This is a genomic window from Streptosporangium fragile (genome assembly GCF_039534445.1).
In the GTDB taxonomy this organism is placed as follows: Bacteria; Actinomycetota; Actinomycetes; order Streptosporangiales; family Streptosporangiaceae; genus Streptosporangium; species Streptosporangium fragile.
In genome coordinates, this window is sequence record NZ_BAAAVI010000024.1 from 53,868 (window position 1) to 106,525 (window position 52,658).

51 protein-coding genes, 1 tRNA gene and 1 CRISPR repeat array (1 of these 53 only partly in view) are annotated in these 52,658 nt (G+C 70.6%); of the genes, 37 read left to right on the top strand and 15 right to left on the bottom strand.

What is annotated here, in order from left to right:
• On the bottom strand, window positions 1–333 hold the 5' portion of the coding sequence (locus tag ABD841_RS18005; protein WP_344972861.1) for a YceI family protein. It extends 228 nt beyond the left edge of the window; only the first 333 of its 561 coding nucleotides appear in the window; its start codon is at window positions 331–333; the stop codon falls past the left edge of the window.
• A 101-nt stretch (window positions 334–434) separates the two neighbouring features.
• On the opposite strand from ABD841_RS18005, the gene ABD841_RS18010 reads away from it, so the two are divergent.
• Entirely contained in the window at window positions 435–962 is a 528-nt protein-coding gene (locus ABD841_RS18010) for a MarR family winged helix-turn-helix transcriptional regulator (protein ID WP_344972863.1), read from the top strand.
• A gap of 133 nt (window positions 963–1,095) precedes the next feature.
• Here the strand turns inward: ABD841_RS18010 and ABD841_RS18015 are convergent, their stop codons facing one another.
• Window positions 1,096–1,614, bottom strand: a complete 519-nt coding sequence (locus ABD841_RS18015; RefSeq protein WP_344972865.1) for a SigE family RNA polymerase sigma factor — start codon at window positions 1,612–1,614, stop codon at window positions 1,096–1,098.
• Window positions 1,615–1,911: 297 nt separating this feature from the next.
• Between ABD841_RS18015 and ABD841_RS18020 the strand changes: the two genes are divergently transcribed.
• Both ABD841_RS18020 and ABD841_RS18025 read left to right on the top strand, forming a co-directional pair.
• Window positions 1,912–2,862, top strand: a complete 951-nt coding sequence (locus tag ABD841_RS18020; protein ID WP_344972867.1) for a hypothetical protein — start codon at window positions 1,912–1,914, stop codon at window positions 2,860–2,862.
• A 5-nt stretch (window positions 2,863–2,867) separates the two neighbouring features.
• A complete protein-coding gene (locus tag ABD841_RS18025) occupies window positions 2,868–3,713 on the top strand; it encodes a MauE/DoxX family redox-associated membrane protein (protein ID WP_344972869.1) in 846 nt (281 codons plus the stop codon).
• Window positions 3,714–3,838: 125 nt separating this feature from the next.
• On the opposite strand, the gene ABD841_RS18030 is transcribed toward ABD841_RS18025, so the two are convergent.
• On the bottom strand, window positions 3,839–5,020 hold the full coding sequence (locus ABD841_RS18030) for an AAA family ATPase (RefSeq protein WP_344972871.1): 1,182 nt from the start codon (window positions 5,018–5,020) through the stop codon (window positions 3,839–3,841).
• A gap of 361 nt (window positions 5,021–5,381) precedes the next feature.
• On the bottom strand, window positions 5,382–5,807 hold the full coding sequence (rplK, locus tag ABD841_RS18035; protein WP_344972873.1) for a 50S ribosomal protein L11: 426 nt from the start codon (window positions 5,805–5,807) through the stop codon (window positions 5,382–5,384).
• A gap of 54 nt (window positions 5,808–5,861) precedes the next feature.
• On the opposite strand from rplK, the gene ABD841_RS18040 reads away from it, so the two are divergent.
• The 5 genes from ABD841_RS18040 to ABD841_RS18060 all read left to right on the top strand — a co-directional run bounded on the left by ABD841_RS18040 (window position 5,862) and on the right by ABD841_RS18060 (window position 10,742).
• Window positions 5,862–6,764: a helix-turn-helix domain-containing protein gene (locus ABD841_RS18040; RefSeq protein ID WP_344972875.1), complete on the top strand. Its 903-nt coding sequence runs from the start codon at window positions 5,862–5,864 to the stop codon at window positions 6,762–6,764.
• A gap of 97 nt (window positions 6,765–6,861) precedes the next feature.
• A complete protein-coding gene (locus tag ABD841_RS18045; protein WP_344972877.1) occupies window positions 6,862–7,638 on the top strand; it encodes a M15 family metallopeptidase in 777 nt (258 codons plus the stop codon).
• Window positions 7,639–7,969: 331 nt separating this feature from the next.
• Window positions 7,970–8,830: an NUDIX domain-containing protein gene (locus ABD841_RS18050; protein ID WP_344972879.1), complete on the top strand. Its 861-nt coding sequence runs from the start codon at window positions 7,970–7,972 to the stop codon at window positions 8,828–8,830.
• Window positions 8,831–8,874: 44 nt separating this feature from the next.
• On the top strand, window positions 8,875–9,906 hold the full coding sequence (locus ABD841_RS18055) for a permease (RefSeq protein ID WP_344972881.1): 1,032 nt from the start codon (window positions 8,875–8,877) through the stop codon (window positions 9,904–9,906).
• Window positions 9,903–10,742 carry a TIGR03943 family putative permease subunit gene (locus tag ABD841_RS18060; RefSeq protein WP_344972883.1) on the top strand — a complete coding sequence of 280 codons (840 nt, stop codon included), beginning with the start codon at window positions 9,903–9,905 and terminating at the stop codon, window positions 10,740–10,742. The genes ABD841_RS18055 and ABD841_RS18060 overlap by 4 nt, the downstream gene beginning before the upstream one ends.
• A 135-nt stretch (window positions 10,743–10,877) precedes the next feature.
• Here the strand turns inward: ABD841_RS18060 and ABD841_RS18065 are convergent, their stop codons facing one another.
• The gene (locus ABD841_RS18065; protein ID WP_344972884.1) at window positions 10,878–11,636 is read right to left on the bottom strand and encodes a PrsW family glutamic-type intramembrane protease; all 759 of its coding nucleotides are present in this window, start codon (window positions 11,634–11,636) and stop codon (window positions 10,878–10,880) included.
• A 106-nt stretch (window positions 11,637–11,742) separates the two neighbouring features.
• Window positions 11,743–12,318 (bottom strand): cadmium resistance transporter, encoded by a 576-nt coding sequence (locus ABD841_RS18070; RefSeq protein ID WP_344972886.1) that lies wholly within the window; start codon window positions 12,316–12,318, stop codon window positions 11,743–11,745.
• 306 nt (window positions 12,319–12,624) lie between these two features.
• On the opposite strand from ABD841_RS18070, the gene ABD841_RS18075 reads away from it, so the two are divergent.
• From ABD841_RS18075 to ABD841_RS18130, 12 genes are all read left to right on the top strand, one after another.
• Window positions 12,625–13,470, top strand: a complete 846-nt coding sequence (locus tag ABD841_RS18075) for a hypothetical protein (RefSeq protein WP_344972887.1) — start codon at window positions 12,625–12,627, stop codon at window positions 13,468–13,470.
• 83 nt (window positions 13,471–13,553) lie between these two features.
• Window positions 13,554–13,982 carry a hypothetical protein gene (locus ABD841_RS18080; RefSeq protein ID WP_344972888.1) on the top strand — a complete coding sequence of 143 codons (429 nt, stop codon included), beginning with the start codon at window positions 13,554–13,556 and terminating at the stop codon, window positions 13,980–13,982.
• Entirely contained in the window at window positions 13,979–14,365 is a 387-nt protein-coding gene (locus ABD841_RS18085) for a hypothetical protein (RefSeq protein WP_344972889.1), read from the top strand. Before ABD841_RS18080 ends, ABD841_RS18085 begins: the two co-directional genes overlap by 4 nt.
• 322 nt (window positions 14,366–14,687) lie before the next feature.
• On the top strand, window positions 14,688–14,924 hold the full coding sequence (locus ABD841_RS18090) for a hypothetical protein (RefSeq protein WP_344972891.1): 237 nt from the start codon (window positions 14,688–14,690) through the stop codon (window positions 14,922–14,924).
• Window positions 14,925–15,609: 685 nt separating this feature from the next.
• Window positions 15,610–15,963: a MerR family transcriptional regulator gene (locus ABD841_RS18095; RefSeq protein ID WP_344972893.1), complete on the top strand. Its 354-nt coding sequence runs from the start codon at window positions 15,610–15,612 to the stop codon at window positions 15,961–15,963.
• A gap of 189 nt (window positions 15,964–16,152) precedes the next feature.
• Window positions 16,153–16,830 carry a DedA family protein gene (locus ABD841_RS18100; protein WP_344972894.1) on the top strand — a complete coding sequence of 226 codons (678 nt, stop codon included), beginning with the start codon at window positions 16,153–16,155 and terminating at the stop codon, window positions 16,828–16,830.
• A gap of 188 nt (window positions 16,831–17,018) precedes the next feature.
• Window positions 17,019–20,282, top strand: coding sequence for an ATP-binding protein (locus ABD841_RS18105; RefSeq protein ID WP_344972896.1), 3,264 nt, complete (start codon window positions 17,019–17,021; stop codon window positions 20,280–20,282).
• Window positions 20,283–20,431: 149 nt separating this feature from the next.
• A complete protein-coding gene (locus ABD841_RS18110; RefSeq protein WP_344972898.1) occupies window positions 20,432–20,632 on the top strand; it encodes a hypothetical protein in 201 nt (66 codons plus the stop codon).
• Between the two features lie 145 nt (window positions 20,633–20,777).
• A complete protein-coding gene (locus ABD841_RS18115; RefSeq protein ID WP_344972900.1) occupies window positions 20,778–21,779 on the top strand; it encodes an MvdC/MvdD family ATP grasp protein in 1,002 nt (333 codons plus the stop codon).
• Window positions 21,769–22,860: a TIGR04500 family putative peptide maturation system protein gene (locus ABD841_RS18120; protein ID WP_344972902.1), complete on the top strand. Its 1,092-nt coding sequence runs from the start codon at window positions 21,769–21,771 to the stop codon at window positions 22,858–22,860. The genes ABD841_RS18115 and ABD841_RS18120 overlap by 11 nt, the downstream gene beginning before the upstream one ends.
• Window positions 22,857–25,016, top strand: a complete 2,160-nt coding sequence (locus ABD841_RS18125; protein WP_344972904.1) for a peptidase domain-containing ABC transporter — start codon at window positions 22,857–22,859, stop codon at window positions 25,014–25,016. The genes ABD841_RS18120 and ABD841_RS18125 overlap by 4 nt, the downstream gene beginning before the upstream one ends.
• A 319-nt stretch (window positions 25,017–25,335) precedes the next feature.
• Window positions 25,336–27,702, top strand: coding sequence for an ATP-binding protein (locus ABD841_RS18130; protein WP_344972906.1), 2,367 nt, complete (start codon window positions 25,336–25,338; stop codon window positions 27,700–27,702).
• Between the two features lie 110 nt (window positions 27,703–27,812).
• Here ABD841_RS18130 and ABD841_RS18135 read toward each other — a convergent pair whose 3' ends face one another.
• Window positions 27,813–28,094, bottom strand: coding sequence for a hypothetical protein (locus tag ABD841_RS18135; RefSeq protein ID WP_344972908.1), 282 nt, complete (start codon window positions 28,092–28,094; stop codon window positions 27,813–27,815).
• A 389-nt stretch (window positions 28,095–28,483) separates the two neighbouring features.
• Between ABD841_RS18135 and ABD841_RS18140 the strand changes: the two genes are divergently transcribed.
• The 6 genes from ABD841_RS18140 (at window position 28,484) to ABD841_RS18165 (ending at window position 34,115) form a co-directional block, all read left to right on the top strand.
• Complete coding sequence (locus ABD841_RS18140; RefSeq protein ID WP_344972910.1) at window positions 28,484–28,792, top strand: hypothetical protein; 309 nt, start codon at window positions 28,484–28,486, stop codon at window positions 28,790–28,792.
• A 927-nt stretch (window positions 28,793–29,719) separates the two neighbouring features.
• Window positions 29,720–30,076: a CRISPR direct-repeat array (repeat unit 30 nt; unit sequence GTTGCGACCCCTCGTAGGGGCGATGAGGAC).
• Between the two features lie 531 nt (window positions 30,077–30,607).
• Window positions 30,608–31,504, top strand: a complete 897-nt coding sequence (locus ABD841_RS18145; RefSeq protein ID WP_344972912.1) for a helix-turn-helix domain-containing protein — start codon at window positions 30,608–30,610, stop codon at window positions 31,502–31,504.
• Between the two features lie 93 nt (window positions 31,505–31,597).
• A complete protein-coding gene (locus ABD841_RS18150; protein ID WP_344972914.1) occupies window positions 31,598–32,017 on the top strand; it encodes an ATP-binding protein in 420 nt (139 codons plus the stop codon).
• Between the two features lie 83 nt (window positions 32,018–32,100).
• On the top strand, window positions 32,101–32,289 hold the full coding sequence (locus tag ABD841_RS18155; protein ID WP_344972916.1) for a hypothetical protein: 189 nt from the start codon (window positions 32,101–32,103) through the stop codon (window positions 32,287–32,289).
• 153 nt (window positions 32,290–32,442) lie between these two features.
• Entirely contained in the window at window positions 32,443–33,282 is an 840-nt protein-coding gene (locus ABD841_RS18160; protein WP_344972918.1) for a sigma factor-like helix-turn-helix DNA-binding protein, read from the top strand.
• A 5-nt stretch (window positions 33,283–33,287) separates the two neighbouring features.
• Window positions 33,288–34,115, top strand: coding sequence for a protein phosphatase 2C domain-containing protein (locus tag ABD841_RS18165; RefSeq protein WP_344972920.1), 828 nt, complete (start codon window positions 33,288–33,290; stop codon window positions 34,113–34,115).
• Here the strand turns inward: ABD841_RS18165 and ABD841_RS18170 are convergent.
• Complete coding sequence (locus ABD841_RS18170; RefSeq protein ID WP_344972922.1) at window positions 34,100–34,225, bottom strand: hypothetical protein; 126 nt, start codon at window positions 34,223–34,225, stop codon at window positions 34,100–34,102. The two genes, ABD841_RS18165 and ABD841_RS18170, sit on opposite strands and share 16 nt — an antisense overlap.
• 259 nt (window positions 34,226–34,484) lie before the next feature.
• Here ABD841_RS18170 and ABD841_RS18175 point away from each other — a divergent pair, with 259 nt between their 5' ends.
• From ABD841_RS18175 to ABD841_RS18205, 7 genes are all read left to right on the top strand, one after another.
• Window positions 34,485–34,895: a plasmid replication, integration and excision activator gene (locus tag ABD841_RS18175; protein WP_344972924.1), complete on the top strand. Its 411-nt coding sequence runs from the start codon at window positions 34,485–34,487 to the stop codon at window positions 34,893–34,895.
• Complete coding sequence (locus ABD841_RS18180) at window positions 34,895–35,164, top strand: hypothetical protein (protein WP_344972926.1); 270 nt, start codon at window positions 34,895–34,897, stop codon at window positions 35,162–35,164. Before ABD841_RS18175 ends, ABD841_RS18180 begins: the two co-directional genes overlap by 1 nt.
• Window positions 35,164–35,466, top strand: coding sequence for a hypothetical protein (locus tag ABD841_RS18185; protein WP_344972928.1), 303 nt, complete (start codon window positions 35,164–35,166; stop codon window positions 35,464–35,466). The genes ABD841_RS18180 and ABD841_RS18185 overlap by 1 nt, the downstream gene beginning before the upstream one ends.
• 79 nt (window positions 35,467–35,545) lie before the next feature.
• A complete protein-coding gene (locus ABD841_RS18190; protein ID WP_344972930.1) occupies window positions 35,546–36,985 on the top strand; it encodes an FtsK/SpoIIIE domain-containing protein in 1,440 nt (479 codons plus the stop codon).
• Window positions 36,982–38,709 carry a replication initiator gene (locus ABD841_RS18195; RefSeq protein ID WP_344972932.1) on the top strand — a complete coding sequence of 576 codons (1,728 nt, stop codon included), beginning with the start codon at window positions 36,982–36,984 and terminating at the stop codon, window positions 38,707–38,709. The genes ABD841_RS18190 and ABD841_RS18195 overlap by 4 nt, the downstream gene beginning before the upstream one ends.
• 14 nt (window positions 38,710–38,723) lie before the next feature.
• On the top strand, window positions 38,724–38,894 hold the full coding sequence (locus tag ABD841_RS18200) for a helix-turn-helix transcriptional regulator (protein ID WP_184539413.1): 171 nt from the start codon (window positions 38,724–38,726) through the stop codon (window positions 38,892–38,894).
• Window positions 38,891–40,261 (top strand): tyrosine-type recombinase/integrase, encoded by a 1,371-nt coding sequence (locus ABD841_RS18205; RefSeq protein ID WP_344972934.1) that lies wholly within the window; start codon window positions 38,891–38,893, stop codon window positions 40,259–40,261. Before ABD841_RS18200 ends, ABD841_RS18205 begins: the two co-directional genes overlap by 4 nt.
• Window positions 40,262–40,473: 212 nt before the next feature.
• Here the strand turns inward: ABD841_RS18205 and ABD841_RS18210 are convergent.
• Together ABD841_RS18210 and ABD841_RS18215 are read right to left on the bottom strand one after the other, a co-directional pair.
• A tRNA-Ser gene (locus ABD841_RS18210) sits at window positions 40,474–40,562 on the bottom strand.
• A gap of 117 nt (window positions 40,563–40,679) precedes the next feature.
• Complete coding sequence (locus ABD841_RS18215; RefSeq protein ID WP_344972936.1) at window positions 40,680–43,199, bottom strand: MinD/ParA family ATP-binding protein; 2,520 nt, start codon at window positions 43,197–43,199, stop codon at window positions 40,680–40,682.
• Window positions 43,200–43,316: 117 nt separating this feature from the next.
• On the opposite strand from ABD841_RS18215, the gene ABD841_RS18220 reads away from it, so the two are divergent.
• Window positions 43,317–44,273: an NAD(P)H-quinone oxidoreductase gene (locus tag ABD841_RS18220; protein ID WP_344972938.1), complete on the top strand. Its 957-nt coding sequence runs from the start codon at window positions 43,317–43,319 to the stop codon at window positions 44,271–44,273.
• A 4-nt stretch (window positions 44,274–44,277) separates the two neighbouring features.
• Window positions 44,278–44,787, top strand: a complete 510-nt coding sequence (locus tag ABD841_RS18225; protein ID WP_344972940.1) for a bacterial proteasome activator family protein — start codon at window positions 44,278–44,280, stop codon at window positions 44,785–44,787.
• A 234-nt stretch (window positions 44,788–45,021) separates the two neighbouring features.
• Here ABD841_RS18225 and ABD841_RS18230 read toward each other — a convergent pair whose 3' ends face one another.
• A complete protein-coding gene (locus ABD841_RS18230) occupies window positions 45,022–45,822 on the bottom strand; it encodes an HAD family hydrolase (protein WP_344972942.1) in 801 nt (266 codons plus the stop codon).
• A gap of 237 nt (window positions 45,823–46,059) precedes the next feature.
• On the opposite strand from ABD841_RS18230, the gene ABD841_RS18235 reads away from it, so the two are divergent.
• Both ABD841_RS18235 and ABD841_RS18240 read left to right on the top strand, forming a co-directional pair.
• Window positions 46,060–46,263 (top strand): cold-shock protein, encoded by a 204-nt coding sequence (locus tag ABD841_RS18235; RefSeq protein WP_179821289.1) that lies wholly within the window; start codon window positions 46,060–46,062, stop codon window positions 46,261–46,263.
• A 545-nt stretch (window positions 46,264–46,808) separates the two neighbouring features.
• On the top strand, window positions 46,809–48,215 hold the full coding sequence (locus ABD841_RS18240; RefSeq protein ID WP_344972946.1) for a hypothetical protein: 1,407 nt from the start codon (window positions 46,809–46,811) through the stop codon (window positions 48,213–48,215).
• A 47-nt stretch (window positions 48,216–48,262) separates the two neighbouring features.
• Here ABD841_RS18240 and serS read toward each other — a convergent pair whose 3' ends face one another.
• The 4 genes from serS to ABD841_RS18260 all read right to left on the bottom strand — a co-directional run bounded on the left by serS (window position 48,263) and on the right by ABD841_RS18260 (window position 52,408).
• Complete coding sequence (serS, locus tag ABD841_RS18245; RefSeq protein ID WP_344972948.1) at window positions 48,263–49,525, bottom strand: serine--tRNA ligase; 1,263 nt, start codon at window positions 49,523–49,525, stop codon at window positions 48,263–48,265.
• Window positions 49,526–49,590: 65 nt separating this feature from the next.
• Window positions 49,591–50,511, bottom strand: a complete 921-nt coding sequence (gene pheA, locus ABD841_RS18250) for a prephenate dehydratase (protein WP_344972950.1) — start codon at window positions 50,509–50,511, stop codon at window positions 49,591–49,593.
• A gap of 222 nt (window positions 50,512–50,733) precedes the next feature.
• The gene (locus ABD841_RS18255) at window positions 50,734–51,147 is read right to left on the bottom strand and encodes a DUF4446 family protein (protein ID WP_344972952.1); all 414 of its coding nucleotides are present in this window, start codon (window positions 51,145–51,147) and stop codon (window positions 50,734–50,736) included.
• 22 nt (window positions 51,148–51,169) lie between these two features.
• Window positions 51,170–52,408 carry a glycosyltransferase 87 family protein gene (locus tag ABD841_RS18260; RefSeq protein WP_344972954.1) on the bottom strand — a complete coding sequence of 413 codons (1,239 nt, stop codon included), beginning with the start codon at window positions 52,406–52,408 and terminating at the stop codon, window positions 51,170–51,172.
• Window positions 52,409–52,658: the final 250 nt, after the last annotated feature.

Sequence of the window (52,658 nt, forward strand, 5' to 3'; positions counted from 1 at the left end):
CACGGTGAAGGTGTCACCGGAGTGACCGACGACGCGGGTGCTGCGGAAGGTCAGCTCGGGGAACTTCTCCGCCGCGAGGAAGTCGTCGCTGCGCAGGTGACCGTCGCGGTCGGGAGCGCCGGTGCTGATGCTCGCGGTCTTGATCGTGAGTTCGGCGGAGGACTCCAGCGGGTTCTCGGCGATGGTGACGCTGCCGGAGAACTCGTCGAAGTGACCGCGGACCTTGCTCACCATCATGTGCTTGACCACGAAGCCGATCCGGGTGTGGGCGGCGTCGAGGACGAAGGTGCCGGGGGTGGGAATCTGGAGGCTTTCCCAGGTCCGAGTGGTCATGATCTGCTCCCGAAGAGGTCTTGCCGAATGGATGCTTGCGTCAACAGATTTCTACATGAGGAATATTCCTCACGTCAACTACCGTCGGATACAGTGTGAACGTGATCCCCTTTGACGATCCCCGGCTGACCGCCATGGGCCTCCTCGCAGAGACGTATGCCGGCATCTCGGCGAAGACGCACCAGTCGTTCGCGACGGCAGGGCTTTCGGAGATCGACTTCGAGACCCTGATCAGGCTGGCGCGCTCGCCGGGGCAGCGCCTGCGGATGAGCGACCTGGCCGCGCAGACGGGCCTGTCGACGAGCGGGATGACCCGGGTCGTCGACAGACTGGAGCGCGAGGGGCTGGTGGCGAGGCAGTCGTGTGCCACGGACCGGCGGGCCTCCTACGCGGCCATCACCCAGGTCGGCACCGACCGGCTCAGCGGCGTCATCCCGCAGCACCTGACCGACATCGAGACCTGGTTCACGGGGCTTCTCACGCCCGAGCAGCTCGGCACCTTCCTCGACGCTCTCAGGACCATCCGGGACGCCGTCCGGCCATGCGCCACCGCAGGCGCGGAGACGGCCCTCCCCGAAGCCGACCGGCGGCACGCCGACGCCGGAACGAAACTCATCCCCGCCGAGTGAGGGCCCGTCCCGTCCGGGTGATCCGCCGGGGTGGAGACCCCCGGCCAGCCGCTGGTCCGCTTCCGGTCCACCCTGGCGGAGGAGCGGTGGAGCCGCCCCGGCGAGGGATCGGATCCGCGTACCGCGACGGGCGTCAGACCTGAGGTTCCAGACGGCGCGACTCGGCCAGGACGAGGTCGCCGCGGAGTTTGGCCATCGCGCGGGAGACCGTGCTTTTGACCGTCCCGACGCTGACGCCCAGGGCCGTGGCGATCTCCGACTCGGTCATGTCCTCGTAGTAGCGCAGCATGATCGCGGCACGCATCCGGGTGGGCAGCCGGTCGAGGGCCTGTTCGACCCGCTCGGGCAGGTAGGCGAAGTCACCGGTGAGAGCCGGCTCGGGAAGCTCCGCCGACGGGTACTCCTCCAGCTTGCGCCGCCGCCACCAGGAGATGTTGATGTTGACCATCGCCCGGCGCACGTAGCCGTCCAGTGCCGCACGGTCCTGGATGCGGTCCCAGGCGAGGTAGGTCTTGACCAGGGCCGCCTGGAGCAGGTCCTCGGCGTCGCTGGCGTGCCCGGTGAGCTGGTAGGCCACGCGCAGCAACGCCGGACCGCGAGCAACGACGTACTCGCGGAATTCCTCGTGGGTCCCGCCGGTCACCGCGATCACCAGCCTGCGCTCCGGGTGCGTAACGTGGTCAGAATCGCAGCCCGAGCCCATAGTGTGGCTGAACCGGAATCTATGTTTCGTCCCGTCAACGGCAAAGATCGGCTTCGATGGGCGGCGGAGCACGTAAGAACCGCTGGGGAGTGTTTTGCCCACGGATGGGGGCCGATGCCTTCTACGCAGGAGAGGAACTTTCATACCTGGTCGGAGACCTGGCGTCATTATTGGCCGAGCGACCAGCGGGATGCCGCGAAGCATGTGACGCTGGCTGCGACAGCTTGCAGAACCTGGGGAGCGACGATGCCCTATCGCAGCGCCGATCGCCGCCGCGCGCTGGCGGCGGCCGCGCTCGGCCGGACCGTGCAGGAACCCGGGCCGGTCTCCGAGGAGAGTGAGCCCTTCCACGCGATCAGCGGCACGGTCATCGACGTCAGCCCGCACCTGATCGTCATCGACACCCCGGACGGCCACGAGGAGCGGCTGGTGATCGCACCGTGGGCGACCGCCTGGCGCGGCGAGGCCGTCAACCCGGCGGATCTGCCGGTGGGCGCCAATGTGATCATCAAGGCACTGCGGTCGGGCCGGGTCGTGGACCGGATCTGGGCGGACATCACCCGGATCACCGGGGTCATCCAGGCCGTCGGCACCGAGAGCAAGGATCGCACCCTGGAGCTGCACTGCGGGCCGCACCGGGGGCGGCGCACGGTCGTCGTCCCCTACCGCGCGTCGGGGCGGTTGCAGGTCCGGCATCCGAAGTTCGAGCCCGGCTACCTTTTCGACGCCATCGGGGTCCGCGAGGACGGGGTGGCCCACGCGAGGCTGCCGGCCACCTCCCAGCCGCCCTATCGGTGGACGGCCGTGCCGCCGCCGCCCACCGGCTACGGCGGCGTGCAGTCGCGAATATCAGGTACGGCCACCTGGTCCGACACCTTCGACGTGGAAGAGCAGGGTGTGGCCTATCCCATGTTGGAGCGCTCGGACGCGGCCTGCGACGACGCGGGGATCTCCTGCACCGGACTGCCCTACCTCGCGCTGGGCTCGATGCTCAACGTGCGCAACGTGTGCTCCGGACGCACGTCGGTGCTGCCGGTCGTGGCATGCGGATGCCTGGCCGGCCGGTTCTGCGACCGATGCCTGGAGTGCGGCACCTCCCCCCGCGGCCGGATCGTGGAACTGTCACCGAGATCCTTTGTGGAACTCGGCGGAGACCTGACCGCGGGGTGCTTCAACGCCCGGGTGGGAATGGGGTGACACCGATGCTGACGACGATCGCCACCGCACAGCTGCCGGTCCTGGTCCTGCTGCTGCTCGCCGGCACGGTCGCCAAGATGTGGACGGCCACGCACGAATCCGAGCCGGGCGCGTTGAGCAGACTCGGACCGGCTGTGCTGGTGGCCGAGCGCTGGCGCACGCCCGTGATGCTGGCCTGCGCGCTCGGCGAGCTGTTCCTGGTGGGCGGCATGCTCGTGACCGGGCATCCGTTCTTCTGGTGGAGCGCGGTCGCGTTCTTCGCGCTGTCCACATACGTTCTGTGGGAGTTGCGACGCCGGCGCCCGGATGTGGGTTGCGGCTGCTTCGGCGAGGTCAGCGCCATTCCGGTGGGGTGGCGGTCGTTGGGCCGGACGGTGGTGCTGACCGGCATGTCGGCGGGCCTGCTCTGGACTCCGCAGGTGCCCGGCTGGAAGACGCTGGCCGGTCTGGGGTGGGATCATGTGCCTGCCGCGCTGGCCGGCCTGGCGGTGCTCCTCGCGCTCTCGCCGGAGGTGGAGGAGACGGTCGCCCGGCTCCGCTACCGCGCCCCCTGCGAGCAGCGGCGCCTGAACCCGGCCACCGCCCTCGGCCGCCTGCGGGCGAGCACGGTCTGGCGCTCGCATGTCGGGCTGCTGTCGAGCCCGGATCCGGTCGACAGCTGGCGGGAGCTGTGCTGGCGGTTCTTCGTCTACCCGGGCCGGAGCCCGGCGGGCGACCCGGTGGATGTGGTCTTCGCGGTCTACCTCAGCGGACGGCATCCGGCGGTGCGGGTCGCGCTGGTCGACTCCGACGGGCAGCCGGTGGCGGCCGAGCCTCTTCTGGAATCTACTCCCATATCGGCCGGACGCTAGACAGCCCTAGTTTCCCCTAGCGCCTCTCCGCCTCGACGATCGAGCTCTATACGGCTCTCTAGCTTCCCCACTAGAGAGCCGTATAGAGGATTATGGGAGCTGGCGACAGTATATCGAACACATGTTCAGATCGGCTGGGAACGCAGGAACTTTCCGAAGTGCGGCACGGTGAATGCGATCAGGCCGCGTTCCGCGCTGTAGATCAGTCCTTTCTTGATGAGACTGTCGCGGGCCGGGGAGAGGCTGGACGGCTTGCGACCGAGCCCTTCGGCGACCTCGGCCGTCGGCACCGGCTCGTCGCCGATGGCGGCCATGGCGTGCATGTAGTCACGCTCGGCGGGGGTGGCCCGCTCGTAGCGGCTGCCGAAGAACCCGACCGCGAGCTCCTCCTCGGCTTCGGGAGCGGAGACCCTGATGTCGTCGGCGGTGATCGGGCTGCGCAGCGCCAGGTCCCACGCGACCTTGCCGTAGGCCTGGACGAAGTAGGGATAGCCGTCGGCCGCCTCGTAGAGCGCGTCGAGAGCCTCCTGGGTGAACTCCACCCCCTCACCCTGGGCCGGGACGATGAGCGCCAGATCGGCCGCCTCGCGGTCGAGCCGGTCGATTCTGGCGTACCGGAACAGTCGCTCGGAGTAGCTCTTGCTGGCGGAGAGCACGCCGGGCAGGTGCGGCAGCCCCGCGCCGACCACGATCAGTGGGCCACCGCTCTGGGAAAGCTCGTGGCAGGCCGCGCAGAGGGCCGAGATGTCGGGGGCCGGCACGTCCTGCATCTCGTCGATGAACAGGGCGATGCCGACACCCAGGTCGGTGGCGACGCCGGCGGCGTCGACGAACAGCTCGGTGAGGTCGATCTCCAGGTCTCCGGAGTCGGCGCGGCCCCGCTGCGCGGGCACGTCGATCGCGGGCGACCAGTGCGAGGTGCCCTTGGCCGCCGACGGGTCGCGCATCGCGAAGGCCTTGAGCACGCCGAGGAACTCCTCGATGCGCTCGGGCGCGCGGTGACGGGGGGCCAGTTCGCGGACGGCCATGTGGAGCGCGGCGGCCACCGGGCGCCGGATCGACTGGTCGGGCCGGGCCTCGATCTTCCCGGTGCCCCACAGCCGTTGCATGGCCATCGACTTGAAGGTGTTGAGCAGGACGGTCTTGCCGACGCCTCGCAGCCCGGTCACCACCATGCTGCGCTCGGGGCGCCCGCGGGCCACCCGCTCCAGGACGATCTCGAACTGCTGCAGCTCTCGGTCGCGCCCGGCGAGCTCTGGGGGGCGCTGCCCCGCACCGGGGGCGTAGGGATTCCGCACGGGGTCCACGCTCTCGGACTTTATGACGGGATATAGCGGCCGACGTAGATTTCCGTAGAAAGCGCTACGGCGTGTCGCACCGTCTTCGACCGGCGCCCTGGGCAGCGGGGCGCGGACCGCCGGCGGCGTCGCGACAGTCGCCATGGCACACCCCTTCACCTGGAAGAACGTCGTCCGAACCCGTGTTCGATCCGGTGCCCATGACTGTAGCGCGGGTTCGAACACAAGCGCGATACGTTTCGATGAAAAGCTCCGCCAAGAACGTGGACCACCACCCCACCGCTGCCCCAGGCGGCCATGAACCACCGCCCTCTCCGGCCGGCCTCCGGTCGGGGCCACCGCCGTCTCCGGCCGCGAACCACAATCGCGGTCAGTCCCGGACGGTGAGACCCATCGAGCGGGCGGTTCCCGCGACGATCTTTTCGGCCTGGTCCAGGTCGGCGGTGTTGAGATCGGGCATCTTGGTCCTTGCCACCTCCCGCAGTTGCGCGCGGGTGATCGTGCCGGCCCGCTGGTGCCCGGGGCGCGGGCTGCCGCCGTCGAGGCCGAGCGTCCGGCGGATCAGGGACGCCGTGGTGGGCATCTTGACCGCCAGTTCGAACGAGCGGTCCTCGAACACCGTGACGACCACGGGGACGACGAACCCACGGCGATCCTGGGTGGCGGCGTTGTACTGACGGCAGAACTCGACGAGGTTCAGGCCCAGCGGCCCGAGGTCCTTGCCGACGGCGGCGGGGCTGGCCTCACCCGCCGGGAGCTGCAGTTTCGCGGTCCGGCTGACCTTCTTCTTCGACATGCCCGCAACGGTAAAGTCTCCCGTAACTGGAGGCTCAAGCTGAATAATCAGGCCATGAGCTACACGATCGGACAGCTCGCCAAGCTCTCCGGGCTGACCGTGAAAACGATCCGCTTCTACTCCGACACCGGAGTGCTCCCCGAGCGTGGCCGCACGCGGGGCGGGTACCGCCTGTACGAGGACGAGGACCGGGTACGGCTGGAGCTCGTCCGCACGCTGCGCGAGATCGGCGTCGATCTGGCGACCATCAGGTCGCTGGGCGAGCGCGACCTGCGCCAGGTGCTCTCGCTGCACCTGCGCGCGGTGGAGGCGCAGATCACGTCGTTGCAGCGGACCCGGGCGGTGCTCCGGGCCACGTTGGAGCGGGACACCCCCTCTGACGACGACCTGCGCCGGCTCAACGCGCTCGGCCGGCTCGGCGCGGCGGAGACGGCCGCGCTGGTCAACGAGTTCGTCGACGCCGTCTCAGGAGGAAACGCGGCCAGGGAGGAGTGGCTCGGCGGCCTGCGCGCGGCCATGGTGCCCGACCTCCCCGAGGAGCCGAGCGTCGGGCAGCTCGACGCCTGGCTGGAGTTGACCGAGCTCCTCGCCGACGACGGCTTCCGCGCCTCACTGCGCGAGACGGCCACCGGCTTCTGGCGGAACGCCGCCGCGATCGACCCGACCGCCTGGCACGAGGCCAACGCCCTGGCGACCCGGAAGGCGCTGGCGGCGGTGCGCGAGGGCGTGGACCCCGGATCGGCGGCCGCCGCGCCGGTGGTGACCGAGATCCTCTCACTCCTGGCGGAGGCGCAGGGACGCACCCCCGAGGCCGTCGCACGGGACTACGCCGGACATGATCCCCGGGCGAGCCGATACTGGGAGCTGATGGCGACGCTCGACGACGCACCTTGGCCGCCCGAACCCGTGGTCGCCCATGAGTGGATCGGCGCCGCGGCCGCTTATCACGTCGCGTAATCGATCAATACAATTGATGATTGTCGCTTTTGTCTGATTTATAGAGTTTCGTCGAGGAGACAAACGGGGGGACGTCACAGTGGGAAGCTCCAGATTCGTGACCCGTACGAGAGCGGTGCTCGCGGTGTCCGCCGGCTGCCTGTTCGCGGCCGCCTGCGGCCCGGCCACCTCACATCCCGCCCCACCGGCCACCGCGGCGCCGGCCTCGGCGACCGCGTCCTCACCGGTCCCGCCCCCTTCGCCGACACCCCCGACCGGCTCGGCCACCCCGGAGCCGGCCACCGCGACGCCGGCGCCCACCGGCCCTCCGAAGTTCTCCGCCACGATCTCCAGGGTCGCCCGCGACCGGCTGAAGTACTCCTGGCGGCCCGGCTGCCCGGTCCCGGTCCGCGACCTGCGACTGGTCACCATGACGTACTGGGGCTTCGACGACAAGCCACACACCGGCGAACTGGTCGTGCACAGGGACGCGGCCCAGGACATCGTCTCGATCTTCGGGCGCCTGTACGACTGGCGCTGGCCGATCCACAAGATGGAACTCGTTGACGTCTACAAGGGCAGCGACTTCGAGTCCATCGACGCCGACAACACCTCGGCCTTCAACTGCCGTCCGGCGACGGGATCGAGCAGCTGGTCCCAGCACGCGTACGGCCGGGCCATCGACATCAACCCCCGCGAGAACCCGTACGTGTCCAGTGACGGCTCGGTGGCGCACGCGAACGCGCGGAAGTTCGCCAGGCGCCCGGTGAAGGCCCCCGGCGTGATCAACCCTGACGACCGGGTGGTCAGGGCCTTCGAGCGAGCCGGCTGGGAGTGGGGCGGCTACTGGTCCGGGATCAAGGACTACCAGCACTTCTCGAAGAGCGGCGGCTGAGACCGCGCCGGTCGCGGAACCCCGCATGGTCCGGACACCCCGCGTGGACGCGCGCCTTCGCCTGGACGCGTACCTGCCCGGCCGCGGCATCCGCGTGGCGGAATTTCCGGAATAGAGCATATTTCTGGAAATAGCGATTTATCGGAAATTCAATGGATCATGGAAAGGCCGGTGGGACTTCGAAAGCCCAGGGGTTCGGAAACTCCCCGGCTCGCCGGGCGCGGCGGGATCCCCGGGCGTGACAGAGTTCCCGGGCGCGGCAGGATCCCCGGGCGCGCGGAGTGGTGACCTGTTCCCGGGGGCGCCGGACCGGCTGAGGCATCATTGGTCCATGACGGCCGGGGACGGTGACGGCTGGGCCCAGTGTGATCGCGGGCACCGGCACCGGGGTGTGTACGGAGCCTCGGGACTGCTGGCCGTCCACCACGACGCCGCCGGCCGGGCGCACGTCCTGATGCAGGAGCACTCCCCGGGGAGCCACCACGGCGGCATCTGGGGCCTGCCGGGCGGCGTCCGCGACAGCCACGAGGACGCCGTCGCGAGCGCCCTGCGCGGGGCCCGTGAGTCCGCGCTCGACGGCGCCGGCCTGCGGGTGCAGGGTGTCCACCTGGACGACCACGGCGGGTGGTCGTTCGAAACCGTGATCGCCGAGGCCGCGGAGCTGCTGGAGGTGGTCCCGGCCGGCGGCGGGGGCCCCGGTCTGCGCTGGCTGCCCGTCGAGGAGGTCACCGCCAGGAGGCTCCACCCCGGATTCGCCGAGACCTGGCCCGCGGTCAGCCTCGCACTCCCCCCTTCCCTGGTCGTCCTCGACATCGCCAACATCGTGGGCGCCCGCGCCGAGCACGGCTGGTGGCGGGACCGCCTCGGGGCCGCCGCCAAGCTGATCGCCGAGATCGGCGCCCTCACCACGGTCGGCTTCACCACCCCGCCGGGGCACGTGCCGCCCCTGTCACGCTGGTTCCCCCGGATCACCGCGGTCGTCGAGGGCGCCGCCCGCGGCACCGCACCTGTCCCCGGGGTGTCGGTCATCGCCGCCCCGGGCAGCGGGGACGACGCCATCGTGCGGGCCGCGCGGGAGACCCGCCCCTGGGAGCGCGTCCTGGTCGTCACCGCGGACAAGGGGTTGCGCGAGCGGGTCACGGAGCTGGGCGCCGCGGCGGCCGGACCGCGATGGCTCCTGTCACAGCTCTGAACGCTCCGTGTGGAACGCCTCCGGAATCTGGCACGATGAGGCGCATGCCCGAGCTTCGGACCGATCAGCAGAGTGCCTGGGCCGATGAGGAAAGTCCCCTTCCTCCAGACTCCTGGGGGCGTGCGAGTTCGCCGAGGCGCGCTCTCCCCTGGGGGTTCGCGCTCGTCATCGTCCTCCTGGTGGTGGGCAGGTTCACGCTCACGCCGTACCTGACGGCGCCCGCGCTCCAGACCTGGGCCACGATCTTCGTGGCGATCTGCGTGCAGGCGCTCCCGTTCCTGGTCTTCGGCGTGGCCCTGTCCGCGGCGATCACCGCGTTCGTCCCGGCGTCGTTCTGGACCAAGGCGCTTCCCCGGAGCCCGGCCGCCGCCGTCCCGGTCGCCGGGGTGGCGGGCGCGGTGCTGCCCGGCTGCGAGTGCGCGTCCGTCCCGGTCGCCTCGGGGCTGATGTCCAGGGGCGTGACTCCGGCCGCGGCGCTGGCCTTCCTCCTCGCCTCACCCGCGATCAACCCGGTCGTGCTGATCGCGACCGCCGTCGCCTTCCCCGGCCAGCCGCTGATGGTGCTGGCCAGGTTCGGCGCGTCGCTGGTCGTGGCGGTGCTGGTCGGCTGGCTCTGGCTGCGGTTCGGCCGGAGCGAGTGGCTGCGCATCCCCGCCCGCCCGCCGGGCGACGGCCCGAAATGGGTGCAGTTCGGCGAGGCGATGCGGCATGACCTGTTGCACGCGGGCGGGTTCCTCATCGTCGGGGGCCTGGCCGCCGCCACGCTCAACGTCACGGTGCCCCGCGAGTGGCTGACCGCGATCGCCGAGGTGCCCTGGCTGGCCATCCTGGTCATGGCGCTGCTGGCGGTGCTGCTGTCGATATGCTCGGAGGCCGACGCGTTCGTCGCGGCCTCGATGACCGCGTTCTCCCCGACCGCGAAACTGGCCTTCCTGGTCGTCGGTCCGATGGTCGACCTGAAGCTGATCGCGCTGCAGATCGGTACGTTCGGCAAGGCCTTCGCGTTCCGGTTCGTCCCGCTGACCTTCACGCTCGCCGTGCTGGTGAGCGCCCTCACCGGATGGTTGCTGCTGTGAACCGTGTGACCCAGAACCTGGTCCTGACCCTGCTGGGCTGCGCCGTACTGCGAATCTCGGCGTTCTCCACGACCTACCTCAACTACGTCAAACCGGGCTTCCGCCCCTTCCTGATCGGCGCCGGGGCGGTGCTGGTGATCCTCGGCGTCGCCGGACTGCTCCAGGCCTCCCGCTCGAAGGAGTCCCCCGCCGGGGACGAGGCGCACGGGCGCGACCACGCGCCGGAGAAGCCCGCGCATGCCGGCGCGACGGGCGAACACGCGCACGACCATGCGACGGGCGAACACGCCCGTGAGCACGGCGACGGGCAGGAGAGGCACGCACACGGCCACGCGCACGGCGGTCCCCGGGTCGCGTGGCTGATGTGCCTGCCGGTGTTCGCCATCTTTCTGGTCGCGCCGCCCGCGCTGGGTTCGTTCGCCGCCGCGCGGGACGACACCCCGCCGCCGCGCGAGGAGGTCCTCAGCGCCTTCACCCCGCTGAGCGGCGACGGCCCGGTGGACATGCAGATCGGCGAGTTCATCGGCCGGGCCTGGGACGACGAGAAGAAGTCCCTCACCGGCCGTGAGGTCAGGTTGACCGGCTTCGTCGTCCCGGCCAAGAAGAAGGGGCAGTGGTACGTCACCCGAATGCAGATCGCCTGCTGCGCCGCCGACGCGTTCCCGCTGAAGGTCGCGGTGAAGGACCTCCCTGCCCCGCCCGCGGACACCTGGGTCGAGGTGACGGGCACCTGGATCCCGCAGGACTTCGGCAAGATGCCCAACGGGGTGGTCTACCCGCAGATGGCCGGCAAGAGCCTCACAAGGATCGAGGCCCCCGACGAGCCCTACGAGTAGGCCGGGCCCCGGACGGGGCCCGGCTTCGGACACGGACCGGCCCTGGACGCGAAGCAGCCCCGGTGGCGGGCCGGCCTCGGTGGCGGGCCGGCCTCGGTGGCGGGCCGGCCCCGGTGGCGGGCCGTGGATAGGAGGTCAGGCGCGGGACGGCGCCAGGTCCGGGATCACCTTCCGATTCAGGTCTCGGGTGGCACGGTGGAACAGCCAGTAGCTGACCGCCGCGACGACGAGGAAGAGCAGCCGGGCCGCTCTGGGGATGTCGAGGACGAGCAGGCCGTCGTTGAGCGAGTGGAGCACGGCCGCCCCGGCGAGGGCGGCGACCACGGAGGGCGTCACGGTGACCCGGCCGCGGGCCTGCCAGACGCCGAAGACCACCGCGCAGACCAGGCCGGTCCAGGCAAGGTGGCTGAAGGGGGTGGTGAGGCCCCGCAGGAAGAGGACCGTGCCCGCCCCGACGACGCCGTCGTCGGCGTGGAGGCTCTTCCAGGCGTACGACATCGACTCCATGATGGCGAAGCCGGTGGCGCAGGAGAGGCCGAGCGCGACCCCGGCGGCCTTGGTGAGGTGGCGGCCGGTGAGCGCCACGGCGAGGGGCGGGACGAGTTTCGCCGGCTCCTCGATCCACCCGACCCGCAGGATCGAGGGACCGTTCTTGTCAGGGATGAGAACCGAGTCGAAATACCCGCCGATCAGGAGGGCGACGCCTCCGCCGAACAGGAACATCCCCGCCAGGGTGATGGACGGCACGCTGACGCCGATCGCGGTACGGTCGTGAATGGCGAGCAGGAGGGCAACGGGCCCGGCGGCGGCCCCGTAGAAGAAAGCCGCCGGCAGGACCGCCTGGTTGCCGACCGACTCCATCATGGCGATGAGCGAGAAGGACAGTGCGATCATGGCGATCCACACTCTGAACCATCTGTGGCGATAAAACCGTAAATGCTCTCGCATGGGGGGTAATTCCCCGGTAGAGATTGTCCGAATTCGGGCGAATAGTCCATCTTTAACTAAAGATCGACTCTGCCATGATGACCGCGCCGATCACCATGAACACCACCGGCACCAGCCACCTGCCCGACCGCTCGACCAGGGCTATGACCTTGCTGTGCGACCCGAGCCATGAGGCCGCCACACACCAGACCGCGACGAGCACGGCGAACACGGCCACCGTGACGAGGGTGGAGGCCGGGCCGATCGTGCGGAACATCGGGGTGTAGACGGAGACGTTGTCGGCGCCGTTGGCGACGGTCACGCCGGCGATCGAGAGCACGCCGGAGGCCACCGGCGTCGGCTCGTCGTCGCCGTCCTTCGCCGCCCTGACCAGCTCTCGCACGCCCAGGCCGAACGGCACCAGACCGAGCAGCCCCGTCCAGCGGTCCGGGACCACGGTCAGCCCGAGGGCGGCCACCGCGGAGACGGTCACCAGGGCGGCGATGCCCGCGTACTGGCCCGCGACGATCTGCCAGGCGCGGGGGACGCCGCCCGCCCGGGACGTCAGGAACAGCACCGTGAGGATGATGATGTCGTCGACGTTGGTGCCGGCGAAGACGGCGACGGCGGTAGCGATCGTTTGACCCACCGGCGCATTATGTCTTCTCCGGGACCGGACCCCCGGAGGCCGGAGCCCCGGAGCCCCGGAGGCCGGACGCCCCAAGAGCGGGACGCCCCGGAAGCAGGACTCCTCCGACGACCGGTCGCCCGGCCCACGGGCGGAGAGCCGTCCGCGCACCGGCCGGAGCCTCTACCGTGCCCGGGGTCTGCTCCGTCCGGGATCCGGGACCGAAGGCAACCGCAACCGCAACCGTGGCCGTGACCGTGGCCGACCGCAAGGTATGGGGGCTATGATCACGTTCATCCGCTCCTGTCGGCCGCCCGGAGACCGCACGTGGGCTATCCGCAGCAGTACGGCCAGCCGCCGCGGGGCGATACGGGGCGAGGACTGGCCGCCATACTCACCATGGTCGTCGGCCTGACCATCGGAACCGTCATCGTCGTGTTCATGGTGCTCAACCCACCCTCCGCGCCGCCGAGCACCCCGTCGAGCAGCGGCGTCGCGCACTCGGAGACCGAGGTCCGGCAGACCGCGCAACCGGCGCTCGACGCCTACGCCGAGGGGGCGTACGGCGACTTCTGGGACCTGTGGACCTCGGAGGCACAGGGGCTGATCGCCCGTGAGGAGTACGTGAGGCTGTTCACCGTCTGCCCGCCGTCAGGACCGGCCTCCCCCTTCACGATCGACGCCGTCTCGATCTCCGGTGATGAGGCGACGGTCCAGGCGAGCCGGCCGGGGAGCACGACCGACTTCGAGTTCCGCTACGAGAAAGGCGCCTGGCGGTACGTGCTCCCGCAGGAGGAGGAAGCGGAGTACGAGACCAAGACGGTCGACCAGATAGCCGAACAACGCCGGAGCGCGGGGACGTGCGGCACCGCGCAGCCCTCTACCGACACCGGCACACAGACCCCCGGCACCGATACACAACCAGGCACCGGCACGCAACCAGGCACCGGCACACAGACTCCCGGCACCGGCACGCAACCAGGCACCGGCACCGGAACCGGCACCGGCACCGGCACCGGCACCGGTGAATGGAATCCGGGTACCGGCCCGGGCGGGGGTTCCACGGGTACGGACCCCGATACGGGAAGCACCGGCGCCGATCCCGGTACGGGAAGCACCGGCATGGGCTCGGACGCGGAAATCCCCACCCAGCCTGCGGGGTCACCGCAATGATCTATTCCGTCCCCGGAGTCGTGCCCATCCGGGACATACAGAAGTGGTGCCATAACCGGGAATTCACGGCTACTGTCAAACGTATGGCTTCCTCCATGCCGGCCTGGCGAGACGGCACAGGATCAGAAAGACCATCATCGAATGATCACGATGTCACCAAAAAAGAATCGGATTCGGTTCCACTCTGGTTGGCACATCTTCAGCCCAGGGAAGGGCAGGAAGCAATCAGCACATCGGCCTCTGACACCTCTATCACCATAGAGCTGGATAAAGCGGATTATGAAGCGCTCGCCCGTAAAGCACGGCTGACCGGAAACAGGATCGCCGACGTGATCCACACGGCCGTCCAGCGGGAGATCGGCAACAAGCCGCATGTGATCACCTTGATGCACCGCTGGAACCTGCACCGGGAAGACCTCGACATGGCGGCCGAGTCCCTCGGGGTCGACCAGCTCTCCGAGACGGAGTGGCGCCAGATCGGCATCCGTGGATTCCGGAGGAGCCGGCCATGATCCCCGGCCGGGTGCTCGACGTCAGCGCGTTGGTCGACATCGCGGTGGCCAAGACCGAATACTCGCGGAGCGTCGCCGCCATGTGCCTGTTCCGCGGAGGCGGGATATGCGTTCCCGCCACCAGCCTGGCCGCCGTGCTGTCCATCTCCCCGATGTCGACCCAGGTGGAGCTGTTCGAGCTCGTCACGACACCCGGTGTGCGGATCGACGACTTCACCCACGGAAAAGTCGGGGACATCGCGGAGATCCTCGACGGCTCGCGTGACATCACCGCGGGCCACGTCGTCTGGTGCGCCCGCGCCACCAGGTGGCCCATCCTCACCGACCGCGGGGCGGAACTGATGCAGTACGACCAGCACATCGAGATCGACCCCCTGCCGTAGGGGCCGACCGCCGTACCGAGAATCGCCGACACGCCGAGGGCACCCACCGAGCCGGCGCCCAGGAGATCCGAACCGGCTGGACGGGGCCGTCGGGCCGCGCCCCATCGGGCGAAGCCGTCGAGCCGGAAGCCACTGCGCCCGGCCCGCCGGCCGGGAACGGCCCACCGGGCGAACACCACGGCCCCGGCGAACACCACGACCCTGACGGACGCCACGGCCCCGGGCGAGACCGCCGGCCGCGCGTCGCTTCGTGGCCGAGAAGCAGACTCGGCATCACACGTGCACCATCGCTTTTCCGGGCCGGGCGTTTCACACTGGGAAGGTGACGTTCGAAACAAGGCGCATCAAGCTCGACATTCCCGACGAACCAGAATATGCCCCGGTACGCGATATGCACGGCCGCACGGTCACGGTGTTCGCGTCCACGGAGATCAATGGTGAGCGATCGCTGAAAATCGACGGGCGCACATTGGCACTGCGGAAGGTGGGCGTGGACGAGGACGCCGACGGCCCGATGGACGTCTACCGGGCCGAGTCGATCTCGGGCCCCTCGTACTGACACGCCGTCCGGCTGCCGGAAACCACACCGGCCGGCCATCCCGGCCGACGGGTGCGCCGGCCGGAAGCCATGCCTGCCGAGACCCGCGCCGGCCGGAAGCCACGCCGGCAAGGAGCGCGCAAACCAGGTTCCACCGGCGAGGAGCGCGCGAACCAGGGCCCATCGGGGATGGAACGCGCAAACCATGGTTACCAGCGAGTAACGCGCGAACCAGGTCTCACAGGTCATGGAACTTCCATTGAGAAAAATCTACATTGGCCAATGTAGACATCCTCTTCTTGTGGAGATAGCGTTTGTGTCGTCGGACGGGGAGGAATCCCCGGGCGGCATACGACGGAGTCAGATGGTAAGACCGCCGGGCGTGACGGGATCAGGAGTGAAGAGGGCCCGAGCCCGGCGGACCGGGCAGCCACGCCGGCTCCCCGGACTAAGAGAACCGAGAAAGAAAGGAGAGTTAGACGCCATTTGGCCCATCCGCCACGGTCGAGTCGATCGTGCGGGTGCCGAGTCCCACAGGATGGAAGGTGGTCTCCGGTCACTGACGTACATCCTCGCACCGCCGCCGGTCTCCGGCCCGTAGGTGCATGAAGACGAGCCGACCCGATGGTCGGCAGATGGTGTTGAACTCTTCGGGCCCCGGTGCGCACAGGCGCCGGGGCCCCTGATGTGCGTTGTGGAAGGTGCGATGGAACCAGGCGAGCCAAGCGAGCCGACTCTGTCCGACAAGCTCGACGACGACCACTACCCTGCCTACACGATGGGCCAGGCCACCGAGATCCTCGGTGTCACCGCCGCCTTCATGCGCAGTCTGGGGACGGCCAACCTGATCGAGCCGCTCCGTTCGCCCGGTGGTCACCGGCGTTACTCCCGCTACCAGCTGCGCCTGGCCGCCCGAGCTCGTCGCCTGGTCGACCAGGGCACCCCGATGGAGGCGGCCTGTCGCATCATCACTCTGGAAAACCAACTCGCCGAGGCCATGCGCCTCAACGCCGAACTGCAGCGGCGCACCCATCCGTCCCACGGGTCGCCGACTCCCTGACCGCCCCGCACCCGATCGGGCCGCCCCCTCCGCGTACGCGGCCCCACGCATTGATCACCCTCAGGCTCTCCGTCCCGGACACCGGGACGTGAGACGAGTCGGCCGCGGGCGGAGAGAGCGATGGTCCCGTTCGACGACCGCATCGGCATAATTGCCCGGTCGGCACGGCGGCGGGACGGGGATCGGGCAGTGTGGATCATCGAAGCGCTGGACGCGCTGCGGGGGATGCCGTACGCGGTGGTGCTGCCGGTGGCCGCGCTGCTGGCGTTCGCCGAGTCGGGGCTCGGCGTCGGCACGCTGTTCCCCGGGGAGACGGCGGTGGTCGTCCTGGGCACCGCGGCGGTCGGCACCCCGCGCTTCGCGCTCATGCTGGCGGTGGTGGGAGTCAGCGTGTCGGCGGGCGACCACGTCGGCTACTGGCTGGGGCGCCGTTACGGCGAGCGGATGCGGGAGACCTCGGCGGTGCGCAGGCTGGGCGTCGAGCACTGGGACCGGGCCCTGGCCGCGCTGCGCAGGCACGGCGCCGCGGCCGTGTTCCTCACGCGACTGGTCCCCGTGGTCCGGACTCTGGTCCCCGCCGCCGCGGGCGCGTCGCGTGTCCCATACCTGCGTTTCCTGCCCGCCTCACTGCTGGGCGGCCTGGTGTGGGCAGGGGTGTACGTCGGCATCGGCGCGTTCGCCGGCGCCTCCGCCCGGCACCTCGAAAGCCTGGTCGGCCGGATCGGCTGGATCGTCCTGGCCGTCGCCTCGGCCGGTCTCGCCGCCGTGCTGTGGCGGCGCCGCCGGCAGAGGGCGGCCGCGGGCACGCAACCGGCCGGTACGACGGCAGGAGCGGACACGCCGTCCGCACGATTCACGCTGCCGTGACCGTTGCGTGGTCGCGCAGGTCAGCGTGTCGAGTGGAACAGGCCCCCACCGGGGTCGTTTCCGCCAACGCGTTGTTCCGCAAACTGCGATTACCGGTACGGTCTCGCAATCAAGGGTCGAAAGCAGCGCTTACCGTACACTGGTCAGCCGTCCTGCGGCAGCGGCTACGTCCATAGGTGGTAGCAGAGGTGGAGTTCCGGGTTCTCGGTCCCATCGAGGTGCGCGGCGACGACGGACTCCCCCTCGACCTGGGCGGACAGCGCCCCCGCGCTGTCCTGGCCCGGCTTCTGGCGGCACGGGGGACCGTCGTCTCCACGGATGCGCTGATCGCGGACCTGTACGGCGACACGCCTCCCAGGGGGACGCGGACCACGCTGCACTCGTACATATCGAATCTGCGCCGCGTCATCGAGCCGGAGCGAGCGCCGCGCGCCCCTGCCCGGCTTCTCCTCGCCTGGTCACCCGGCTACCTGCTGGCCGCAACGAACGTCGACGCGACCCGCTTCACCGAACTGGTGGACGGCTCGGAGTCGGGTCCGCCCGGGGAGGTGCTCGTCTCCCTGAACGAGGCGCTCGGGCTCTGGCGTGGTTCGCCGTACGGGGAGTTCGCCGACGAGCCATGGGCGATCACCGAGGTGAACCGGCTGCGCGAACTTCGCCTGGTCGCGGTCGAGCGGCGCGCTCAGGCGTTGCTGGACCTCGGCCGCCCGCAGGCCGTGATCGGCGACCTCAGGGCCGAGACGGCGGAACATCCACTGCGGGAGCGGCTATGGTGCCTGCTCGCCGTGGCGCTGTGCCGCACCGGCCGTCAGAGCGACGCCCTGTCCGTGATACGCCAGGCCAGGGACATGCTCGCCGAGCAGCTCGGTCTGGACCCCGGGCCCGAGCTGCGGGCGTTGGAGGACGACATTCTCCAGCAGGCCGACTCACCCCGGCCGGCGACCTCCGCCGCCGTCGGCAGGCAGCGGGAGTTCGCGGAGCTGAGGACGCTGCTGGACCGGACGGATCGGGATGGCATCGCCATCGCCGCGGTGAGCGGCGAACCGGGCATCGGCAAGACTTTCCTCCTTCAGGCCCTGCATCGCCACTGTGATGATCTGGGGTATCTCGTCCTTTCCGGAGGCTGCCACGAGACACAGGGGGCTCCGCCGCTGTGGCCGTGGCTCCAGGTGTTGCACGCGCTCGACCTCGTCTGCCCACCGCCCGACCGGTCGGCGCTGGCCGGGCTCCTGGACGAGGAGGCCCCCGCCGGCTCCACCGAGGCGGCGAGGCTCCGCCGCAGCCAGGCCATCGCCCAGTGGCTCGCCACGGCCGCACGCACCCGGCCACTGCTGATCATCTTGGACGACCTGCACTGGGCCGACCCCGCCTCGCTCGAACTGCTCAGGGACGTGGTCATGCTCGCCGAAGGCGCGGCGGAACCCACGCCCCTCACCCTGGTCACGGCCTTCCGGGACGCGGTGTTCGCCGGCGCCGCGGCACCCGGTGGCATGCTCCGCAACAGCACAAGCGGCCTCACCGTGGACGAACTACTGGGCCGCGTCACACGATACGGACTGCTCCGGATCCGCCTCACCGGTCTGGGGGCCGACACCGTACGGGCCATCGCCGCGGAGATGGGCACGGACCTGGACGAGCCGACCGCCGACCGGCTGACCACGCGCACCGGCGGCAACCCGTTCTTCGTCCGCGAGAGCGTGCGGCTGCTCGCCCAGGGCCGGACCCTGGACGCGGTCCCCGAAGCGGTGGCGGACCTGATCCGCCGGCGGATCGGGATACTCCCACCGGAGACCGGTGAAGTCCTGAAGGTCGCCGCCGTGATCGGCCGAGTCTTCGACCCCGCGGTCGTCGCGGAGGTCAGCCGGGTGGAGGCGTACGACCTGCTGGACCAGGCGGCGCGGGCCGGGCTGATCGTCGCGCAGGGCAACCGGATGGCCTTCGTGCACGACCTGGTGTGGGAGACCCTTCTCGGGGACATCCCGCCGCTCCGCAAAGCGACATTCCACCGCGACGTGATGACCTCATTGGCCTCCCGTCCCGGTAGCGACGTCGCGGCGATCGCGCATCACGCGGTCGAGGCCGGCCCGGCGGCCTACCGCGAGGCGGTGCGCTGGGCACGGGGCGCGGCCGAGCAGGCGAGCCTGCGCATGGCCTTCGAGGAGGCGGCCCGGTGGTGGGGCCGGGCGATCAACGCGCACGGCGCCTGCTCCGGTGACCCCCTCGACCATGTGGAGCTGCTGCTCCGTCAGGTCCGCGCCCTGCTTGACGCCGGAGACCTGCTCGGGGCCCGGAAAGCTCGGGCCGAAGCCGTACGCGCCGCCGACCGGGCCGGAGCGGGGCCGGAGCTGACCGCCCGCGCGCTGACCGCGCTCGACGTGCCCGCGAAATGGACACTTCGCGACCCCTATGAGGCGGTGGAGCTACAGCTCGTGCACCGTTTCGAAACCTGTCTGCGGACGCTGCCGGCTGCCGACAGCCCCGCACGCGCCCGGTTGCTGGGCGGCCTGGCCCAGGAACTGTACGACGGGACCGGCAACCCCCTCTGCGACTCCCTTTCCGCCCAGGCCGTGCAGATGGCCCGCCGTCTGGACGACCCGCTCCTGCTGATGGGGATGCTCAACGCGCGGCACCTGGCCCTGCCCCAGCCTCTTCATGTCGACGAGATGCGGGACATCACCGACGAGATCCATGCACTGGCACTGCGGATGGAGACACCCGGGTTCGAACTGCTCGCACAGCTGATGTACACCAACGCCAGGCTGGAGACGTTCGACGTCGAAGGCGCGGATCACGCCGCCACCCGCTGCGACACGATCCTGGAACGGCTCCCGCTCCCGTGGCCCCGCTTCCAGCACACCATGTGGCGAGCCGTCCGGCTGGTCCTGGGCGGCCGATTCGACGACGCGGACACCATGTACAGCGAGACCAAGCGCCAGGCGAGCCGGATCGACATGTGGCACGCCGACGGCCTCATCGCCATGGGGCGCGTCATGCTGCACTACCACCGGGGCACCATCGCGGAAGCCGGACCGTTCATCGACGCCACCGCCGGTTTCCATCCCTCCATGGGGAGAGACGCCCGGATCCTGCAGCTGTGCGCCCAGGGGCGGGTCTCCGACGCGCGAGAGCTGGCACATGACGGCTGGCGGACACCGCCCAAGGACTGGTCATGGCTGAACACGAGCTGCCTTCAGGCGGCGGCCCAGGCGGCCCTCGGCCATGTTCCCGCCTGCCGGTCGAGCTACTCGACGCTGCTGCCCTACAGCGGGCGCGTCTCCGCCTGGTCGGGGGTGATGTGCGTCGGGCCGGTCGACTGGTACCTGGCCCTGCTCGCCGCCGCCATGGGCGACTCCGACACGGCACGACGCCACCTCGCGCTGGTGGCACAACTGGCGGACCGGAACGGGCTGGCCTGGTGGCGGGACCGGGCCGCGGCGGGCGTGACGCCGTGATCCGACGCGACCTCGCGAGCGGGGTCGCGAGCAAGGCCACGCACGACCAAGACAGGCCAAGAGCACTCAAGAAGACCCCAATCGGTGACCACCAGGATGTGGGCAGGGCCGCAGAGCGCGGCCCCGTACAACCGGATGGGGGATACGCCATGCGCGGCATTCTCAAGATCGACGACCTTCCCGCCGGCGTCTCCGAGCTCACGGGCTCGGACCTGGAGACCGTCGCGGGCATCGACATCGTCCTGGACGACGGCAGCGTGATCTCGGCGGGCATGAGCCCCGGGACGGGATACGTGTCCACCTCCTACAACAACGGGAGGAGCACCGACACCCTCCCCGCCGACCGCTGACCTGCGTCGACCCGCCGCGGTGACCGCGGCCCGGTCCTGGCGGTGACCGGCCGGGCAGGGTCGCACCGGTCACGGACCGAACAGACGGGAGCCGGCGTCCGCGGGCGCCGGCTCCCCGGCGCATGACGGCAAGGAGCACCAGACCGTGTTATTGATCATCAGCAGCTCCCGCGACGACTCGGTGCACGCCGTGCTGCCCAAGCTGCGGGCGCGGGGCGTGCCGCTGCTGTGGTGGGACGAGGCCGACTATCCCGGGGCCTCCACCCTCACCACCGGATACCTGGACGGCCGGTGGCGGCAGACGCTGACGTGCCGGGGTGAGACGCACGACCTGTCAAGGGTCACCGCGGTCTGGTATCGCCGTCCAGACACGCCGTCGGCGCCGGACGTGCGGGAGCCGTCGCAGCGGGAGTTCGCCGAGTACGTGGCCGGGCACGCGCTCGCCGGCGCGTACGACCTGATGGTGGGGGCGAGGTGGATGCCGGCGCGGCCGCGGCACGCCCAGGCGATCGACAACAAGCTGCTGCATCTGTATCGCGCCGCCCAGATCGGGTTCGCCATTGTGGACACGGTGGTGACCAACGACCCGGACGAGCTCGTCCCGGCGTGGAACCGGGCGGGCGGCCGTCTCATCACCAAAACGCTCGGCTTCCGGCAGTTCACCCTGGACGGCGAGTACGGCCACCTCTACACGGAGGTGGTGCCGCGACGCAGGCTGTCGGGCCGGCACCGGCTCCGGTACGGCCCGGCGATGCTGCAGCCCCAGGTGCCGAAGGCATACGAGCTGCGGGTGACAGTCGTCGGCGAGCGGGTGTTCGCCGCCCGCATCGACTCCCAGGCCTCCCGGCTGACCGCCGTCGACTGGCGGCACTACGACGACCCCAAGGTCGGCTACGCCGCCTACGACCTGCCGCGCGATGTCGCGGACCGTTGCGTCCGCCTGGTCGCGGGGCTCGGCCTGACCTTCGGCGCCCTCGACTTCATCGTGACGCCGGACGGCCGGTACGTCTTCCTGGAGCTCAACGTCAACGGACAGTGGGCCTTCGTCGAGATGCTGACCGGTATGCCCATCGGCGACGCGATCGCCGACTGGCTCGCCGACGCGACCACCCGTTCCCATACCGAGGATTCCACCGATGTCCAGTGACCGGAATGCCGTTCCCGCTCCGATCGGCTCCGCATGCGCTCCGGCCGCCTTCGCGGCGGATCTCGCCGACGCGGTCACGCTCCTGCGTGAGCTGCCGACCGCCGGGGATGCGGTAGGCGACGCACACCGGCGGGTGCGGGACTGGGCCGCCCGACGGCCGTGGCTGCGCGCCGATCTCGCGGTCGACGAGCCGCCGGGAACGACCAGGGTCGGTTACGACCTGCTCCTCGACCACCCCGAGGGCGGCACGGTCGCGCTGTCCGCCGAGGTGGACGACGGCATCCCCTGGCTCGTCGACCACTCCACCCACTGGGCGGCGGGGCAGGTCCTCAACGTCGACGGGCACAATCTTTCGGTCGCGACCGCGCTGTCCACCATCCGCGCCCTCGGCGCCCGTGATCGGCGACTGCACGAGCGGCTGGTGGACCACTGCATCCTCCTCAGCGAGGTGGAGGACGACATCGAGCCGCTGACCGTCACCGAGACACAGCAGGCCGCCGACGAGTTCCGCCGGCGGCGCGGGCTCACCGACCGGGCGCGGACGCTGGACTGGCTCGCGGAGGCCGGCATGTCCGAGGACGCGTTCTGGGAGCACGTCAAGATGCGTGCGCGCATCGCCCGCGTCCGCGAGCGCTTCGCCGGCGAGCCGGCCCGGCGTCACCTCGCCGAGCACCCGGAGCAGTTCACCGTACGGCGGGCCGCGTGGGTGACCGGGCCGCGCCCCGAGCCGTTGCGCGCCCTGCTCGACGGACCGGTGGCGGAGTTCGCCGACCGGGTCACCACCGCTCTGCTGCGCGGGCCCGAGGCCGGGCGGCACGGGTCGGCGGGGGCCACGGGGCTGCGCCTGGAGGCCGCCGCGACCCTCACCTCCCGGCTGCCGGAGCCCCTCCGGACCGTGCCCACAGGAACGGCGGTCGGACCGGTCCCCTGCGACGACGGTCATCTGGCCGGGGTCGTGTACGAGGTCGTCCCACCGGATCCCGAGGCTCCGGGGGTGCTCGACGCGGCGCGGGACGTGGCGTTCCAGGCGTGGCTGGACGAGCGGCGGCGCTCGGCGCAGATCAGGTGGTTCTGGCTGTGAGACGGCGGGTGCCGCTGGTGATGCAACTCACCCGCAGTGAGTGCGGCGCCGCCTGCCTGGCCATGGTGCTCGGCGGGCTGGGACGCCGCACCTCCCTCTCGGAGGTCCGCGAGCACCTCGCCGAAGGCGTCGACGGGGTGAGCCTGCGCGAGATGATCCAGGCCGGCGCCCGCTTCGGGTTGCGGCTGCGTGCCTGCCGTGCCCCGATGACCACCATCGCCGAGTTGCCCGCACCGTTCATCGCCCTGTGGGAGAACAACCACTTCGTCGTGGTCGAGCGGATCACCCGGCGCGGTGTCGCCGTCCTCGATCCGGCGCGGGGGCGCCGGCGCCTGGCTCGGCGGCAGTTCCGGGCCGGCTACTCCGGCACGGTGCTGCTCGCCGCCGCCCCCGCCGGGCTCACGCCCACCGTCAGGTCCCGGCCCTGGCGGGTGCTGCGGCCACTGGTCGCGCCCGCGCTGAGGAACCGGAGGCTGATCGCCACCGTGCTGCTGGCCTCGCTCGGCGCGCAACTCCTCGGACTGGCCGTGCCTCTGTTCACCAAGCTCGTGGTGGACCGGCCGGTGGAGATGGACGTGACGACGCTCGCGGCGGCCGCCTGCTGCGTCGTCGTCGTGCACGCGCTGATCGCGTGGACCCGCGCCTGGGCGTTGATCCGGTTGCAGACCTCGGTCGCGGCCGAGGTGATGCGCACGCTCGTCAGCCACACGCTGGCCCTGCCGTACCGCTTCTTCCAGCACCGCTCCAGGGGCGACCTGCTGAGCCGGCTCAGCGGGGTGGCGATGCTGCGCGACCTGCTCACCGAGCAGGCGCTGACCTTTCTGTTCGACCTGTTCACCGCGGTGTCGTACCTGACGCTGCTCGTCGTGGCCTCGCCGGGGCTCGCGCTGCTGACGTTCGCGACCGCCGCCGCCCAGGCCGGCGTGGTGCTGGCCACGGCCCGGCGCGGAACGCACCTGGCTCTCGCCGCGCTGCACACCAACGCCGCCACCCAGTCCGTCCTGGTCGACAGCCTCTCGGGTATCGAGGCGATCAAGGCATCCGGCGGTGAGGCCGCGGCCGTCGCCCGCTGGCGTACGCGGCACGACGAGGAGCTGAGCACCGGGGCGGCGCGTAACCGGCACGTGGCCGGGGTGCAGGCCGCGAGCAACGCGCTGGGCATGGCGCTCGATCTGGGGCTGCTGGTCGCCGTGTTCGCCACCGCCGGCGACGGCGCGACGCTGGGAGACCAGCTCGCCCTGGTCTCCCTCGCCGTCGCGGCGACCACGCCGCTGGCGTCGCTGCTGGGCATCGTCTACCAGCTGCAGCTCGCCGCCGCGCACGTCGGGCGGATCGCCGACCTGATCAGCGCGGAACCGGAGCGCGACGGCGGTGTCCGCCTGGACGGCGGACTGCGCGGCGGCATCACCGTCGCCGGACTCAGCACCGGCTACGACGCGCGCACCGCGGTGCTGCGGGAAGTGTCCCTGCGCATCCCGCCCGGCGCGCGGGTGGCGATCGTCGGCGCGTCCGGATCCGGCAAGACCACCCTGGGACGGGCGTTGATCGGGTTGGTGGAGCCGGCCGCCGGGCAGGTCCTCTTCGACGGCATACCGCTGCGGGAGCTCGACCGGAAGTGGCTGCGCCGGCAGGTGGGCGTCGTCACCCAGCAGCCGCACCTGTTCGCCGGCACCGTCATGGACAACATCGCCGGGTTCTCCTCGCTGAGCCGGCAGGCCGTCGAGCACGCCGCCCGGGTGGCCGAGATCCACGACGAGATCGTGCGCCTGCCCCAGGGCTACGACACCGACGTCGGAGAGGGCGGCTCGCGCCTGTCCGGCGGGCAGCGCCAGCGCCTGGCCATCGCCCGCGCGCTGGCCCGCCGCCCCCGGATCCTGCTGCTGGACGAGTCGACCGCCAGCCTGGACGCGGTCACCGAGGAACGCATCCGCCGCAACCTGCTCCGGCTCGGGCAGACACAGATCATCATCGCCCACCGGCTCTCGACCATCCAGGACGCCGACCTGATCGTCGTGCTCAACCGCGGCCGGATCGTCGAGGCCGGCACCCACCACCAGCTCATGGCCCACGGCGGCCACTACGCCGACCTGGTCCGCTACCAGTACCAGACAGCCGGCACCGCCATGGCACCGGCGTCGGCCCGAGAGGGCGTCTGAGTTTCCCGAGGGAGATCCTGCGGAGGCACATGCGTCACAAGTGTGATACCAGCTGTGTGCAAGTCCTTCCCTGTTGGGTGGGAGTCGAAGAAGACTGCCCCACTGGAGGACGCACATGTGCATCGGCCGGCACACCGCCGTCTCCGCCGGCTCCACAGCGAGTTGTTCCGTCGCGGGCGCCGGTACCGCTTCCCGCTCCGGCCCGTGCCGGCGGCTCTCGACGTCCGGCGAGCCGGACGGCCCGGGGTTCCGGGGAGCGGGCGCGGGCCGTCCGGCCGCTGTGGCGGCGTCCGCCGCCACGGAACTGTAGGCGACGCAGGTGGAGTTCCGGGTCCTCGGGCCTCTGGAGGTCCGTGACGGTGCGGGCACGCCGGTCGACCTCGGCGGGCCTCGGCAGCGGACGCTGCTGGCCAGGTTGCTGGTGGCGTACGGGTCGGTGGTGTCGGCGGACCGGCTGATCGACGACGTGTACGGCGGTGCGCCCCCGGCGTCTGCGATGGCGACGTTGCAGTCATATGTGTCGAACCTGCGCCGAGCGATCGAGCCGGATCGTGGCCCGCGTACCCGGCCGCGGTTGCTGGTGGGGCGGCCTCCCGGGTACGTGCTGGCGACAACGGACGTGGACGCCCTGCGGTTCGGCGAACTGGTGGATCGTTCGGAGTCCCGGCCGGCGGAGGAGGCGCTGCCCCTGCTGGAGGAGGCTCTGCGGCTGTGGCGGGGTTCCCCGTACGGAGAGTTCTGTGACGAGTCGTGGGCCGTCACGGAGGTGAACCGGCTGTGGGAGCAGCGGGCTGTGGCGGTGGAGCGGCGTGCGCAGGCGCTGCTGGATCTGGGCCGGCCGCAGGCGGTGATCCCCGATCTGGAAGGGGAGACGGCGGCGAACCCCTCCCGGGAGCGGTTGTGGTGCCTGCTGGCGCTCGCGTTGTACCGCACCGGCCGGCAAGCCGAGGCGCTGGCCGTCCTGTGCAGTGCCAGAAGTGCCCTGGCCGGCCGGCTGGGGATGGATCTCGGCTCGGAGCTGCGGGCGCTGGAAGGCGACATCCTCCGGCAGGCCGACTCGCTGGGGCCCGTCACCACCACCGCGGTGCTGGGCGCCCCGATGACCGTTCAGGAGCGGCAACTGCTACGGGGGCGCGAGACGCAGCTGGCGGAGCTGAAGAACATGCTGGTGGCGAACAGCGGGCTGGCCGTCGCGGCAGTCACCGGGGAGCCGGGCATCGGCAAGACGTCCTTGCTGAGGGCTTTTCGCGATCACTGCGCCGGGCTTGGTCATCTGGTGCTGTGGGGCGGATGTGACGGCACCCGCGAGGCCCCGCCGTTGCGGCCGTGGGCTCAGGTGCTGGGAGCGCTGCGGCAGCACTGCCCGCCGCCGGACCACTCCGCGCTGCGGGGCCTCCTGGACGATCAGCCGCCTTCGGGCTCCACGGAAACGGCGTCGCCGCGCCGCAACCGGGCGGTCGCCCAGTGGCTGGTCACGGCCGCGCGCGAGCAGCCCCTTGTCGTCGTCCTGGACGACCTGCACTGTGCCGACCCGGCATCCATCGAGTTGCTCAGGGATGTCTTCATACTCGCCCTCGCCGTGCCCGGCAGCCCCCGTCTGACCATCGTCACCACCTTCCGCAGCTCCGGCCTCCCCTGCACGACCATGCATTCGGTGGAGGACCTCCTGGGCCGCCTGGCCCGCTACGACCTGGTCCGAATCCACCTCGGCGGGCTGGGGGCCGAAGCGGTGGAGGCCCTCGCCGCCGATCTGGGGATCACGGTGGACGAGCCGACCGCGCGCCGGCTGACCGAGCGCACCGGGGGAAATCCCCTCTTCGTACGCGAAAGCCTGTGCCTGCTCTCCCAGGGCCTGGGACTGGACACGGTGCCCGACGCGGTGGCGGAGCTCATTCTGCAACAGCTCGCCGCCCCGGGGCCGCGGGTCGGCGAGGTACTGCAGGTCGCCGCCCTGCTGGGTCCGGACTTCGACCCCGCGCTCGTCGCCGAGATCGACGACGATCCGGTCTACGACGCGCTGGACCTGGCCGCCCAGGCCGGGCTGGTCGTCCCCCATGCCGGCCGCATGGCCTTCGCCCATGACCTGGTCAGGGAGACGATCATTGGTGCCATCCCGCCGTTGCGCAAGGCCAGGATCCACCGTGACGTGATGGTCTCCCTGTCCTCCCGGCCCGACGCCGACGTGGCGGTCATCGCCCACCATGCCGTCCAGGCCGGACCGAGCGCCTACCGCGAGGCCATCCGCTGGGCACGGGCGGCGGCCGAGCAGGCGAGCCTGCGCCTCGCCCACGACGAGGCCGCCGCCTGGTGGGGCCAGGCCGTCGCGGTCCACAACGTTTCCGGCGGCGATCCCAAAACCCGTATCGAGCTGACGTTGCGGCAGGTCGGAGCCCTGCTGGAGACCGTGTACCCAGCCGAGGCGCGACGGTCCAAGACAGAGGCCGTGCACGCCGCCGCCCGCGCGGGAACGAACCATGAGCTGACCGCCCGCGCGCTCACCGCTCTTGACGCCTCCGCCGTGGACGCGACCACGCACACACCTCTCCCGCCCGATCTTCTCGGCCGCCTCGCCCCACCCCGAAGGGGCGACAACCCGAGAACGGAGGCTCAATGCCCTTCTCACCGTGTATGTCAGCCGGTAGCCGTTCCCCGGCCATGGGATGCCGACGGCCACAGCCGGTCTTGAAGCGGAGGAGTCGGAATGTCGGGCTTGCCTGGGACTTGGCAGACGGGAAGATCAGGCCCCTGCCCCAGCCGCCCACGGCTCCACAGGCTACGGCTCCACGGGCTACGGCTTCACGGGCTCGTCCGGGTGATCATCCCGGAGCCGAGCGCCCCTCCGGAGGCGCTCTTCTGGCTGGTAATGGCAATTGCGATCCCGCCGAGCATCATGCCGACGCCTGAAATAGCGAGGAGAACGGGTTTGCTCATGTCGGCCAATGCATAGCGCATGGGATAGAAGGCCCCTGTATCGGAGTACCGGACAGGTGGCCTGTAAACCATGGCCATGACCAAGCCCATGAGCATGAGAAATGTTCCGGTGCCGACAAACAGACCAACGATCAGGTTGCGACGCATGGCGACGCATCCTAGGTGACCGTTACAAGACGCCGCTGTTCGTTCTCAAAATGAGTCAAGGCTGCTGACGTATCCCCGGAGGCGCCCGGGAAGCCTCATAGCGCCGGACCCGCCGGCGGGAAAATCCTGACGCGGCGGCGCGGTGGTGGTGCGGCGCGGTGGTGGTGCGGCCCCAACGCGGCGAGTGGGTTGGGCATAGCGGGTGCTGAGTGCTGGGTGCTGGCTGCGGCGCGCGGTCCGGAGTCCCGCGCCGTCCGGGACCGGCCTCAGGCCGCATACCCGGACGACTGGCGGGCGGCGGGCCGCAGCGCCACTTGATCCCTGCGAGAACAGTTCGGCAAGCTTCTTCAGGCGGGCGTTTTCCCCGGACAGCGGAGGAGCTGACCTCAATGGGCCTTGAAGTGATGCAGTGGATCGCGTTCGGGGTCGGATGCCTCAACGGCGTACTGGGCATCTACTCTCTGGCGACCAACCGGCTCCCCCGCCGGCCCTTCCTCTGGCGTGACGACTTCGAGCCTCGCCGCTACGGGTGGGCACAGCTGCTGATGGCGGTCTTCGTGTTCACCATTGCGCTGGGCCCGGTGATGCTGGAGTGGGCGTACGAACTGTTCATCGTCGTGCTCCTCCTGGGGATCGGGGCTTTCGCAGCGGGGCTACGGCTCATGCACTCGGGAAAGCAGATTCAGCGGTCCTCCTGATCCCTCGAAGCATCGTGGTCTCGTTCGAGGATTTCGTCGCCGCGACCCCGAACGTGCTGGTCCTGCCGGACGACGACGGAATGGACCTCGTCCAGCGGTTATTACGGGGCCGAGGGGTGTCTGTCATCGACGCGGTTCTCGTCACCCGGAAACGGTCGACGGCGCCCCATCGGGCCGGAAGCCCTGGTCAGACGCCGTTTCGAACGCTCGGCGGAGAGCGTGGGATTCGAACCCACGAGGACTGTCACGAACCTCAGCGGCTTTCAAGAGGGCTGCGTTCACGGCGGTGACATACCCCTTCACCAGGGCAGAAGCATGTCCATCGTCCCTGACCATGGGAGATCATCCCGCGCATATCCCGCGACGACTACCGGCCGGCTCCTTGAGGGCACTTCAGATCCTGGGCGCGGATGGTCAACCGCACCCAGATGGGTGGGTACCCTCGACGGACCTGCTGGATGACGGCGACGAGCTCAGAACCGACGGCAGGATACTCCTCCAGGAGAGCTCGGGTGCTTCCTGAAGGGCTGTCGATCGCTGCGGCGTCCACCGAGGCACCGATCTCCTCGTGATGGAGAATCATCACCATGACACCCCATGATTCGTGACCGGTCACGCGGACTTGAACCACCTGCCCGGGAACAAGGTTGGCTCCTACATCGTCGAACGGTTGCACCCGACCATCGTGTCCTATTCCACCTACTGGTCACCCGTCTCTGCCAGACCATATACAGGCGAAACGCTGGATCCCAATCCGGGACTTGCAGATTAAAAGATCGGCTTCGGGCGGTTCCGGACGGTTCAATGCAGGTCAAGAGGTGCGTACGGTCCACCCTGAACGGCTCTGGACGGCCTTATATTGCCACCCGAAGTGCAACCCGATTCTCGGCGAGTCTGGCCGAGGAACGAGGCTCAGACTTTTGATCATTCATGACCCCTCGTAGAGGCGATGAGGACCACTACAAGTGGCCGCACAACGTGCAGGTAGGTGGTTGCGACCCCTCGTAGGGGCGATGAGGACACCCGAAGGAATCCATCATGAACGGCCTCCCTGTGTTGCGACCCCTCGTAGGGGCGATGAGGACCTCGCGCCGGCGTGACATCCCGCAGGGAAGTGTGAGTTGCGACCCCTCGTAGGGGCGATGAGGACCCCGGTCGACCGTCCGCGCCCGGCTCGGCTACGTCCGGTTGCGACCCCTCGTAGGGGCAATGAGGACTCTTCTCCGGTAAGGAAATTCCAGCCCTGGACATGGAGTTGCGACCCCTCGTAGGGGCGATGAGGACCCCAAGGTAAAGCCGCAGTTCAATGGCCTTGCGATGGGCGCCGGGGAGAGAGGAAATGCAGTGAACCTCCGGTTGTGCAGAATACCCCGGAGGTTTGTTGCACGTCTCGGGCTCTGAAGGCTTTGTCCGATGGTGTTGGTCTGCCGGAGACGGTAGCGGGGGCTCGGGTGTTTGTGCGGCGGGATGTCGGCGTGGCCGGTGGGCTGGGGCTGAGGAACGAAGTCCCAGACCTGCGATCGCCCCCGGCCCTGAGCAGGGATCAGCCGTCTTCTGGCGATCGTCGGGTGCAACCGTCCGCGACCCGAGAAGAGCACCATGGACCGGCGCGTTGATCTGTGCTCGGGGTGGCGGCGCGGCCCCCGGGCGGCGGCCGGTGGGCGGGTACGGCGGGCGGTGGGTGCGGTGCGCGGCCCGGAGTCCCGCGCCGGCCGGGACCGGCCTCCAGGCCGCATGCCCGGACGGCTGGCGGGCGGCGGGCCGTGCGGCGGGGCGCCGCGCCGCCGCCTTGATACCCATGAGAACAATTCGGCAGTGATCCAGGCAGAGCGCGGTCGTCGTGTGGTGGCCGGTGGTAGAACGCTCGGTGTGGAGGATCGGCGGGATCGGCTGCGGGAGCTGGGCGAGCTGTTTCGGCAGTTCCGCAAGAGGACCGGGCTGACCGGTAAGGAGCTGGCGCAGCGGGCCGGGGTGGCGCAGCCGACGATCTCGCGGATGGAGACCGGGCGGCTTCTGCCGACTCCGGAGACCGTTGACCGGGTGTCGGCGGCTCTCGGGCTTGATGAGGTGAGCCGCGGGGAGTTGGACGCGCTTCTGGCTCGGCTGCGGGATGAGGTGTCCCGGTTGAAGGGTGGGCTGGCCGGTCGGGAGGCGGCGAACGCGGCGCGGGTGCGCGGGGCTCGGTCGGTGACCGTGTTTTCTTCGGCGATGGTTCCGGCGTTGTTGCAGACAGCGGAGTATGCGCGGTTGGCGGTGGCGATCGGCCGGGATGTGGATGAGGAGGACGCGGCCAAGGCGGCGGCCGTGCGGGTGGAAGCTCAGGCTGTGCTGTTCGATGCGGGCCGGGAGTTCGCGTTCGTGCTGACCGAGGGTGCGGTGCGGACGTGGCCGGGGTCGCCGTCGTTGATGCCGGCCCAGCTCGACCGGCTGGCTCAGGTGGCCACGTTGCCGCATGTGCGGGTGGGCGTGGTGCCGTGGCGGGTGGAGGCACCGGCCTTTCCGTTGCACGGGTTCACGGTCTTCGACGGGACGGTGAGCGTGGTGGAGGGCCTGGTCGGGGATGTCACGCTGACCGACCCGGCGGAGATCGTCGCGCATGAGGAGGCCTTCGAGGCGTTCGCCGGGGCGGCGGTGTACGGCGATGCGCTGCGGGAGTTGCTGGGAGAAATCGGGGCGGACTACCAGATGTTGGCGAGCCGTCTGGAAAAGTGACGCATTTATGCGTCGAATTCCTTGAGCGACTTCTAGTCTTGGTCATACGCTGCCGACATGGATGTATAGCCCCCTAGACGACGGAGTATACCCATGTCAGCGTGGTGGTTGTCCCGGCACTTCCTCGGCTCCCCCGCCTCCATCACCGAAGCCCGGCGATTCGTCACCCGCTTCCTGGCCAACTGGCCCATCGCCGAGACGGCCGAGCTCATCGTCAGCGAGCTGGCCACCAACGCCGTCCGGCACACCGCCAGTGGCGCCTTCGGCGGCCGGTTCCTCGTCACCATCGAGGCCGCCCACGACCGGGTCTGGCTCGGCGTCCTGGACGAAGGCGGCCCCCGCTTTCCCGACGTGCGCCCCTGCGGCCAGGACGACGAGGGCGGCCGCGGCCTGCTGCTGGTCTCCGCCCTCGCCGACTCCTGGGGCGTCTCGGGTGACGAGCGCGGTCGCACCGTGTGGGCGCTGCTCAAGGTCGGCCCGGTCGCGGCGGCCGGAGCGGCGTCATGCCAGTGACCGGCTGCCTGAGCCCGCACCTCCCGCCCGCACAACCGCGCCGCGAACGCCTGGCATGGTTTGCTCTCCGACACGGAGAGCGGGTGCGGGTGATCGCCTGGACCTGCGAGTGCCAGGACGTCTTCTACGAGCTGTGCCAGACCGGCGGGCAGGCGTTCATCCGCCGTACCGTCAAGACCGGCAAGGGCCGGGGAGTTCGCGAGACCTGCCGGTGGCGGGTCGCCGAGGCGCAGGCGATGTGGACGGCGTTGCTGTCCGGTCTGGCCCGGTGACCGGTGAGCCCTCGGGGTGTTCCGAACCGGCGCTCGGCGATCCGGGCGGTGGATGCAAGGACCGGCAAACCCCCAAAAATCATTCTGTCGAGGGGGATAGACGACATTTTGTCTAGAGCCCTAGACTCGGTGGCGTACAACCGAGGGGGAACCGTGTCACCGAGCGAGCTGGACCGCATAGCCGCCATCGACGACCCGTACCTGCTGCTGCGCACCGCCACCGAACGGCTCAACGCCGCCCAGCAGGAGGTCACCGAACTGGCCCGGCTCCGGCGGCGCGTCATCCAAGAGCTCCACGCTCAAGGTATGTCGTACGCCCAGATCGCCGAGAAGGCCGGCCTGTCACGCGGGCGCATCCACCAGATCAAGCACACCGGCCCGGCCCCGGAGGGCGCGTTCCTCGGCACCGGCACGATCACGCTGGCCACGCCCCTCAAGCGCGAGGCCGGCAACGCCCGGCCCGTGGTCGCCATGGAGGACGTCACCGCCGCCAAGCGCCTGGAAGACCTGGCCCGCGGCTTCGGCCTGGCGATGAACCTCGAACACGTCCCCCTCGGCGGGGAGATCGACCTGAACCGGCCCAACCTCATCGTCATCTGCGGGCCGAAGCTCTCCCCCGTCATGGGCGCGCTGTACGAATCCGATCCCGTCCTGGAATGGGTCAAGGACGGCGCGTGGACCCTGCGCGACCGCCGCACCGGCCAGACCTACCGCTCGGGAGAAGACTCCGATCCGGCCCGTCCGGTGGACTACGCCTACCTCGGCCGGCTGGCCCGCCCCGACGGTAACGGAACGCTCCTGGTCTTCACCGGCATCCACCCGCACGGCACCCTCGGCGTGGTCGACCTGCTCACCTCCGAGATCGCCACCCTGTGGGGACAGGCCGGCGAGAGCCGCTTCTCGACCGTGGTCGGCGTCGAATACGACCCGGCCACCGGGGAACCCGTCCGGACGGAACTGGCCAGTCCCCTCTACCGGCACGAGGAGCCCTGAAGCCGATGCGTGTCACCTTCGCCACCGAAGCGGCCCCCGGCCGTCCCGACCGTCCCAATGAGGACTTCGTCGCCGCCACCCTGGACGCGGTCGTCCTGCTGGACGGCACCGGGACCCCGGCCGGTTCGGAGTCGGGCTGTACGCACGGCGTCGCCTGGTACGCGCGCTCTCTCGGCTCCACCCTCCTCACGGCCATGACGCAGACCGCCAAGCCCCTGCCGGAGACCCTCGCCGAGGGCATCAAGGCCGTGGCGTCCCTGCACGACTTCACCTGTGACCTCGCGCACGCGGGCTCACCCTCGGCCACCGTGGTCATGCTCCGCCGTACGGGCGACGCCCTGGACTGGCTGGTCCTGGCCGACTCCGTCCTCGTCCTGGACACGGCTGACACGGCAGAGCCGACGGTTGTCTGCGACGATCGGGAAGCCCGAATCGGTGCGGCCTACCGGGCGGCCATGGACGCCCTGCACTCCGGCAGCGCCGAGCACGTCGCCGCCCACCGGGCGTACGTGGAGACCCTGCGCGGCCACCGCAACCGCGACGGCGGCTTCTGGGTCGCCTCCGTCGACCCCCTCGCCGCCGACCAGGCCCTCACCGGCACGATCCCCACCGACCGGGTCCGCGCGGCGGCGGTACTGAGCGACGGCGCCTCCCGCCTCGTCGACCGCTTCCACCTGGCCACCTGGCGGCAGGCACTCGACCTTCTCGACCAGGACGGCCCGGCCGAACTGATCCACCAGGTCCGCGAAGCCGAGCGCTCCGACCCGCACGGTGAACGCTGGCCCCGCGGCAAGGCCTTCGACGACGCCACCGCGGTCTACTGCCGCATCTGACCTACTCCGCCCACCACCATCGGCAGCCACAGGTAAGACGCGACGACCAGCAGGAACCGCCCGGGCGACGCCGGGACAAGCGTCCACCTGGCCCAAAGGGACGTCTTCATTGCGGGAAGCACGGGCCAAGTCTTTCGGGACGGGCGGGACCCGACGTGATTTCTCGCCGGACTTTCACGTCATTTGCGAGGTTTCTCTACATAAAGCCCTTCACCCCCGCGTCGCCGATTCAAGAAAGGGAGCCGCCATCTGTTTATCCCCCTAGACAGTTGGGGAGGCCTCGGCTATCTTCGCTTGCATAGCCCCCTAGACAGTTCGCAGGGCGGAACGGCCGCCACTGTCTAGGGGGATACACAGGAGGTAAGAGCCATGGCTCTCCAAGGACCCATCCCCGTCGGCTTCGAGCTGCTGTTCCCGCACGGCTGCTACGTCGTCGGCGAGATCGGCAAGGCCAGGGACTTCGACGCCAAGGGCGACGTCCAGGCCAGGGACAAGGTCACCGGGCTTCCCGTCTGGCAGGTGCCGGTGATGGACGCCGACCCCTCGCTCAAGGCCACGAACAAGACCGTCACCGTCAAGGTCCTGGCCGTCGACGAGCCGACCGCGCCGCCGCCGCTGCCGGGGCTGCCGATCGCCCCGGTGGAGTTCGACGGCATCGAGGTCAAGCCGTACGTGAACCAGTCCACCGGACGGCTGGCCTACTCGATCACCGCGCGGGCGATGCGCGCCCCCCGCTCCGGGGCCGGCAAGCCCGCCGCGAGCGTGAAGGACGCGGCCTGATGAGGCGGCGTACGGCTCGGCCGACGAGCGTGATCAGTCTCAACACCGGCGACGGGGCCACGGCCGAGAACATCGCCTACCCCGCGCGGACCCCGGTACTGGCCCTGGACTTCGGGGCCACGTCGGTGCTGGTGACCACCTCGGCCGCGGACCGGGTGACGGCGGCGGATGTGGAGTTCGCCCGCCTGCTCGCCCACGAGGCCGGCGCCTTCGCCCGGTCGGTGGAACGCCGGTTCCGCGGCCTGGCCGACAGCCGGGAGGTGGCGTGATGGCCCGCCCGCCGTACACCTACCTCCGGGCCTCGATCGACGGGGGAGTCACCCGCCTCGCCGTCTCCCTCTACACCGCCGACGTCGGGGTCCTGGCCGCGGTGACCTCCGACAGGCGGCCGTTCCTGGACCTGTCCACCTCCGAGGCGCAGATCTCGATCTCGACCACGGGGGGCGGGCCGGTCACCGCCCAGGACGTGGCCCTGGCCCGCGAGATCGTCACCGCCGCCACGCGTTACCTGGCCGACTGCGAGCACCTGCACGCCGAGCAGTCCCCACAGGCCGACCGCGCCACGGCCTGACACGTAAGCGGGGCCGCTGGAAGCGGCTACTTCCGGCGGCCCCTCGACCTCTCGACGGCAATCAAGAGGAGTCCAGCTTATGCTCAGACGCCTTCCCGGCGACGAGGTTCGGGGCCTGGTGTCCACCACCCCGGACACGGCCGTGGTCTTCCGCCCGGCCGTGGTCCACACCCCGGCCATCGTCACCGTTCTCATCTCCCTCGGCCGCCTCGTCGCGGGCCTGATCCGCACCGTCCTCGCCCACCCGATCGCGACGGTCGTCGTCGCCGTTCCGGGGGTGACCTGGACCCGGTACGGGTGGCTCGCCACGGTAATCGTCGTCACCGTGCCCGGCTCGGTCCTCGCGGGCTGGGCCGTGGCCGACCGTCCCCTGTTCGATCGCTGGGTGGGCCTGCGGCTGCTGGCCTTCTGGCGCCTGATCTGGATCTACCGGCGGCACTGGCACCCGGTGATGACCATCTCCGGCCTCGCCCGCCACGTCCACGACCGCGACTACCTGCCCCGCCTGGTACGCGTCACCTGCACCTCATGGGCCGACCTGATCACAGTGCGCATGCTCACCGGGCAGTCGGTCAAAGACTGGGCCGACCGCATCGAGCACCTGGCCCACGGATTCGGCGCCACCTCCTGCCGGGTGACCGTCGCGCGGGCGGGGCTGCTGACACTGACCTTCCCCCGACGAGACCCACTGGCCGTCCCACTGCCCGCCGTCCCGATCCCGGACGAGGTCTCGGTGGGCCCGGTCGAGATCGGCCGGTGCGAGGACGGCACCCCGTGGCGGCTCAAGGTCCACGGCACCCACGTGCTGATCGCGGGCGCCACCGGGGCGGGCAAGGGCTCCGTCATCTGGTCCACCGTTCGGGGCCTGCTGCCCGCCGTGCGCGCGGGCCTGGTCCAGATCTGGGCGCTGGACCCCAAGCTCATGGAACTGTCCTTCGGCCGGGCTCTGTTCGGCGGCCGGTACGCGGCCGATCCCGAGCGGTGCGCCGAGCTGCTGGAGGCGGCGGTCAAGACCATGCAGGAACGGGCCGGCCGCTTCTCCGGAGTCCGGCGCGACCACGTCCCGACCGTGGAAGACCCGTTCATCCTCGTCGTGGTCGACGAGGTGGCGTTCCTGACCGCCTACCAGGCCGACAAGGGCCTCAAGCTCCGCATCACGGCCGCGCTGGCGACGCTGACCACGCAGGGCCGCGCGGTCGGGGTCGGCGTACTGGCCGCGTTGCAGGACCCGCGCAAGGACGTGCTGAGCATCCGCAACCTGTTCCCCGACAAGATCGCGCTCCGCCTGGACGAGTCCGAACAGGTCGACATGGTCCTCGGCGGCGGCGCCCGCGACCGGGGCGCACTGGCCGACCGGATCTCTCCGCGCCCCGACCTCGGCGCGGGCGTGGCGTACGTGCGACTGGAGACCTCACCCGATCCGGTACGGGTCCGCGCGGCCTACGTCTCCGACACCGACATCCGCGACATGGCCGCCACCTTCACCACTGACGCGCTCGACCGAGAGGAGGCCAGGTGACCGAGACCGCTGTCCACCCGTCCATCCCCTCGACCCCGGCCCCACCGGACGGCGCCGACCGCACCCTGCCCCGCCTGGTCCGCGAGACCCTGCCCCTGGCCCTGGACGTCGCCGTGGAGGTCGCCAAGCTCAACGGCGTCTGCATCCGCCCCATCGAGATGCGCCGCCTCGACACCTGCACCGGGCAGAGCGAGACGTTCAACATCCCGTGCAGCACCACCCAGGAGGCCAAGTGCCCACCGTGCGCCAAGCGCAACCAGCAGCTGCGCCGCGCACAGTGCCGCGAAGGCTGGCACCTCGACCACGAGCCCGTCGCCGAACCCCACCCCTCCACCGAGGACCAGCGGTGGCTGATCGAGTTCCGGGCCGACGTGCAGGCCAAGCGCGATGCGGCCGAGCAGGCCGGGGAGGACACCACCGACTGGGACGCGGCCATCGAGGGCATCGACGCGGAGATCAACGCCGCCGGAATGCGCGGCAACGTCCTGGGCGGGCGCACGGCCCCCAAGCGCTCCCGGTCCACGAGGCGGCGTCAGGACGCCCCGGACCTGCCCCGGCGGGCCAAGCAGAACACCACCCTGGGCCGCACCTTCATCGCCCCGGACGGGCGGGTGTATCGGCCCTCGCTGTTCGTCACCCTCACCCTGCCCTCGTACGGCAAGATCCAGTCCGGGCGCGGCGTGCCGGTCGACCCGGCCACCTACGACTACACCCGAGCCGCCCGCGACGCGTTGCACTTCGCCAAGCTGGTGGACCGGTTCGTGCAGAACCTCCGCCGCGTGGCCGGGTACGACGTGCAGTACTTCGCCACCGTCGAACCGCAGAAGCGCCTGGCCCCGCACCTGCACATGGCCATCCGCGGCACCCTGCCCCGCGCGGAGATCAAGGCCATCGCCGCCGCCACCTACCACCAGGTGTGGTGGCCGTCGATCGACGAGGTGAAGTTCGACGACGAGTACCTGCCGGTGTGGTCCTCCCGGGCCGAGCGCGCCGAACCGTACCCGGACGGGCAGGCCGGCGACTACCTCGACCCGGCCACCGGGGAACTCCTGCCCACCTGGGATGAGGCGCTCGACCGGCTCGACGCCGACGACACGGCCGAGCCCCTGCACGTGGTCCGTTTCGGCCCCCAGGTCGACGTCCAAGGGCTCCTGGCCGGATCCCCGGACGCACACGCGCGCATCGGCTACCTGACCAAGTACCTCACCAAGAACCTCGGTGACACCCTCGACCCCGACGACCCGTCCACCGACGACCCGGCCCGCCGCGACCACGCCGCGCGGATGGTGGAGGCGCTACGCTACGAACCGTGCTCGCCGACGTGTGCCAACTGGCTGCGCTACGGCATCCAGCCCAAGGGCGCCAAGGCCGCGATGGTGCCGGGCCGGTGCAAGGGCAAGGCGCACAAGGCCGAACACCTCGGCTACCCGGGCCGCCGGGTCCTGGTGTCGCGCAAGTGGTCGAACAAGACGCTGCGGGAGCACAAAGCCGACCGGCGCGCCTGGGTGCTCGACATGCTCGGCCTCCCGGACGACACCCCCACCGACCCGCACCGCTACGTGTGGCGGCCGGTCTCGGCCAAGGACCCGACCCGTACCCCGCTGGCCAAACGCCTGCTGCGCGAGGTCGCCAACCGCCGGCGTACGAAGGCGCGTCTGGACGAACTCCGGGCCAGGGCAGAGGGACGAGATCTTTCGGCAGTCGAACTCCGGGAGGCGGCGTGAAGAAGGACGAACTGATGACCGTTCCCGAGATCCTCGACGAGCTCGGCGGGGTGTCCCGGCGCACCTTCTACCGCTGGCGGGAGATCGGCCACGCCCCGCAGGGGATCAAGCTCCCAAACGGCGAGATCCGCGTCTGGCGCAGCGAGTTCACCGCCTGGCTGGAGACCCTGCGGGAGGCGGCGTGAACACCTCCTACGACGTCAAGGTCTGGGACATCCGGCGGAACCAGTCCAGCAAGACGCCGTCCTACGAGTTGCGGTGGGCCGTGGGACGTCGCCGCAAGTCGCGGACCTTTCGCACGAAGGCGCTGGCTGAGAACTTCCAGTCCGACCTTCGGCAGGCGGCCAAGCGGGGAGAGGCGTTCGACGAGGAAAGCGGGCTCCCGCTCTCGATGCTGGCCGTGAAATCCGCGACGACCTGGTTCGGCTTCGCCCTGGCGTACGTGGACATGAAGTGGCCTCACGCGGCAGCCAAGACACGTGACAGTCTCACCGATGCCCTGGCCACCATCACCCCGGCCCTCGTCGACCAGGACGCCCCCGGCAAGCCGGACGCGTTGCTCCTGCGGGAGGCGCTTCGGCAGTTCGCGCTTCCCCCGGCCGCTCGGCTCCTCCCTCGACCGCAGGAGATCCGTACGGCCCTGGCCTGGCTCGAACGGCACTCGCTCCACATCGCCGACCTGGCCAAGGTCCGGAACGTGCGACTCGGCCTGGACGCGTTGACACTCCGGCTCGACGGCGGGGCCGCTGCCGCCACCACGATCGCCCGGAAACGGTCGGTCTTCTACAACGCCCTCCAGTACGCCGTGGACCTGGAGGAACTGCCCACCAACCCGATCGACAAGGTCAAGGCATGGAAGCCGCCGAAGGTCCGGGAGGTCGTGGACCGCCGGGTGGTGGTCAATCCGGTTCAGGCGCGGGAACTGCTCACGGCGGTGACCTACGTGGGTCGTCTCAACCGTGGCCGGCACCTGCGGGGCTTCTTCGCCTGTCTGTACTTCGGCGGTCTCCGCCCGGCCGAGGCGCTCGGGCTTCGTAAGCAGGACTGCCATCTTCCGGCAACCGGCTGGGGCCGCCTGGTCCTGGCCAAGTCCAGGCCGCAGGCCAACAAGAAGTGGACCGACAGCGGGGAGGCCCATGACGATCGGGGCCTGAAACACCGGGCCGAGGACGAGGGCCGTCCGGTGCCCATCCCGCCGGAGCTGGTGGCCATCCTCCGCGAGCACATCGCCGAGTTCGGGGTTCACAAGGACGGCCGACTGTTCCGGACCTCACGCGGAGGAGTGATCTCCATCGGGACCTACTGCGAGGCGTGGAAGGCGGCACGGGCCTTCGCCCTCACACCCGAACAGCAGGCGTCCCCGCTGGCCGCCCGACCGTACGACCTGCGGCACGCGGCGGTGTCCCTGTGGCTCAACGCCGGGGTGGCGGCTCCCGACGTGGCCGAGCGGGCGGGACACGGGGTCAACGTGCTGCTCAAGGTCTACGCCAAGTGCATCGACGGCGGCACGGAGGTCGCCAACCGGCGGATCGAGGATGCGCTCGCGGCGTGAGTGCATGAGCTGTGACGAGAGGGTCCCAACCGCCCCGGGGCCCTCTCTTTTCCGTGCTGCGCTGCGGAAACGCCCTGAGTTTCATCCCACAGATATCCCACGACCAGCGACATGGGGCCGCTCACGGCGGCATACGGCTGCGTGCCCCGGGAACGACCAACGGCGCCCGATCCAGAGAAAACCCCTGGCCAGACGCCGTTTCTCATGCTCGGCGGAGAGCGTGGGATTCGAACCCACGAGGACTGTCACCAGCCCTAGCGGTTTTCAAGACCGCCGCCATCGTCCACTAGGCGAGCTCTCCTGGGACGCGTTCGGAGAACGCGTCAGATTGCACCCTAGTCTCTCATTGCCCAGGGCGTGCCCGGGACCCCGCAGGCGCCTCCCTCCGGGTGAGAAGAGGCGCCTGCGGGGCCATGGGTCAGGGTTGGGGACCGGCGAAACCGTCGCCCACGGAGGCGGCCAGGCGAAGGTAGGAGTCGCGGGTGGCGGGCTGGAGCCTTTCCAGGTCGATCTCGGCCCCCTCTTCGAGGTGGGGGTCGTAGGGAACGCGGACGACGGCACGGCAGCGGGCCGCGAAGTGGGCTTCCAGACGGTCGAGGTCGACCGTCGACTTCGACCGCGGACGGACGCTGCACAGCACGACGGTGGCGGCACGGACGAGGTCCTCGTAGTGGTGGGCCTCCAACCAGTCGAGGGTCGCCGAGGCCGCGCGGGCGCCGTCCACGGACGGGGAACTGACCAGGACGAGCTGGTCGGCCAGTCCCAGCACTCCGGACATGGCCGAGTGGAGCAGGCCGGTGCCGCAGTCGGTGATGCAGATCGAGTAGAAGTTCTCGAGGACCTGCGAGACCGCCTGATAGTCGGAGGCGCCGAACGCCTCGGAGACCGAGGGGTCGCGGTCGGAGGCGAGGATCTCCAGGCGGGACGGGGCCTGCGAGGTGAAGGCCCGGATGTCGACGTAGCGCTTGATCTGCTGGCGCTCGTTGAGCAGGTCGCGGACGGTCGCGGAGGTTTCGAGTTCGACCTTGTCCGACAGGGTGCCCCGGTCGGGGTTGGCGTCGACCGCGATGACGCGGTCACCGCGGACCTGAGCCAGAGTGGCGCCCAGGCCGACCGTGGTGGTGGTCTTGCCCACGCCTCCCTTCAGGCTGAGCACGGCGACGCGGTGGTGGCCGGTGGCCACCGGGGTGCGGGCGCGGGCGATCAGCTCGCGACGACGGCGGACCTCGGGCGACTCGCCCGGCTTGATCAGGCCGGCCGACGCCTTGTACACCAGCTTGCGCCAGCCTCCGGCGGGCGCGTTGCGACGGCCCCGAAGCAGCGAATCGGGGTCCAGGCTGTCGGCCGACGGCCGGGGGGCGTCCGGGTTCTGCTGCCGGGACGGGGTGGTGAAGGCGGGCGGCGGGGGTGTCTGGCGGCGGCGCGCCTGGTACGGCTCCCGTGCCGGTTCGGCGGCGTCCCGGGTGGGCGCGAAGGCGTTCTCCCGCTCCGGGGACGAGACCGGGTCGCGCTCGGCGGGGGCCGAGGCGTCCCGGCCTGTCGCGGAGGCGTTCAGGTCGGGCGCGGAGGTGTCCCGGCCAGGGGCGAAGGCCGTGTCGTGGTCACGGGTGAAGGCCGGGAACCCGGACGGGGCGGCGGAGGATTCCGGGGAGCCGAGGAAGGCGGAGCCGGAAGCGGGGGCGGTTCGTTCCGCCGTGGACGGCTCCGGCCGGGCGGCGCCGAAGGAGTCGGAAGCGGTGCGGAACGGCTCGAACGCCTCGGCGGGCGGGGTCCTGAACGGCTCGGGTGCTTCCCGCCGGAACGTCTCGTGCTCGGGTTCCGGCGTGGGAGCGGGGGCGGGAGAGGCGGCGGGAACGGCCGGTTCGAGGCGCCCGTCCTCCTGCCGGGAGGGTTCCTGCCGCGCGGGCTCCTGCGAGGACGGTTCCCGCCGGAAGGACTCCTGCGCCGTGAACGGAGAGGCAGGCTCGAAGGTGGGATCGAAGGCGGACCGGTCGCGGCCGGGGTCCGTACCACTGAGGCCGGGGTCGGTGGCGCCGAAAGCCGGTTCGGTGCCGCGGAAGCCCCGATCCGTACCGCCGAAGCCGGTGCCGCCGGGCGCGAACCGGTCGGGTTCGGTGCCTGCGGGAGAGGAAGCGGCGGAGGAAGAGGCCGGAGAGCCCGCCGCAGCCGGCGGGTCGGCGGGGAGGTCTTTACCGCCGGCGGGACGTGTACGGTCCTGATCGCCCCCGCCGAAGGCGAAGCGCTCGGTGTCACCGCCGAAGGCGAAACGCTCGGTGTCACCGCCGAAGGTGTCACGCTCGGTGCCGGCGCCGCCGAAGGCGAAGCGCTCGCTCCCCTGAGCCGCGGGCCTGGCCGGTTCGAAGCCGGAGTCCCGGGCGGAACCGGAGTCCTGAGTGGAACCGGAGTCCTGGACGGGGCCGGAGGGCTCGGCAGAACGCCGGGGCTGCTCGAACAGCCCCCTGGACGGCGTTTCATCGGGCTCGGTGAACGACGTGCGGATCCGGGGCTCGGTGAAGTCACCCGGGCCGTAGTCGCCGGCGTCGCCCGGTTCCTCACGGGGCAGGGGCTTCAGCGGCGCGAGGAAACCGTCGTTGTCATCCGTGGCAGAGGTCGGGGCGGGCACGGTGAAGGAACCGGCCGTGTCGGACGCCTCCAGCCACTCGGCCGCGTCGGCTTCCTCCACCGGCAGGTCGGTCGCGGGCGCGCCCGGTCCGCCGGGCAGGTGAGCGGAGTCCACGGCGGCGCGGAACAGCGGTGAGGACGTCGCGTCGGGCTCGGACGGCACCAGGCTCCACGGATCCCTGGGGTACGGCGAGATGACCGTGTCCTCCACCGTGGCGGCCGGGACCACCAGCGCGGGCTCCTCCTCCTGTTCCTTGATGGCGTCGAGCCAGGCGAGCTGTTCCTCGAGAGATTCCTCACGATCGTGTCTTGCCACCGTGTTCCCCCTCGGGATGGGCATAAAAGGGCAGCAAACACATAGCAGGTTAACGCCGTGTGTTCATGTCAACGCGTGCATCCACCAAGTTGGCGCCCAGCGGATACCTTTGATCACATGCACGCCATCGTGATCGATAAACCAGGTGGACCGGAAGCACTCCAGTGGCGGGAGGTTCCCGATCCCGAGCTCGGGCGGGGAGACGTCCTCATCGACGTGGCCGCGTCGGCGGTCAACAGGGCCGACGTATTCCAGCGGCTGGGGTTCTACGACCCGCCCCCCGGCGCCCCGCCGTACCCGGGTCTGGAGTGTTCGGGCGTCGTCAGCGAGGTGGGGCCGGACGTCGAGGGGTTCGCGCCGGGCGACCGGGTGTGCGCGCTGCTCAGCGGCGGCGGGTACGCGGAGAAGGTGGCCGTGCCCTGGCAGCAGGTCATGCGGGTGCCGGACGGTGTCGACCTCGTCGAGGCGGCGGGGCTGCCCGAGGTGGCGTGCACGGTCTGGTCCAACGTCTTCATGACAGCGCGCCTGCGGAAGGGGGAGACCCTCCTGGTGCACGGCGGCGCCAGCGGGATCGGCACACTAGCCGTGCAGCTGGCCAAGGCGTTCGGCTCACGCGTGGTGGTCACCGCCGGATCCCCAGAGAAGATCGCCCGCTGCCTGGAGCTGGGCGCCGACGAGGGGATCGACTACCGGCGGGAGGACTTCGCGGAGAAGGTCAAGGCCGATGTGATTCTCGACATCATGGGCGGAAAATACCTACCGGGAAACGTCAAGGCTCTGAAGACGGGCGGACGGCTGGTCGTGATCGGCATGCAGGGCGGTGCGAAGGGCGAACTGGACCTGGGCGCCCTCCTGACGAAGCGTGCCTCGGTGCACGGCACCACCCTGCGTGCGCGGCCCGTGGACGAGAAGGGGGTGATCGTGCGGGGGGTCGTGGACAACGTCTGGCCCCTGGTGGACGCGGGGGTGATCCGGCCCGTGGTGTACGCCCGGGTGCCCATGAGAGACGCCGCCGAAGCCCACCGGATCCTGGAGTCCGGAGACCACATCGGGAAAATCCTGCTAGTAAGTTGAGGCTATGAACGCTGAGGAGAGCACTCCGCACATCGTGGTCGTGGGTCCCCAGGGCTCTCAGCCCGACGAGAACGGCGAGGGACGGTCGGTCACCGAGCTGGTCGAGCAGCCGGCCAAGGTGATGCGCATCGGCAGCATGATCCGGCAGCTCCTCGAAGAGGTCAGGGCGGCTCCGCTGGACGAGGCCAGCCGCAAGCGCCTCAAGGACATCCACCAGAGCTCCATCAAGGAACTCGAGGACGGCTTGGCGCCGGAGCTGGTGGAGGAGCTGGAGCGCCTGTCGCTGCCGTTCGCGGACGACAACGGCAACCCGCCGAGTGAGGCGGAGCTGCGGGTCGCCCACGCCCAGTTGGTCGGCTGGCTGGAGGGGTTGTTCCACGGTATCCAGACCACGCTCTTCGCCCAGCAGATGGCGGCCCGCGCCCAGCTTGAGAACATGCGCAGGGCGCTGCCGGGCGGGATATCCGTCCAGCAGCAGCCGTCCGAGGGCCACCAGAGCGGCCCTTACTTGTAAGCGTCACAGGGCTTTTCACGCTGCTGGAGGGATTTTTCCTCTGTCGGCCCCCGCGGAGAGGCCCCGCTCACGCGGAGACCTCTCCCGCCGGGGACTCCTCCCCGTGCGCGAAGACCCCGCGCACGAAGGCCACCCGGGACCTTTCTCCGTCTGTGGAGACCGCCCGGGAACACTCATCATGCGTGGCGGCCTCGCGACCCGGGTCCGCGGGCACGCCCATGCCCGCCGGAGCCCTCAGGTCCTGTAGAGCTTCTCGATGACCCTGGCGACCCCGTCGTCGTTGTTGGTCGCGGTCACGTGGTCGACCGCGGCCAGCACCTCGGCGTGGGCGTTGGCGACGGCGTACGAGGCACCGGCCCAGTGCAGCATCGGCAGGTCGTTCGGCATGTCGCCGAAGGCGACCACGTCGGCGGAGTCGACCCCCAGCGTCCCGGCCAGTTCGGCCAGGGCCGAGGCCTTCGTCACACCGTGGGCGCTCATCTCGATCAGCGCCCGGCCGCTGGAGTGAGTGGGGGTGACCAGATCGCCCACCAGCCCGCAGACCGCCGCCTGGAGGATGTCCGGGTCCATCCGGGGGTGCAGCGCGAGCAGTTTCGCGCAGGGCCGAGAGGTGAGCGTGGCCGTCCCCACGCGGAGCCCGGCGACCGCCTTGCTGTCCCACCCACCGAGACGGAAGTCCGATTCGTGGGCAAATCCGCCCTCGTATTCCACGGAGAAGGCGAGCTCTGGCACCTTTTCACGGAGCCGTCTCACGACCTCTTCAAGCACGTCTGGGGGGATGAGGTGGGATTTGACGATCCGTTCGGTGTGCAGGTCGTAGACGAGGGCGCCGTTGGCACATATGGCCAGCCCACGATGGCGGACCGCTCCCGCGACCGTGTGCATCCAGCGGGGCGGCCTGCCGGTCACGAAGACCAGCGTGGCTCCGGCGTTCTCCACAAGCGAAAAAGCGGCCGCGGTTCGGGGGGAGACGGTGCCGTCCGAGCGCAGAGCAGTGCCGTCGAGGTCGGTGGCGACCAGTCTGGGGCTTCGCATAACACGTCCCAGTCTGCACCGTGATGCCCGGGGCGGCGGCGCTGGGGATCGTCTTCGGAGAATCTTCCTGATGGCGGGAACACCCACGCGCCAGATAGTGTTAGATGTGATGGCGTTGTATTAGCTGAATCCCGTTGTGAAAACCCAGTTTGACTGAGCCACCCCGGGGCCCGCTGTACGACACATGGGGTTCATGAGGTGTGAATCCCGAAGTTTCAAATCCTGAGGAGAGCTTTAATGGCTCAGGGAACCGTCAAGTGGTTCAACGCTGAAAAGGGCTTCGGCTTCATCGCACCGGACGGCGGTGCACCGGACGTGTTCGTGCACTTCTCCGAGATCCAGGGCTCCGGCTACCGGAGCCTTGAGGACGGGCAGCGGGTCGAGTTCGAGATCACGCAGGGCCAGAAGGGCCCGCAGGCCTCACAGGTCCGCGCCGTCTGACGCATAGACCTCTGGTTGGGCAGAAGGCGGGGTTCGCTTTACGCGAACTCCGCCTTTCGCGTTCCCGGGCCTCGCGTTCCCGGGCCTCGCGTTCCCGGGGCCTCGTGTTCCCGGGGCCTCGTGTTCCCGGGGCCTCGTGTTCCCGGGGCCTCGTGTTCCCGGCCGCCACAACTCCCGAGGACCCGCGTGCCCGATCCCCTTCAACCCGTGTGCTCCGGTCCCCGCCGGCCGCGACAGTCGCCCGGCGAGGGCGACGGCCTGACGGGCGCTCGGGCGGTGGGCGGCCGCGCAGGCGGCCAGTGCCTCCTCCTCGCCCCTGAGAGCGACGCTGAGAGCCTCGGCCGGGGCGATGGCGCCCGGGGGGTGCCCCGGAAGGCCGGTGTTCGTTCCTTGGCCCCTGCGGGGCTGTGAACGTGCGCGACCGGCAGGACACAACCCGGTCACGAAAGCCGCCGCACCCGAACCCGGCCGCGTCACGGTGGGTCTACTCGCTTATGGAGCATTCGCGCGTTCCTGCCCTCGCCTGGCTCGGACATCCGGCCACCGTGGTGGCCACCTTCGTGCTGTTGGTCAACGACCATCTCCTCAAGGCTCTCCAGCCCGGCCCCGTCACCGGCAAGCTGAGCGACATCGCGGGGCTGCTGGTCGCTCCGCCCCTGCTCGCCCTCGCACTGTCCCTCGCCTTCGCGTTCTCCCCCGCCCTCGTCCGGCTCGCCGCCCCCGCCGCGACCGTCGCCACGGGAATCGGCTTCGCCCTCGTCAAGACCACGGAGGCGGGCGCCGGGCTCGCCTCCCAGGCGTGGACCCTGGTCGCGGGCCCCTCCCGGGTCCTGGCCGACCCGACCGACCTGGTGGCCCTGCCCGCGCTGGGCGCCGCGTGGCTGGTCTGGCGCCGCAGCCGGGCCGATCACGCCGTGCGGCGGGCCCGCGTGCTGATCATCGTCCCGGTCGCCCTGATCTCGGTGACCGCCACCTCCCAGGCACCGGCTCCCCCCGCGGCCGTCGCGGTCACGGCCGACGACGACGCGATCACCGTCTTCAGCACCAGCGGCTTCTCCCGGGGAGCGGCGTTCTCGCGTGACGGCGGCCGGACGTGGAGCCCCGCACCGGCGCCCGCCGCCCTGCCCTCTCCCGCCACCCGCGCCTGCCTGCCGGACGACCCGCGGCACTGTTACCGCGTCGTCCCGCCGCGTCTGGCCGTGGACGAGTCCTTGGACGGCGGGGCGAACTGGAAGACGGTGTGGACGGTCTCCGAGGGGCGTGCGGACGCGCTACGGCGGAACACGGAGGACCACTCCGCGAGGGCGTGGCAGGGTTCCGCGGCCGTCGCGGTGCAGCGCAGGCCGGACGGCCACGTGGTGGTGGTGGCCAACGGCAACGACGGCATCGCCGTGCGCGACACGCGGGGAACCTGGCAGCGGCTCGGCTTTCCTCCCTCCGGCGAGGGCTTCTCCGCGGACGCGGCGGTCCCGCTCCGCTCGCCGGACGTCAGCCTGGTGCCGGAGTACCGCAACGGCTTCTTCGCCGGTCTGCTCGGCTTCATGGCGGGCATGGCCGTGGCGCGCCGTCACGAACCGCGGACAAGCCGCCTGGCCGTGTCCGCGTACATCCTCGCCCCGGCGGGGTTCGTGCTCAGCCTGCCGTCCGACAGCGTCCTCGGCACCCTGATGCTCGTGGCCGGTGTCGCCTGCGCCCTCATCGCGGCGGCCCTCACGACGGCGGCCGCGATCAAGGCGCGCGTGCCCGGCCGGGCCTGGGCCGCGCTGCTCGCCATCGCCGTCTGCACACCTCTCGTGATCGGCGCGGTGTTCACCAGCTGGGTCTCGGGCACTCCCGACGACTACGCGACGGCGGGGCTGCTCGCCTGGCTCGCCGGCGGCACCGGGGTCGGGGCGTCCGTCCTGGTGGGCTGGACGGCCACGAGGAACGCGGCGGGACGTCCGGCGGCGTGAGCGCGGTGCGGGCCCGATACGGGCCCGCACCGCGCACGGTCACCCGGTTACTTGACGGGTTCGAGCACGTCGAGACCCACGTAGGGGCGCAGGGCCTTGGGGACGACGACGGAACCGTCGGCCTGCTGGTGGTTCTCCAGGATGGCGACGATCCAGCGGGTGGTGGCCAGCGTGCCGTTCAGGGTGGCCACGTGCTGCGGCTTGCCGTCCTTGTCGCGGTAGCGCACGGCGAGGCGACGGGCCTGGAAGTCGGTGCAGTTGGAGGTCGAGGTGAGTTCGCGGTAGCGGCCCTGGCTGGGCACCCACGCCTCGCAGTCGTACTTGCGCGCGGCCGAGGTGCCCAGGTCTCCGGCCGCGGTGTCGATCACCCGGTACGGCAGCTCGACCTTGGCCAGCATCTCCTTCTCCCACTCCAGCAGGCGCTGGTGCTCGGCCTGCGCCTCCTCGGGGCGGGTGTAGGAGAACATCTCGACCTTGTCGAACTGGTGGACCCGGATGATGCCCCGGGTGTCCTTGCCGTACGAGCCCGCCTCGCGGCGGAAGCACGAGGACCAGCCGGCGTAGCGGTAGGGCAGCGCGGCACCGTCGAGGATCTCGTCGGCGTGGTAGGCCGCCATGGGCACCTCGCTCGTCCCGACCAGGAACAGGTCCTCCTCGGGCAGGTGGTAGACCTCGCTGGCGTGGGCGCCGAGGAAACCGGTGCCCTTCATGGACTCGGGCTTGACCAGCACCGGGGGGATCATCGGGATGAACCCGGCCTCGATCGCCTGCTGCATGGCCATGTTGAGCAGGCCGAGCTGGAGCCTGGCGCCGACACCCTTGAGGAAGAAGAACCGCGAGCCCGAGACCTTCGCGCCGCGCTCCATGTCGATCGCGCCGAGCAGCTCGCCGAGCTCCAGGTGGTCCCTGGGCTCGAAGTCGAAGGACGGCTTCTCACCGACCTCCTCCAGCACGACGTAGTCGTCCTCGCCGCCGGGCGGCGCACCCTCCTCGACCAGGTTGGGCACCGTGTAGATCAGCTCGTCGAGCTCGGCGGCCAGCTTCTCCGCCTCCGCCTCGGCCGCCTTGACCTGCGTCGAGAGATCCTTCGCCCGTTCCAGCAGGGCGGTCTTCTCGTCCCCTGAGGCACGGGAGACCGACTTGCCGACGGTCTTCTGCTCGGCGCGGAGCGTCTCGAAGCGGCTCAGCGCGCCGCGCCGCCGCCCGTCGAGGTCGAGCAGCGTTTCGACGACGGAGTCGTCCTCACCGCGGGCACGCTGCGACGCCCGTAGCCGGTCGGGATCCTCACGAAGGGTACGCAGGTCAATCACACCACAAGGCTACCGATGCGGGGCTCGGGCCCGCGCCCGGATCAACCGGCTCGCCGGTCGGATGGTCAGACCTGACCGTCGCGGATCCTGGCGAGCCAGCCGGCGGCCTCGGCGAAGTCGAGGTCGGCCGTACCGCGCTTGACCTGCGGGGCGAGACCGTCGGCGCGCGGGTAGCTGCCGAGGAAGCGCACGTCGGCGCAGATGCGGTGGAGGCCGGAGATCGCCTCGCCGACGCGGGCCTCGGCGACGTGGCCCTCGAAGTCGAAGTGGAAGAAGTAGCGGCCGATGCCGTCACCGGTGGGCCGCGACTCGATCCGGGTCAGGTTGACGCCACGGACGGAGAACTCGGTGAGCATCTCCAGCAGCGCGCCGGGGTGGTCGTCGGTGAGGAAGACGACGAGGGAGGTGCGGTCGGCTCCGGTCGGCTCGGGCAGCGGGCCGGGCGGGGAGACCTGGACGAACCGGGTGACGGTGTCGGCGCGGTCACCGATTCCGGCCGCGAGCTCGACCAGCCCGTAGTGCTCGCCGGCGATGCGCGCGGCGATGGCCGCGTCGTACGGCGAGCCGGGGAACGCGACCTCCTGGGCGGCCGCGGCGGTCGACGGCGCGGCGACCACGACGGCGTCGGGCAGCTCGCGGGCGATGAAGTTACGGCACTGGGTGATGGCCGCCGGATGGGTGAAGACCCGCTTGATGTGACCGATCTCGGTGCCGGGACGCGCCAGGAGGGAGAACTCGACGGGCAGCAGCAGCTCGGCGGTGATCAGCAACGGCTCGCCCCAGGCGAGTTCGTCGAGGGTGGTGGTGATGGCGCCTTCGAGCGAGTTCTCCAGCGGCACGACCGCTCCGTCGGCGTCGCCGCACCGGACGGATTCGAGGGCCGCGGTGACGTTCGGGCTGGGCAGGCGCTCGGCGTGCGGCACGAGGATGCGCAGGGCCTCTTCGGTGAAGGTGCCCTCCGGTCCCAGGTAGGCGAGTTTGGGCATGACCACAGGCTATCCGGGCTCCGTCCGAAAGTGTGGGGAGAACTCCACATTGCCCCAGCTCACCTCGGCGTCACCGGTTCACTGTGGACCTTCATGTTCACTGTGGACCTTCACGATGGACCGCAGCCGGTCCGCCATCGGCTTCGCGGCAGGCTCACGACCACTCCACGACCGGCTCCGCGGCAGACTCCAGGCAGGTCCGCAACCGCTGCACGACCGGCTTCACGACCGGCGGGGACGCGGTTCCACGTCGGGGCCGAGCCCGAGCCGGGCGGCGCGCACCGCGTGCTCCTCCTCGGGCGAGAGCGGCTGGTGGCTCCTGCCCCCGCGGAGGGGGCGGGCGTACGTCCTGGTCTCGGAGCGGCCGTTGATCGAGGTCAGCACGATCCCGTCGCCGAGCCCGTTCAGCAGCGCGACGGAGAAGGACAGCCGCCCGGCCGACTCCTCGAGGGCGTCGTAGCGGAACACCGCGACGTCCCTGATCGCCCGAGGGTCTCCGGCACCGCCGGCGACCCGCCGGGACATCCGCCGGCACTCGCGCACCGCGGCGCGCGCCTGCCGCAGCGCCGCGAGACCGAGGACGACCCCCGTGCCCCCGGCGATGCTCCCCACCACCATCCACAAGGTAATCGGCACGACACCCAGGGTAATCGCCACATCAAGGGAGCGTCTGGAAAAACCTCCTGCGCCTGGGCAGCCAGACCCCGAGCAGCCAGACCAGGGCCAGCGCGCCCAGCCCGAACCCGTTCTGCACGATCTTGCCGAGCACCGGGCTGACCACCGGGATCTCGGCCGCCTTGATCGTCACTCCCCACCACGGGATCGGCAGCACGTAGTAGAGCCAGACCCCGGCGGCCACCCGGAGCCTGACCGGGTCGCGCCCGTCACCGGCCAGTGCCCCGACGACCACGACCACCCAGGCCAGGTGGTGGATCCAGGCCACCGGCGACAACAGCACGGCCATCAGCCCGGTCAGGGCCGCGCCGGCGAGCGGGTGCCCGTCGAGCAGGGCCCTGCGGGCGTACCGGAAGCCGAACCAGGCGACCGCGGCGACCGCCGCCAGCCAGAGCAGGCTCGTCAGCCAGTCGGGCCAGTAGAGCCGGATGAGCATGCCCCGCATCGACTGGTTCGTGGTCGCGGCGTTGGCCCCGACCCGTTCGGGGTCGAGCAGCGCGCGGAACCAGAAGTCGGCGGCGTCGGCCGGGATCACCAGGAACGGCAGCAGGGTCAGCAGCGCCGCGGTGAAGGCCGCCATGAAGAAGGCCCTGCGCTGCTCCGGCCTGCCGCCGGGACCGAAACCGGTGAGCAGGAGGTAGATCAGGAAGACGCCGGGGGTGAGCTTGACCGCGGTGGCCAGGCCGATCAGCATGCCGCGCGGCCACGCCGGGCGCCGGACCGCGCAGTCGGCCAGGCAGAGGGCGACCAGCAGGATGTCCACCTGACCGAAACGGACCTGGTCCCTGATCGGCATCAGGTAGGTGCACGCGATCATCAGGACGGCGAACGCCAGCGGCGGCCACGGGCCTCCCAGCCGCTCCAGGGCGGGGCGGAAGGACAGGCGGACGGTGGCGGCGAGCGTCACGAAGATCAGGGCCGTCCACACCCACTGGGCCACCGGCCATGACATCACCGCCAGCGGGGTGGCCAGCAGCGCTGCGATCGGCGGGTAGGTGAACGGCAGCAGCTGGGGGGCGGGCGTGACGAAGTCGTAGACCGGCCGGCCCGCGAGGACCGCCTGACCGCCGGTACGGTACACATCCAGGTCGACCAGGCGCTGGTCGTCGACGTTGCCGAGCCAGTGGAGCACCAGCGGGGCCACCGCCGCCGCGATGAGCAGCAGCGCGGGCAGCCACATCCACGGGCGCCGCCCGGTTGTCGTCACCTCGCCAGTCGTCACGACCAGGCAGGTTACCGTGGGGCCGGGAGACACGGCCGCCGACGGGCACGGACATGGGGGAACCGGATGGCTTCGACGCACCGCGGTCGCGGACCCGCGCACCGACCCGACGGGCGCCCACCCGGTCCGGTGGGGCGGGGCGGGGCGGTGACGCGTGTCCGGCACCCGCGGACCCCCCGGGATCCGCGGGCCGCTCGGGATCCGCGGGCCGCTCGGGATCCGCGGGCCGCTCGGGATCCGCGGGCCGCTC

Coding starts and splice junctions, on each gene's coding strand:
- ABD841_RS18065 (WP_344972884.1), bottom strand. CDS start 11,636: ATGATCGCACTGTCCTTCTCGCTCATCGCCATGATGGAGTCGGTCGGC.
- ABD841_RS18235 (WP_179821289.1), top strand. CDS start 46,060: ATGGCTCAGGGAACCGTCAAGTGGTTCAACGCTGAAAAGGGCTTCGGC.
- ABD841_RS18220 (WP_344972938.1), top strand. CDS start 43,317: ATGCACGCCATCGTGATCGATAAACCAGGTGGACCGGAAGCACTCCAG.
- ABD841_RS18080 (WP_344972888.1), top strand. CDS start 13,554: ATGGCTTCCTCCATGCCGGCCTGGCGAGACGGCACAGGATCAGAAAGA.
- ABD841_RS18175 (WP_344972924.1), top strand. CDS start 34,485: ATGGCTCTCCAAGGACCCATCCCCGTCGGCTTCGAGCTGCTGTTCCCG.
- ABD841_RS18050 (WP_344972879.1), top strand. CDS start 7,970: ATGACGGCCGGGGACGGTGACGGCTGGGCCCAGTGTGATCGCGGGCAC.
- ABD841_RS18230 (WP_344972942.1), bottom strand. CDS start 45,822: ATGCGAAGCCCCAGACTGGTCGCCACCGACCTCGACGGCACTGCTCTG.
- ABD841_RS18180 (WP_344972926.1), top strand. CDS start 34,895: ATGAGGCGGCGTACGGCTCGGCCGACGAGCGTGATCAGTCTCAACACC.
- ABD841_RS18055 (WP_344972881.1), top strand. CDS start 8,875: ATGCCCGAGCTTCGGACCGATCAGCAGAGTGCCTGGGCCGATGAGGAA.
- ABD841_RS18170 (WP_344972922.1), bottom strand. CDS start 34,225: ATGAAGACGTCCCTTTGGGCCAGGTGGACGCTTGTCCCGGCGTCGCCC.
- ABD841_RS18150 (WP_344972914.1), top strand. CDS start 31,598: ATGTCAGCGTGGTGGTTGTCCCGGCACTTCCTCGGCTCCCCCGCCTCC.
- ABD841_RS18135 (WP_344972908.1), bottom strand. CDS start 28,094: ATGCGTCGCAACCTGATCGTTGGTCTGTTTGTCGGCACCGGAACATTT.
- ABD841_RS18225 (WP_344972940.1), top strand. CDS start 44,278: ATGAACGCTGAGGAGAGCACTCCGCACATCGTGGTCGTGGGTCCCCAG.
- ABD841_RS18185 (WP_344972928.1), top strand. CDS start 35,164: ATGGCCCGCCCGCCGTACACCTACCTCCGGGCCTCGATCGACGGGGGA.
- ABD841_RS18040 (WP_344972875.1), top strand. CDS start 5,862: ATGAGCTACACGATCGGACAGCTCGCCAAGCTCTCCGGGCTGACCGTG.
- ABD841_RS18110 (WP_344972898.1), top strand. CDS start 20,432: ATGCGCGGCATTCTCAAGATCGACGACCTTCCCGCCGGCGTCTCCGAG.
- ABD841_RS18025 (WP_344972869.1), top strand. CDS start 2,868: ATGCTGACGACGATCGCCACCGCACAGCTGCCGGTCCTGGTCCTGCTG.
- pheA (WP_344972950.1), bottom strand. CDS start 50,511: ATGCCCAAACTCGCCTACCTGGGACCGGAGGGCACCTTCACCGAAGAG.
- rplK (WP_344972873.1), bottom strand. CDS start 5,807: ATGTCGAAGAAGAAGGTCAGCCGGACCGCGAAACTGCAGCTCCCGGCG.
- ABD841_RS18085 (WP_344972889.1), top strand. CDS start 13,979: ATGATCCCCGGCCGGGTGCTCGACGTCAGCGCGTTGGTCGACATCGCG.
- ABD841_RS18190 (WP_344972930.1), top strand. CDS start 35,546: ATGCTCAGACGCCTTCCCGGCGACGAGGTTCGGGGCCTGGTGTCCACC.
- ABD841_RS18020 (WP_344972867.1), top strand. CDS start 1,912: ATGCCCTATCGCAGCGCCGATCGCCGCCGCGCGCTGGCGGCGGCCGCG.
- ABD841_RS18140 (WP_344972910.1), top strand. CDS start 28,484: ATGGGCCTTGAAGTGATGCAGTGGATCGCGTTCGGGGTCGGATGCCTC.
- ABD841_RS18200 (WP_184539413.1), top strand. CDS start 38,724: ATGACCGTTCCCGAGATCCTCGACGAGCTCGGCGGGGTGTCCCGGCGC.
- ABD841_RS18120 (WP_344972902.1), top strand. CDS start 21,769: ATGTCCAGTGACCGGAATGCCGTTCCCGCTCCGATCGGCTCCGCATGC.
- ABD841_RS18095 (WP_344972893.1), top strand. CDS start 15,610: ATGGAACCAGGCGAGCCAAGCGAGCCGACTCTGTCCGACAAGCTCGAC.
- ABD841_RS18165 (WP_344972920.1), top strand. CDS start 33,288: ATGCGTGTCACCTTCGCCACCGAAGCGGCCCCCGGCCGTCCCGACCGT.